Source organism: Pseudomonas sp. PARCl1 (assembly GCF_947311875.1).
In the GTDB taxonomy this organism is placed as follows: Bacteria; Pseudomonadota; Gammaproteobacteria; order Pseudomonadales; family Pseudomonadaceae; genus Aquipseudomonas; species Aquipseudomonas juntendi.
Genome location: NZ_CAMZMX010000019.1, coordinates 1 through 57159, shown reverse-complemented (window position 1 = coordinate 57159; position 57159 = coordinate 1). Strand labels below are relative to the sequence as shown.

51 protein-coding genes, 2 tRNA genes and 1 pseudogene (1 of these 54 only partly in view) are annotated in these 57159 nt (G+C 62.2%); 29 read left to right on the top strand and 25 right to left on the bottom strand.

Going from position 1 to position 57159, the window contains the following annotated elements; all coding sequences use genetic code 11:
* The 4 genes from QME24_RS12940 to QME24_RS12925 form a co-directional block, all read right to left on the bottom strand.
* Window positions 1-689, bottom strand: partial view of an ABC transporter ATP-binding protein/permease gene (locus QME24_RS12940; protein ID WP_212624043.1) — the 5' end (the start) only. It extends 970 nt beyond the left edge of the window; the window shows 689 of its 1659 coding nt (coding positions 1-689); it begins with the start codon at window positions 687-689; the stop codon falls past the left edge of the window.
* Entirely contained in the window at window positions 686-3469 is a 2784-nt protein-coding gene (locus QME24_RS12935; protein ID WP_280091777.1) for a pitrilysin family protein, read from the bottom strand. Before QME24_RS12935 ends, QME24_RS12940 begins: the two co-directional genes overlap by 4 nt.
* 27 nt (window positions 3470-3496) lie before the next feature.
* Window positions 3497-6289 (bottom strand): TonB-dependent receptor, encoded by a 2793-nt coding sequence (locus QME24_RS12930; RefSeq protein ID WP_280091778.1) that lies wholly within the window; start codon window positions 6287-6289, stop codon window positions 3497-3499.
* Window positions 6290-6663: 374 nt separating this feature from the next.
* Window positions 6664-6816, bottom strand: a complete 153-nt coding sequence (locus QME24_RS12925) for a hypothetical protein (RefSeq protein ID WP_177331340.1) — start codon at window positions 6814-6816, stop codon at window positions 6664-6666.
* A gap of 202 nt (window positions 6817-7018) precedes the next feature.
* Here QME24_RS12925 and QME24_RS12920 point away from each other — a divergent pair, with 202 nt between their 5' ends.
* Both QME24_RS12920 and QME24_RS12915 read left to right on the top strand, forming a co-directional pair.
* Window positions 7019-8266 carry a DUF6861 domain-containing protein gene (locus QME24_RS12920; protein ID WP_192441464.1) on the top strand — a complete coding sequence of 416 codons (1248 nt, stop codon included), beginning with the start codon at window positions 7019-7021 and terminating at the stop codon, window positions 8264-8266.
* Entirely contained in the window at window positions 8266-8571 is a 306-nt protein-coding gene (locus QME24_RS12915; RefSeq protein WP_054905529.1) for a DUF3630 family protein, read from the top strand. The genes QME24_RS12920 and QME24_RS12915 overlap by 1 nt, the downstream gene beginning before the upstream one ends.
* 96 nt (window positions 8572-8667) lie before the next feature.
* On the opposite strand, the gene QME24_RS12910 is transcribed toward QME24_RS12915, so the two are convergent.
* The 4 genes from QME24_RS12910 to QME24_RS12895 all read right to left on the bottom strand — a co-directional run bounded on the left by QME24_RS12910 (window position 8668) and on the right by QME24_RS12895 (window position 13337).
* The gene (locus QME24_RS12910; protein ID WP_235768338.1) at window positions 8668-9621 is read right to left on the bottom strand and encodes a FecR family protein; all 954 of its coding nucleotides are present in this window, start codon (window positions 9619-9621) and stop codon (window positions 8668-8670) included.
* 97 nt (window positions 9622-9718) lie between these two features.
* Window positions 9719-10219, bottom strand: coding sequence for a sigma-70 family RNA polymerase sigma factor (locus tag QME24_RS12905; protein ID WP_054905527.1), 501 nt, complete (start codon window positions 10217-10219; stop codon window positions 9719-9721).
* A 186-nt stretch (window positions 10220-10405) separates the two neighbouring features.
* Window positions 10406-11512, bottom strand: a complete 1107-nt coding sequence (locus QME24_RS12900) for a GlxA family transcriptional regulator (protein ID WP_009682890.1) — start codon at window positions 11510-11512, stop codon at window positions 10406-10408.
* Between the two features lie 448 nt (window positions 11513-11960).
* The gene (locus tag QME24_RS12895; protein WP_009682889.1) at window positions 11961-13337 is read right to left on the bottom strand and encodes an L-serine ammonia-lyase; all 1377 of its coding nucleotides are present in this window, start codon (window positions 13335-13337) and stop codon (window positions 11961-11963) included.
* 450 nt (window positions 13338-13787) lie between these two features.
* Here QME24_RS12895 and QME24_RS12890 point away from each other — a divergent pair, with 450 nt between their 5' ends.
* From QME24_RS12890 to choV, 3 genes are all read left to right on the top strand, one after another.
* A complete protein-coding gene (locus QME24_RS12890; RefSeq protein ID WP_280091683.1) occupies window positions 13788-14735 on the top strand; it encodes a choline ABC transporter substrate-binding protein in 948 nt (315 codons plus the stop codon).
* A gap of 81 nt (window positions 14736-14816) precedes the next feature.
* Entirely contained in the window at window positions 14817-15665 is an 849-nt protein-coding gene (gene choW, locus QME24_RS12885; protein ID WP_172828412.1) for a choline ABC transporter permease subunit, read from the top strand.
* Window positions 15662-16840, top strand: coding sequence for a choline ABC transporter ATP-binding protein (gene choV, locus QME24_RS12880; RefSeq protein WP_009682886.1), 1179 nt, complete (start codon window positions 15662-15664; stop codon window positions 16838-16840). Before choW ends, choV begins: the two co-directional genes overlap by 4 nt.
* 103 nt (window positions 16841-16943) lie before the next feature.
* Here choV and hisF read toward each other — a convergent pair whose 3' ends face one another.
* The 6 genes from hisF to QME24_RS12850 form a co-directional block, all read right to left on the bottom strand.
* A complete protein-coding gene (hisF, locus tag QME24_RS12875) occupies window positions 16944-17714 on the bottom strand; it encodes an imidazole glycerol phosphate synthase subunit HisF (protein WP_054905002.1) in 771 nt (256 codons plus the stop codon).
* 109 nt (window positions 17715-17823) lie between these two features.
* Window positions 17824-18555: a 1-(5-phosphoribosyl)-5-[(5-phosphoribosylamino)methylideneamino]imidazole-4-carboxamide isomerase gene (hisA, locus tag QME24_RS12870; protein WP_009682884.1), complete on the bottom strand. Its 732-nt coding sequence runs from the start codon at window positions 18553-18555 to the stop codon at window positions 17824-17826.
* A gap of 114 nt (window positions 18556-18669) precedes the next feature.
* A complete protein-coding gene (locus QME24_RS12865) occupies window positions 18670-18930 on the bottom strand; it encodes a DUF2164 domain-containing protein (RefSeq protein ID WP_009682883.1) in 261 nt (86 codons plus the stop codon).
* Window positions 18931-19569: an imidazole glycerol phosphate synthase subunit HisH gene (hisH, locus tag QME24_RS12860; protein WP_009682882.1), complete on the bottom strand. Its 639-nt coding sequence runs from the start codon at window positions 19567-19569 to the stop codon at window positions 18931-18933.
* Window positions 19570-20163, bottom strand: coding sequence for an imidazoleglycerol-phosphate dehydratase HisB (hisB, locus tag QME24_RS12855; protein WP_009682881.1), 594 nt, complete (start codon window positions 20161-20163; stop codon window positions 19570-19572).
* A gap of 281 nt (window positions 20164-20444) precedes the next feature.
* On the bottom strand, window positions 20445-22106 hold the full coding sequence (locus QME24_RS12850) for an OFA family MFS transporter (protein ID WP_047150101.1): 1662 nt from the start codon (window positions 22104-22106) through the stop codon (window positions 20445-20447).
* Window positions 22107-22358: 252 nt separating this feature from the next.
* On the opposite strand from QME24_RS12850, the gene QME24_RS12845 reads away from it, so the two are divergent.
* The 4 genes from QME24_RS12845 (at window position 22359) to QME24_RS12830 (ending at window position 26104) form a co-directional block, all read left to right on the top strand.
* Window positions 22359-24605, top strand: a complete 2247-nt coding sequence (locus QME24_RS12845) for an AsmA family protein (protein ID WP_232892263.1) — start codon at window positions 22359-22361, stop codon at window positions 24603-24605.
* Window positions 24602-25666 carry an A/G-specific adenine glycosylase gene (gene mutY, locus QME24_RS12840; protein ID WP_009682877.1) on the top strand — a complete coding sequence of 355 codons (1065 nt, stop codon included), beginning with the start codon at window positions 24602-24604 and terminating at the stop codon, window positions 25664-25666. Before QME24_RS12845 ends, mutY begins: the two co-directional genes overlap by 4 nt.
* A complete protein-coding gene (locus tag QME24_RS12835) occupies window positions 25666-25938 on the top strand; it encodes an oxidative damage protection protein (protein ID WP_009682876.1) in 273 nt (90 codons plus the stop codon). The genes mutY and QME24_RS12835 overlap by 1 nt, the downstream gene beginning before the upstream one ends.
* Before the next feature lie 90 nt (window positions 25939-26028).
* Window positions 26029-26104 (top strand) — tRNA-Phe (locus tag QME24_RS12830).
* A 135-nt stretch (window positions 26105-26239) separates the two neighbouring features.
* Here the strand turns inward: QME24_RS12830 and QME24_RS12825 are convergent.
* On the bottom strand, window positions 26240-26542 hold the full coding sequence (locus QME24_RS12825; protein ID WP_029887656.1) for an addiction module antidote protein: 303 nt from the start codon (window positions 26540-26542) through the stop codon (window positions 26240-26242).
* Window positions 26543-26728: 186 nt separating this feature from the next.
* Between QME24_RS12825 and QME24_RS12820 the strand changes: the two genes are divergently transcribed.
* On the top strand, window positions 26729-27169 hold the full coding sequence (locus QME24_RS12820; protein WP_232892264.1) for a hypothetical protein: 441 nt from the start codon (window positions 26729-26731) through the stop codon (window positions 27167-27169).
* Between the two features lie 180 nt (window positions 27170-27349).
* On the opposite strand, the gene gabP is transcribed toward QME24_RS12820, so the two are convergent.
* Complete coding sequence (gene gabP / locus QME24_RS12815; RefSeq protein WP_029887657.1) at window positions 27350-28735, bottom strand: GABA permease; 1386 nt, start codon at window positions 28733-28735, stop codon at window positions 27350-27352.
* A 641-nt stretch (window positions 28736-29376) separates the two neighbouring features.
* Between gabP and QME24_RS12810 the strand changes: the two genes are divergently transcribed.
* The 5 genes from QME24_RS12810 (at window position 29377) to QME24_RS12790 (ending at window position 33684) form a co-directional block, all read left to right on the top strand.
* Complete coding sequence (locus QME24_RS12810) at window positions 29377-30150, top strand: ABC transporter ATP-binding protein (protein ID WP_232892265.1); 774 nt, start codon at window positions 29377-29379, stop codon at window positions 30148-30150.
* Between the two features lie 11 nt (window positions 30151-30161).
* The gene (locus QME24_RS12805) at window positions 30162-30914 is read left to right on the top strand and encodes an ABC transporter substrate-binding protein (RefSeq protein WP_029887658.1); all 753 of its coding nucleotides are present in this window, start codon (window positions 30162-30164) and stop codon (window positions 30912-30914) included.
* A 54-nt stretch (window positions 30915-30968) separates the two neighbouring features.
* Window positions 30969-31661 (top strand): ABC transporter permease, encoded by a 693-nt coding sequence (locus tag QME24_RS12800; protein ID WP_029887659.1) that lies wholly within the window; start codon window positions 30969-30971, stop codon window positions 31659-31661.
* Window positions 31661-32350, top strand: coding sequence for an ABC transporter permease (locus tag QME24_RS12795; protein ID WP_009682869.1), 690 nt, complete (start codon window positions 31661-31663; stop codon window positions 32348-32350). Before QME24_RS12800 ends, QME24_RS12795 begins: the two co-directional genes overlap by 1 nt.
* A gap of 128 nt (window positions 32351-32478) precedes the next feature.
* Complete coding sequence (locus tag QME24_RS12790; RefSeq protein WP_232892266.1) at window positions 32479-33684, top strand: methyltransferase; 1206 nt, start codon at window positions 32479-32481, stop codon at window positions 33682-33684.
* A 230-nt stretch (window positions 33685-33914) separates the two neighbouring features.
* Here the strand turns inward: QME24_RS12790 and QME24_RS12785 are convergent, their stop codons facing one another.
* Window positions 33915-34190, bottom strand: coding sequence for a DUF3077 domain-containing protein (locus QME24_RS12785; RefSeq protein WP_232892267.1), 276 nt, complete (start codon window positions 34188-34190; stop codon window positions 33915-33917).
* Window positions 34191-34690: 500 nt separating this feature from the next.
* On the opposite strand from QME24_RS12785, the gene QME24_RS12780 reads away from it, so the two are divergent.
* The 3 genes from QME24_RS12780 (at window position 34691) to QME24_RS12770 (ending at window position 35869) form a co-directional block, all read left to right on the top strand.
* Entirely contained in the window at window positions 34691-34939 is a 249-nt protein-coding gene (locus QME24_RS12780; RefSeq protein ID WP_009682865.1) for a hypothetical protein, read from the top strand.
* A 98-nt stretch (window positions 34940-35037) separates the two neighbouring features.
* Window positions 35038-35113: transfer RNA gene (locus QME24_RS12775), tRNA-Thr, on the top strand.
* 432 nt (window positions 35114-35545) lie between these two features.
* On the top strand, window positions 35546-35869 hold the full coding sequence (locus tag QME24_RS12770; protein WP_009682074.1) for a helix-turn-helix transcriptional regulator: 324 nt from the start codon (window positions 35546-35548) through the stop codon (window positions 35867-35869).
* Here QME24_RS12770 and QME24_RS12765 read toward each other — a convergent pair.
* Window positions 35866-36216 (bottom strand): type II toxin-antitoxin system RelE/ParE family toxin, encoded by a 351-nt coding sequence (locus tag QME24_RS12765; RefSeq protein WP_115293252.1) that lies wholly within the window; start codon window positions 36214-36216, stop codon window positions 35866-35868. The genes QME24_RS12770 and QME24_RS12765 overlap by 4 nt on opposite strands.
* Before the next feature lie 185 nt (window positions 36217-36401).
* On the opposite strand from QME24_RS12765, the pseudogene QME24_RS12760 reads away from it, so the two are divergent.
* A pseudogene (locus tag QME24_RS12760) lies at window positions 36402-36748 on the top strand (integrase); the annotation flags it as partial.
* A gap of 834 nt (window positions 36749-37582) precedes the next feature.
* On the opposite strand, the gene QME24_RS12755 reads toward QME24_RS12760, so the two are convergent.
* Window positions 37583-39880, bottom strand: a complete 2298-nt coding sequence (locus QME24_RS12755; RefSeq protein WP_235768326.1) for a TonB-dependent siderophore receptor — start codon at window positions 39878-39880, stop codon at window positions 37583-37585.
* A gap of 139 nt (window positions 39881-40019) precedes the next feature.
* On the opposite strand from QME24_RS12755, the gene QME24_RS12750 reads away from it, so the two are divergent.
* Complete coding sequence (locus QME24_RS12750) at window positions 40020-40742, top strand: response regulator transcription factor (protein WP_054905024.1); 723 nt, start codon at window positions 40020-40022, stop codon at window positions 40740-40742.
* Window positions 40735-42111 carry an ATP-binding protein gene (locus QME24_RS12745; RefSeq protein WP_192441423.1) on the top strand — a complete coding sequence of 459 codons (1377 nt, stop codon included), beginning with the start codon at window positions 40735-40737 and terminating at the stop codon, window positions 42109-42111. Before QME24_RS12750 ends, QME24_RS12745 begins: the two co-directional genes overlap by 8 nt.
* A 185-nt stretch (window positions 42112-42296) precedes the next feature.
* Here the strand turns inward: QME24_RS12745 and QME24_RS12740 are convergent, their stop codons facing one another.
* The 3 genes from QME24_RS12740 to aguA all read right to left on the bottom strand — a co-directional run bounded on the left by QME24_RS12740 (window position 42297) and on the right by aguA (window position 45528).
* Window positions 42297-43616, bottom strand: coding sequence for an OprD family porin (locus tag QME24_RS12740; protein ID WP_029885603.1), 1320 nt, complete (start codon window positions 43614-43616; stop codon window positions 42297-42299).
* 420 nt (window positions 43617-44036) lie between these two features.
* Window positions 44037-44234 (bottom strand): hypothetical protein, encoded by a 198-nt coding sequence (locus tag QME24_RS12735; RefSeq protein ID WP_080709188.1) that lies wholly within the window; start codon window positions 44232-44234, stop codon window positions 44037-44039.
* Window positions 44235-44421: 187 nt separating this feature from the next.
* Complete coding sequence (gene aguA, locus QME24_RS12730) at window positions 44422-45528, bottom strand: agmatine deiminase (RefSeq protein WP_009684781.1); 1107 nt, start codon at window positions 45526-45528, stop codon at window positions 44422-44424.
* 277 nt (window positions 45529-45805) lie between these two features.
* On the opposite strand from aguA, the gene rfbC reads away from it, so the two are divergent.
* Genes rfbC through QME24_RS12710 form a run of 4 tightly spaced genes read left to right on the top strand, consistent with a single transcriptional unit; the run spans window position 45806 to window position 50066 of the window.
* Window positions 45806-46351, top strand: a complete 546-nt coding sequence (gene rfbC, locus QME24_RS12725; protein WP_029885604.1) for a dTDP-4-dehydrorhamnose 3,5-epimerase — start codon at window positions 45806-45808, stop codon at window positions 46349-46351.
* 42 nt (window positions 46352-46393) lie between these two features.
* Window positions 46394-48208, top strand: a complete 1815-nt coding sequence (locus QME24_RS12720) for an ATP-binding protein (RefSeq protein WP_009684783.1) — start codon at window positions 46394-46396, stop codon at window positions 48206-48208.
* Window positions 48205-49611: a sigma-54 dependent transcriptional regulator gene (locus QME24_RS12715; protein WP_054905026.1), complete on the top strand. Its 1407-nt coding sequence runs from the start codon at window positions 48205-48207 to the stop codon at window positions 49609-49611. The genes QME24_RS12720 and QME24_RS12715 overlap by 4 nt, the downstream gene beginning before the upstream one ends.
* The gene (locus tag QME24_RS12710) at window positions 49611-50066 is read left to right on the top strand and encodes a YiiD C-terminal domain-containing protein (RefSeq protein WP_280091827.1); all 456 of its coding nucleotides are present in this window, start codon (window positions 49611-49613) and stop codon (window positions 50064-50066) included. The genes QME24_RS12715 and QME24_RS12710 overlap by 1 nt, the downstream gene beginning before the upstream one ends.
* A gap of 148 nt (window positions 50067-50214) precedes the next feature.
* Here the strand turns inward: QME24_RS12710 and cysQ are convergent, their stop codons facing one another.
* Together cysQ and nudE are read right to left on the bottom strand one after the other, a co-directional pair.
* On the bottom strand, window positions 50215-51033 hold the full coding sequence (gene cysQ / locus QME24_RS12705) for a 3'(2'),5'-bisphosphate nucleotidase CysQ (RefSeq protein ID WP_281690858.1): 819 nt from the start codon (window positions 51031-51033) through the stop codon (window positions 50215-50217).
* Complete coding sequence (gene nudE / locus QME24_RS12700; RefSeq protein ID WP_029885608.1) at window positions 51030-51596, bottom strand: ADP compounds hydrolase NudE; 567 nt, start codon at window positions 51594-51596, stop codon at window positions 51030-51032. The genes cysQ and nudE overlap by 4 nt, the downstream gene beginning before the upstream one ends.
* Window positions 51597-51660: 64 nt before the next feature.
* Between nudE and yrfG the strand changes: the two genes are divergently transcribed.
* Entirely contained in the window at window positions 51661-52323 is a 663-nt protein-coding gene (yrfG, locus tag QME24_RS12695; RefSeq protein WP_054905029.1) for a GMP/IMP nucleotidase, read from the top strand.
* A gap of 130 nt (window positions 52324-52453) precedes the next feature.
* On the opposite strand, the gene lysM is transcribed toward yrfG, so the two are convergent.
* The gene (gene lysM, locus QME24_RS12690; RefSeq protein ID WP_009683781.1) at window positions 52454-52894 is read right to left on the bottom strand and encodes a peptidoglycan-binding protein LysM; all 441 of its coding nucleotides are present in this window, start codon (window positions 52892-52894) and stop codon (window positions 52454-52456) included.
* A 177-nt stretch (window positions 52895-53071) separates the two neighbouring features.
* On the opposite strand from lysM, the gene fdhD reads away from it, so the two are divergent.
* The 3 genes from fdhD to QME24_RS12675 all read left to right on the top strand — a co-directional run bounded on the left by fdhD (window position 53072) and on the right by QME24_RS12675 (window position 56966).
* The gene (gene fdhD, locus QME24_RS12685; RefSeq protein ID WP_281690857.1) at window positions 53072-53902 is read left to right on the top strand and encodes a formate dehydrogenase accessory sulfurtransferase FdhD; all 831 of its coding nucleotides are present in this window, start codon (window positions 53072-53074) and stop codon (window positions 53900-53902) included.
* A 5-nt stretch (window positions 53903-53907) separates the two neighbouring features.
* Complete coding sequence (locus tag QME24_RS12680; protein WP_280091416.1) at window positions 53908-56253, top strand: FdhF/YdeP family oxidoreductase; 2346 nt, start codon at window positions 53908-53910, stop codon at window positions 56251-56253.
* Between the two features lie 233 nt (window positions 56254-56486).
* A complete protein-coding gene (locus QME24_RS12675; protein ID WP_054890280.1) occupies window positions 56487-56966 on the top strand; it encodes a glycine zipper domain-containing protein in 480 nt (159 codons plus the stop codon).
* Window positions 56967-57159 lie beyond the last annotated feature (193 nt).

The following is a 57159-nucleotide window of genomic DNA, read 5'->3' as shown; positions in this document are numbered from 1 at the left end:
GCATGGTCGCGCTTGCGCAGCAGGCTTGCGCGAAAATCGGCCTCGCGATGCTCACGCTCGTAGTTCAGTGCATGCAGCGGCCTGCCGATCAGGTGCGTCAGCAGGCTGCCGGCCAAGGTGTAGGCCAGAACGATCCACACCAGATAGCCATGCACCGTGAAGGTCTCGCCGAACAGGCTGAAAGTCTGCACACCCGACAGGTTCCACAGGATCAGCATGAACGCGCCAACCTGCGCCAGGTTGATCACCAGGGAGGCCACCAGCTCGATGCTCAGGCCGACCATCAGATCGATGTCCTGGGCGATGCGCTGGTCGGGGTTGTCCGGCTCGCCGGTCAGCCCCAGACGGTAGAACGCCTGGTCGGCGAGCCAGGTGTCGGTCAGGCGCCCGGTCATCGCCTGGCGCCAGCGCAACTCCAGGCCTTTGCGGATGTAGTCCATGGCCACGATGATCAGCACATAGCTGCCCAGGTACAGCGCGTATTCGCCGACCAGGCCATACAGCCCCGCCGTGTCGAACGCGGCCAGGGTGTCATAGAAGGTCTTGCTCCAGCTGTTGATCAGCACATTGATCTGCACCACCAGCAGCCCCAGGCCGATCACCGCTGCCAGCATCAGCCAGGCTGGCCATTGCCGGCGGCTGGCCCAGAACGGGCGACTCAGGCGATAGAACGTACGCAGGGTTTTCACATCGCCTGCTCCAACGCCGCAGGCGATGGCAGCACGCGCAGTTGCACCTGATTAGCACGAGGGAACAGCTGTTTCGCTTGCTGTTGCAGCGCTGGCAGGCTCAAAGCTTCAGGCAGTTGCGTCTGAGTCTGCAAGTAGCGCGGGTCATGCCAGCGGCGGTCACTCAGGATCAGGCGCTTGAACTGGGTTTGCGGGTCTTCGCGGCGTTTGCTCTCCTGGCGCTGGAACTCGGCGCGCTCACTACGCAGCCATTGGGCATCCGGATGCAGCTCGGCCAACGTCTGCTGGGCCATGGCCCACAGCTCGTCGACCCGCGCCGGGTCGCAGGTGAAGCTCAGGCTGCTCTCGATGCGCTGGGTGTCGGCATTCAGTTCGCTTTCGAACCGCAAGCGATACACGCCGGCAGCCTCACCCCGCAGCTGGGCTTTCAGCCGCTGGTTGGCCAGATCGCGCAGCACCGCTACCCGTGCCGCCGCTTCCGGGCTCCAGGCCTGGGGCTGATAGCTGCTGGCTTGCAGAACGGCACGCGGTTCCAGCGCGATCGCCAGGTCATCACGACGCTGGCCGGGCTGTTGCAAAGCCTGCTGGCTACCCAACGGCGCTGTACGCGGGATGGTCGCGAGCAGTTCACCGACCATTTTCTCCAGCGATTCCGGCGCCGTGTCCGCCATCAGGTAATAGGTCACCGGCGCACCCGCCAGGCGCTTCCAATCGGCACTCAGCTGTTCGGCGCTCAGTTGTTCAAGGGCGTCGATATCCGGTGACCGCCAATGGTCGAGGCCGTACTTGAGCACACGCTGCCGGCTTTCCTGCAGCCCGCGTACGTCAGCCGGGCGGCTGCGCAGGCGTTGCAGCAAGGCATCGCGCGTGGTGCTGAACACTTCCGGGTCGATGCTGGCCAGTTGGCTTACCCGATAGCTCTGCATCAGCGCCAGCAGTTGCTCCGGTGCTGCGCCAAGGTTGAGTTGCAGGCGCTGGGGCTGCTGGTCGAAGCCAAGCGTGGCGTGCTGTTCCTGGCGCCAGGTTGCCAGAGCCTGCTGATCCATCCCGGGCAGGCCGCTGTGCATGGCCAGTTGCGCGGCCATCTGCAAGCGCCACGCCGGGGTACCGGCAAGGTGATAGCCAGCGGACGAATCGACCTGCAGTAACCACTTGCCTTCCGGGCCATTACGCTTGAGCCAGACCAGGCGATCACCGTTGCTCAGTTGCCAGTACTCGACCTGCTGTTCAGGGAAAACCTTGCGCTCAACGATGCTGCCAGTACCCACCGCTGGGGGCATGACCAGCCTGGGCGGCGCAAGCGCAACCTTTGCTTGCCGGGCTGGCGCGCTGAGTGCGCGAGCGGCCAGTTCGGCCTGCTGCTGCTCAACCTCGGCGACACTCGGCAACACCACGTCGGCACTGCCTGCGGCGCTGAACTGCAGCACCCGGTCCGGACTGGCGAGCCAACGCCGCAGGCGCGCATCGAGATCAGCGCGCTCGATGCTACCCAGCACCTCAAGATAGCGCTCGGCGACAGCCTGGCGTTCGCTGAGCGCATTGCCCTGCACGGCAGCATTGTTAAGCTGCTCGACCCATTGTTCGAAGGTACGCAGCCCGTGGTTGGCCAGCGTCTTGTCGCCCAGCTTGCGAATGTGTTCGCGCTCGCGCTGCAGATCTGCCTGGGTGAAGCCGTGCTGGCGCAACCGCTCGATCTCGGTCAGCAATTGCTGCAATGCCTGGGCGTGAGCCTGGCCTTGGACACTGGCGGCGACGCCCAGCACACTGGAATGCTCGCCGATCAGGGTCTTCTGCACGATCAGGCTGCCCACACCAGGCTCGCGCGGCTGGCGGCGCAGGCTGTCGAGCATGGCGGCCAGGGTCATGCGGTCGATCAGCCGTTCGCGCAAGGCGGCACGCGTTGTGCCGCGGCTGTCGGGTTCGTGGGCGCGGAACAGCATCGCCACCTGATTGCTGCCCGACTGCGGGTCCTGCAGGCGGAATACCTTGAGCTTGTCGTCCAGCGGCAACTCACGCTGCTCACGGCTCGGCACTGCACCAGCCTTGGCCGACCCGAAGGCCCGTTCGATCTGCGCCAGCATCACCTGCGGATCGAAGTCGCCCACGGCTGACAGCACCATGTTGTTCGGCAGGTACCAACGCGCCTGATAGGCCTTGAGGCTGTCCAGGCTGGCCGAGCGGATTGCCGCTTCGTTGCCGATGGTGCGGTGCCCGGGATAGCGCGAGCCGACCCGCTGCGAAGCGGTGCGTTGCTCATTCATGCGTTGTGCCACGCCCAGCCCGCCACGCCATTCCTCGATCACGATCGGGCGCTCGCGCTCCAGGTCCTGGGCGTTGTAGTCACCGTCGAAGGCCAGATCGGCCAGCGCCTGCAATGCCTGCGGGGCCTGGCGAACGCCAGCGGGCGGGCCGATCAGGTATTGGGTGCGCTCGTAGTTGGTCACCGCATTGAAGTGGCGGCCCTGCACCCAACCCAGGCCGGTCATGCGCTGGCGCAGGTTCTGGCTGCCGCCGGCGCGGCTGTGGAAGGTCAGGTGCTCGACCATGTGCGCCACGCCGACCTGGTCGTCGGCTTCGTCCACCGAGCCGGCCTTGACCGTCAGGCGCAGGTCCAGGCGGCCGGTTTGCGAAGGTTCGCGCACCAGGCGATAGGCCAGGCCGTTGGCCAGTTGGCCATGCACCACCTGGGCATCCCAGGGCAGAGGCGCGTCGGGTTCGTTCACTGTGGCGCAGGCGCCGAGCAGCAGCGGGCCGAGCAGGCCCGCGATGAGCTTGTTCATCAGGTTATCCACGGTGTTGTTATGGGGTCAGAAGCGGTAGCCGACTTCCAGCCAGTACTGGCGGCCGACTTCGTAGCTCACCAGGCTCACCGACTCACGGCTGGTGATCTTGTTGACCTTGTCGGTGACGTTGGTGATATCGACGTTGACGAAGAACGCCTGGTCCTTGCCGGTGGGGATGTCCCAGGCCAGTTTCATGTCCCAGGTCGGGGCCGCCGGCGTGGCCACGGTCTCGTAGCGGCTGAGCACCTCGCCGTCGACCTCGATGTCCTCATCCAGGTTGACGACCTGGTCGTACGCACCGCGATAGCGCAGGAAGTTGCTGATCGACAGGTTCCACTGGGGGATGTCGGTGATGGTAGTCAGCCGCGCGGTCCAAGGCCGGTTGTAATCGCTGCCCGGCAGTTCGTTGTAGGGGATGCGCTTGCCGTCGAGCACCACATCGTTGCCGGCCAGCTCGTCACCGTCCAGGCCGGCCTCGTAGGTCGAGCCGTAGCCACTTTTCGTCCGCGACCAGTCCAGGGCCAGCTGCACACTGGTGCTGGTGCCCCTGAAACGCAGCGGCTGCATCGGCGTGACGGTCAGGCTGAGGTTCTCGGTTTCGCTGGTGCCGGCGTTGAGGTAGGCGTAGTAGTCCTTGCTGTAGCCCTCCGGAATATCCTTGGCATCCAGGTTGTAATAGGGCCGAGTGCGGTAGATCTGGCCCTTGCCCTTGCGGTTGACGTACTTGAGCTGAAACTCGGTGTCGAACCAGCGCTGGTTGAGCCCCAGCATCAATTCATCGTCATAGGGGATGTCCATGCTGGAGAACTTGCTCATGTTCTTGTTCTGGCTGGACAGGACCCAATCGCTGGTCTGCGTGGCGCGGGTATAGCGCGAGGTGAACTGCTGGCGGCCATCGGCCAGGCGATACTTGAACAGGTTGCGGCCGTAATAGCGGTTGGCACCGAACACCAGTACCGTGCTGCGGTCGCCGAAGAAGTCGTAGTCGCCGGCAAAGCGTGGCGCCAGGCTTTTCTTCTCCATGTAGTCGTCGCCCTCGAAGCGCAAACCGGGGCGCAGGGTGAGGTTGCCGTAGCCGATCTCGTCCTGCGCGAACAGCGCGTACTTCTTCTGCGTCATTTCGATCTCGCCGGCGCCGTAGACCATCATCGCCGAGCCCCACTGGCGGTTGTTGCCGTTGAGCAACTGGCCGTTCGAGCACCAGCGGTCGCCGCCGCTGCACAGGCCGTTGTCGCGCTTCAAGGTGGTGATCGACAGGGCGTCGTCCTCACGTTCCCAGCTCGCCCGCTGATAACCCAGCTCCAGGCCAGTGGTCAGGCTATGCGCGGCCGCGCCGAGGCTGAAGGTCTGCCAGTCGGCCTTGAGCTTGTAGTCGAGGCTGCGCTGGGTCTGGTACAGGCTGCCGAACCCACCCTCGGCGCTGCGCGCGTTGCTGTCGTCAGGGTTGCCCCAGTCCTTGGTGTCGGACCAGTACCACTTGATCTCTTCATTGCGATCGGAGTCGCGCGAGGCATACAGGTTGCTGACCGCCAGTTGCTGCGTCCAGCGCGCGTTGTCGCCCTCGTAGATGGCCTTGAACGAGCCCTGCCAGCCACCATTGATGTTGGTGTAGCCCGAGTCGCGGTAGTCCTCGCGGTAGTAGGTGTTCTCCTGCGGAGCGTAGACGATCGAGGTGTCCAGGGTCAGGCGGTCGCTGACGTTCCAGTACGTTTTGAGCAGGAAGTTGTCCAGCGCCCGGGTCTGCTCCTGTTCGTTGTCGTTGTCAGGGCTGTTGTAGCCGTTGGCATAGGTGCGCAGCGGCAGGTACGAGCGCTTCTGCGAGAAGTTGAACAAGGCGCCGAAATCGTCGGTGAAGTGCCCTTCGAGCGTGCCGCGCAGGGTGGTCTTGGTGAACTCGGGCTGGTTCTTCTCGTTCGACGAGGTGTCGAAGGTTTCCTTGTTTTCCCGGGTGATGTGGTAGCTCGTCCACTCCGAGCGGGTCATGGCGTAGGACAACTTGCCATGCAGGTCGTGGCTGGGGCGACGGGTGATGGCATCGACCACGCCGCCATTGAAGCCACCGTACTCGACCGGCACGTTGCTGTCGTAGACCTTGATCTCCTCGAGCAGGTCGGCGTCCAGGGCGATGCCGTGCGAACGGCTGGGCGCCGAGTCGAACTGGCGGGTTTCGTTGTAGCCGTGGGCACCGGGGTCGAGGTCGTTGTTGATCGAGATGCCGTCGATCATGAAGTTGTTCTGGTAGAACTTGGCGCCGTTGATGCTGATGTCGGCAGGGTCGATTTCGCCTGGCGTGTTGGAGCTCTTCTGCGCAGTGCTGAACTGCACGTTGGGGTGCATCTGCAGCAGGGTGGTGATGTCGCCGTTGGCACCAGGGAAGGCCTGGATCGCCTTGCGGTCGATGACCTTGGCGCCCATGTAGCTGTTCTCTTCGGTGTCGCCGAGGATCACCGTGTTGTGCAGTTCGACGGCACCGTTGTCGGCCTGCAGCAGGCGAAACATCAGGGTGCCGTATTCGTAGTCCCAGGTGATGCCGGTGCCCAGCAACAGCTGCGCCAGCGCAGCCTCGCTGCTCAGATGGCCACTGACGGCGGTGGACTGCTGGCCTTCGAGCAGGTCCGGGTCGACCGACACCTGCAGGCCGCTTTGCTGGCCGAAGGTGATCAGGGCGATGGCCAGTTTCTGGGCCGGAATGTCGAACGCGTGGACCTGGGCCAGTTCCGAACCTGGCTGGGTCGCTTCTTCGGCAGACGCAGGCAGCATCGCCAGCACACTGCACATGCCGAGCACCCCGGCCCCCGCCACAGATTTCAGGCGCAACGACCAACCCCGCGCACCGCGCGGCTTCCGGCTTGTTGTTTGAGTCATCCCACATCCCCGCCCCGGACAGTCGCCGGGCAGCAAAATTGAATACGAATCGATATCAGTTGTTGCGCGCGAGGGAGAAGACGGGGCAGTGCGGGGAATTTTCAGGAAATTGTGAAATTATTTTTTTGGGGATCGTGGTGGGTTTTAGAAGGGCCCGTTTTGAGTGCTCTGGCGCCTGTGAGATCGAGCGCCGCCCGCGCGGCGCTCGATCTCACAGGCGCTGAAAATCTCACGGTGAACACACGGAGGCCCCCGCTGATCTCAAGGCTTACCGAGCACCAACAGCCAGGGCCCATAACTGCGCACTTCTCAACCATGCGGCCGGATCACCGCGCGCAAGGCCGTCTCAGGCTTGCGCAGGTCATAAACCCCAGTGACACGCTTGTTGCCAACGCTTCATCGCGCAGCACCACCTGTCCCGGCAGGTATTGCGCCAGCACCTGCACCACCTCAGCCACACGCTGGTCATCGGCGATCAACTGCGAAGCCTGTCAGCGAGATCGGCCATCGATAAACGTAACGTTTATAGCCGAGCCCTTCAAAAGCCGCCAAAATCCAGCTAGAAACTATAATCCCGTCAACTCATGCAGATGTAAAGCAAGGCAACAAAATGCCAGCCAACCCAAAACGTGTGGAAGGCCCCAACTAGCTGAACTGGATGTAACAAGGAAGATCGAGTAAATGGACTTTTTAAACAGGATCCCAACATGGGACGAAATAGAGCGAAATCTTGAAACCAAATTTGGCGAGTTAAACCAAGGCATTCAAACGTCTTGGCATGATACTACCCACAGCTGGGATGGATTTACACGACGTTTAAACCATCAATTTGATCGAGCTTATGGGAGCATAGGAGGAGATCGAATTGATGCCGTCCGCGAGGCACTTTACCGCGCAGAGCCTATTTTTTTAGAGCGAGTCAGGCAACATTGGTCAGCGATTAACATAAACCAGATAATCGACATACTTCGCACGCTTGCAAAAGAAGTATCCATGATTCTTGGAGGCAGCATAGCCATTGGTTCCATTGTAGGCGGGGCTGCTGGCTCACTGGCGTTTGGTGCAGGAGCAGCTCCCGGTGCGATTGCCGGAGGCGCTATTGGACTGGAAGTTGGCAATCTCGTACTTGTCGGCTTAGGCTTATCAGCAATCACTGAGTACTTCCTTCTTGGAGCACCTCAATGCCTAGCCACACTTCAAGATGGTATTATTACTGCCTGGCAGTCCGAGGATGGATTACCGAGTGGGCTTGATCCAACCGGAGGATCTGCAGCTCGACGAGAGGAGATGATAAGCCGAGCCGCCAACCAACTGGCCAGAGGACAGGAGCAACTGATCCAATTGCTACTCTCTGCAATAGTCGCTTACCTATTGCGCGGTCCGATCAACTCCGGCATTTCCAACAGCATGGAAAGCATTGCTTCTAGAAGTCTGAATTTCCAGGCTGAACTGACAAACAGCGCACTAGCCTCTTGGCTAGGCAAGAACCAGATCGCAATATTGTCGCACCCGGAACTGCAGCCACCATCAGGACAAGCCTTAACAAAAATCAGGACATCAACCGAATTTGAGGCCCCAAAATGGGAGAACGTTCGATTTAGAGCCGATGGTGATTTCGGGAACCTACCTGCACTGAGACAGCTGTATGTCCGAGAAGTTTTCGATCTGCAGCAACGTGTAGCCGCAATGAGAGGCTCGACAGAGAGCCTTGAGGCGATTGCAAAATTCGCCTATTCCTCCCGCACAAAAATCAAGTTAAAGTACAGAGAGTTTACACCTCCAGACCTTTTGAAAACAATTGACGAGCGCAACATAGGAAAATACGGCGACAAACTCGGACCAACATTTGAATGGCTTGTTGAAAAAGGCAAGTCTTTTGAGCAAATCATCGAGAGCGCAACTCGCTCCGGCGGTGGAGACTTATTTTAATGAATAGCCTAAGACTGGACGCTTTAAACATAGAAACCATGCACTCTGGGCGAGCCTGCCTCAATTTAACTTCACACATAAATTGGGATGACTTCCCGGAATATGCAAAAGCAGTACTTAATCTACTTGATGGCAACATCGATAAAAAAACTGACGCTATCGACATAAGAGTATGGGAGGTGACTATTGACAAAGAAAGATTTTATCTGACCTACGATGACTTCCCGGTGATGGTTTCCATTGAGTCCTTGAGCTCAAGAGGGGACGTATTACTATCCGACTTCAAGATCAAACTTGAAAGTTAGGCTACCTAGCAGTGCGATGTACTATGTAATTCTCTAGAGAGCCCTCTCTGCGCCGAGGCTCTCTCCCCCTCTCTTAGCTAGCGGCGCCCTATATCATCAAGGCTTCGCTGATACCAACAGCCAAGGCCCATAACTGCGCACTACACCCCCATGGGGCCGAATCACCGCTCGCAGGGCCGCCTCAGGTTTGCGCAGGTCATACACGCCAGTGACACGCTTGTTGCCCAACGCCTCATCGCGCAGCACCACCTGTCCCGGCATGTACCGCGCCAGCTCCTGCACCAGCTCTGCTACGCGCTGGTCATCGGCAATCAACTGCCCCTGACGCCAAGCCGCTGCCTGCGAAGGCACGAAGGTTTTTACCTGTACGATGCCCTCGACATAACGCAAGCGCTCTCCGGCCGTGAGGGCATCCGAGAGCACATGCCCATCAGCAGCATCTTCTACCCGCACCGAGCCATGCTGCACATCCACCCCCGCCCTGCCCGGCCGCAGCGCTACGTTGAAGGCGGTGCCGGTCACCGTCACCTTGATCGCATCGGCGCGCACATGGAACGGCTTGGCCTTGTCGGGCTTGACCTCGAAGAACGCTTGGCCCGTGAGCAGCTTCACGTCGCGATGACCGCCGGAATAGTCCACGGCAATGGCTGTGTCGCTGTCCATCTGCACCACGCTGCCGTCGGCCAGGGTGATATCGCGGGTTTCGCCCTGGGCGGTGCGGTAGTCGGCTTGCAGACGCAGGCTCAAGGAGGGCGCGACGGCGATCAGCAGGCAGGCCGCAACAGCAGCGCCCAGCCACCAGCGACGCCGCCGCGCAGGTAGTTGCACCACCGGCGCCTTGGGCCATTGCTCGGTGGTGGTCGGCGCCAGCTGCCCAGTGAGCTGCCAGACCCGCTCGGCCTTGCGATAGGCCTCGGCGTTGGCCGCGTCGCTCGCGCACCACTGCTCGAACTCACCGCGCAGCAGCGGATCGTGCGGGGCCTGCTGCAAGCGCAGCAACCAGTCCAGGGCCTGCTCGCGGCGACGGGTGATGAGGTCTGCTGACGTCATGTCGGGCAAGGCTCCTGGGGGCTCGAAGGTGCGAAGGCCGCGAAGGGTCGCACAGAGTCGCCCCGTTCAGCAAAAGACGCGGCAGCCTGGTGTTTTTTCACAGGTCATCCTCCAGCCGCGCCATGCAGTGGCTGAGGGCGTCGCGCACCAGCTGGTGCACCAGGCTGACCGAGACGTTCAGGTGGCTGGCCACCTCTTGCAGGGTATGACCGCCCAGGCGGTGCATCTCGAAGGCCACGCGGGTGCGCAGGGGCAGTTCTTCAAGCGCGCGGCTGATGGCGCTGAGTTCGTTCTGCTGGGTGACCGCCTGTTCGGGCGATGCACTGCTGGACGGCAACTCGGCGAGGATCTCGTCGCCGCCAGGCTGGGCCTTTTCGGTGGCACTGCGGCGGGTCTGGTCGAGGGCCAGGTTGCGCACGATGCGGTACAGGTAGCTGGCCGGGTGGCGGATGTCGGCGTCGTCCTGCTGCCGGCTGAAGCGCAGCCAGGCTTCCTGCACCACATCCTCGGCACGCGCGCGGCAGCCGACGATCGGCGCGGCATAGTCGAGCAATGCCGCCCGATGGGCCAGGTAGAGCTGGAGTTTGTCGTCCGCCACGGGGTGGTATGCCAGAGTGTTTCGGGGGCGGCGATGTTACCCGTAGTCGAGAATCATTATCAACCAATGTATTTATATTGCCAGTGCGGGCCTCTTCGCGGGCGCGCCCGCTCCCACAGGGACCGCACAAGTCTCGAGGATTGCACCTTACCTGTGGGGCGTGCCCGCGAAGCAGGCGACTCGGTATCAGAGCCTTACGCTGGCAAAAGTCGACTCGTTGCGCGCCTGGCTCAGGGCCGCCATCGGCCCACTGTGCGGCGACAAGGTCATGGCCTGCGGAATCGGCATCATTGCCACCTGCTGCGTGGTGTTGGAGCCCACGCGCTCATCACGCGGCGGAATGCCGAAGTACTCGCGGTAGCATTTGGAGAAGTGCGGCGTGGAGACGAAACCGCACACCGATGCCACTTCGATGATCGACATGGGTGTCTGTTTGAGCAGCTGCCGGGCGCGGATAAGGCGCAGCTTCAGGTAGTAGCGCGACGGCGAGCAGTGCAGGTACTTCTGGAACAACCGCTCGAGCTGGCGCCGCGACACCGACACATACACCGCCAACTCGTCCAGGTCGATCGGCTCTTCCAGGTTGGCTTCCATCAGCGCGACGATTTCCTGCAACTTCGGCTGGTTGGTGCCGAGCATGTGCTTGAGCGGCACGCGCTGGTGATCCTGCTCGTTGCGAATGCGCTCGTAGACGAACATTTCGGAAATGGCCGCCGACAGCTCGCGGCCGTGGTCGCGGCTGATCAGGTGCAGCATCATGTCCAGCGGCGCGGTGCCGCCAGAGCTGGTGAAGCGGTTGCGGTCGAGGGTGAACAGCCGGGTACTCATGTTGACCCGTGGGTAGGCCTCCTGCATGGCGGCCAGGCATTCCCAGTGCACGCTGCAGTCAAAGCCGTCGAGCAGGCCGGCACAGGCCAAGGCCCAACTGCCCGTGCACACGGCACCCAGGCGCCGCGACTGACGCGCCTGGGCTTGCAGCCAGGTCACGTGCTCGCGGGTCACGGTGCGCTGAATGCCTACACCGCCGCAGACGATCACGGTGTCGATCGCAGGGGCGCTGTGCATGGCCGCGTCCGGGGTAATCTGCAAACCATCGCTGGCCCACACTTGGCCGCCATCGACCGTCAGCGTGTGCCAGCGGTACAGTTCGCGGCCGGACAGCTGGTTGGCCATGCGCAGGGGCTCCACAGCCGAAGCCAGGGAAATCAGGGTGAAATTGTCCAATAGAAGAAACCCGATGGACTGGGGTGCTGTGCGGTTCTGGGACGGGGTCCCGGAGGTGTAGGACGTCATCGCGGTTTCTCCTCACACAAATGCTGGATGTGCCTCAGGCGGGCACTCATTTTCTTGTTATTGCCCCCGCCACATGCCGGGGGGTGGGTGACCATTACCTACGCAAACGCCGTGCCTGAAATTGAATGGCCATCCAAAAAAACCTGAAAACGACCCCTTTGTCAGGCAAATCATAGGCTTTGGAGGTGCTGGCCAAGTTGTCTCAAACAGCCGTGCTAGGCGCCGTGCGGGTAACGGCTGAGCAGTTTGGTGACACGCCATGGGGCAGTTGCCCAGAAACGACACTGTTTAGTGTCACCGACAAGCCCCACACTGATTACGACATCCGGCAATTGACAGATTCGAGCGCACCATAAAGGAGCATTGGCAGGCATTTTGCGCTGCCTTGAAACGCGAGGGCCTCTTGCCGGGTTCAACCGCCAAGAGGCCCTGGGTGCCTACTGGAACATCAGCATTCGATGGCACTGACCGCCAGGCCACCGCGGGAGGTTTCCTTGTACTTGTCGTGCATGTCGGCACCGGTGTCGCGCATGGTACGGATCACCTGGTCGAGGGAAATGAAGTGCTCGCCATCGCCACGCAGGGCCATTTGCACCGCGTTGATGGCTTTTACCGCAGCAATCGCGTTGCGCTCGATGCACGGCACCTGCACCAACCCGCCCACCGGGTCGCAGGTGAGCCCCAGGTTGTGCTCCAGGGCAATTTCCGCGGCGTTTTCCAGCTGCGCCGGGGTCGCGCCCAACACTTGCGCAAGGCCGGCAGCGGCCATGGCGCAGGCAGAGCCGACCTCACCCTGGCAGCCTACTTCGGCGCCGGAGATGGAGGCGTTCTTCTTGCACAGGATGCCGACCGCCGCAGCGCCCAGGAAGAAATCGGTAACACTGGACTCATCCACCTCATCGCTGAAGCGCATGTAGTAGTGCAATACCGCCGGGATGATGCCCGCCGCGCCGTTGGTCGGCGCCGTCACCATGCGCCCGCCTGCGGCGTTCTCTTCGTTGACAGCCAGCGCGAACAGGTTGACCCACTCCATGGCACTCATGGTCGAGCCGATCACGTTGGGCTTGCCGATTTCCTGCAGGCTGCGATGCAGCTTGGCGGCGCGGCGGCGCACATTGAGCCCACCGGGCAACGTACCCTCGTATTTCAGGCCGTTGTTGACGCATTCCTGCATGGCTTGCCAAAGCTTGCGCAAGCCGGCGTGAATCTCTTCTTCACTGCGCCAGACCTTTTCGTTGGCCATCATCAATTGCGACACGCTGAGGTCGTTTTGTTTGCACAGCTGCAGCAGCTCGGCGGCGCTGTTGAAATCGTACGGCAGCACCGTCTGGTCGGCATCCAGCACACCACTGGCGGCCTGCGCGGCATCCACCACAAAGCCGCCACCCACCGAGTAATAGGTGTCACGGTGCAACTCGCCCTGCTCGCCTTCGGCAATCAAGGTCATGGCGTTGGGGTGGTAGGGCAGGTTCTCGTCCAGCAACAGCATGTCGCGCGCCCACACGAACTCGACAGGCAGGCGCCCGTCCAGCTTGAGGGTATTGGTTTCGCGCAGGTCGGCGATGCGCGGCACGATCTGGGTCGGGTCAATGGCGTCTGGCCACTCGCCCATCAGCCCCATGATGGTGGCGTTGTCGGTGCCGTGGCCGACGCCGGTGGCCGACAGCGAGCCATACAGGCGCACCTCGACCCGCCGTACCCGTTCCAACTCGCCGCGCTCGCGCAGCCCTTGAACAAACAGGGCGCCAGCACGCATGGGGCCGACGGTGTGGGAGCTGGAAGGCCCGACACCGATCTTGAACAGGTCGAACACGCTGATGGCCATTACCGAATCACCTCTTGCTGGGCTTGTCTGTGCGCGCCATGCGCACGGCGGGGTAGCTGCTAGGCTCAAGCAGGGCCGCCTTGAATTGCCAGCATCATCGGGCTTTTACCGGCCTTCTCGCCGTCTGCAACCGACGCCATTTTGTCCAGCAGCGCCGCACGGTTTTACTTGGGGAATGGCCCCGATACGCCGTTTTCCAGCGGCCTGGTGACGCAAAAATGCGGGCGAGGGGCTGGAAAAATCCATAAGCGACATCGCCCATACTGGATACGACCCGTTCCGTACTGGATACGACCCTACCAGTAGGCGATTGCCCGGCGGTGGAGGATTATCGAAAGCGACTCGTAAAGCACGGCCACGCATCCTGCCCTCTGCAGGCCTGGTCGACCGGACCGTCAGAACGTCCGGCGACCCACGCGAACCCGAAGACAAAATCTCAGGAGTCCACCCATGAAAGGTTCACCCTCGCTGTTGCTGGTTGCATTGCTGTCCGCACCGTTGCTGGCTCAAGCCGCCGAGCCCGAGCAGTGCCAGACGGTCCGTTTCTCCGACGTCGGCTGGACCGACATCACGGTCACCACTGCGACCACCAGCGTTGTGCTCGAAGCACTGGGTTACAAAACCCACACCACCATGATCTCGGTACCTGTGACCTACAAGTCGCTGGCTACCGGCAAGGACCTGGATGTGTTTCTCGGCAACTGGATGCCGACCATGGAAAACGATATCAAGCAGTACCGCGACGCCGGCACTGTGGACACCGTGCGCGCCAACCTTGAAAACGCCAAGTACACCCTGGCCGTGCCCCAGGCGCTGTATGACAAAGGCCTGAAGGATTTCAGCGACATTGCCAAGTTCAAGCAGGAGCTGGGCGGCAAGATCTACGGCATCGAACCCGGCAACGATGGCAACCGCACCATCCAGAGCATGATCGACAAGAACGCCTTCGGCCTGAAGGACGCCGGCTTCAAGCTGGTGCAGTCCAGCGAGGCCGGCATGCTGTCGCAGGTCGACCGGGCGCAGAAACGTGGCGAAGCCATGGTGTTCCTGGGCTGGGAACCGCACCCGATGAACACCCGCTTCAAGATGCAGTACCTGACCGGGGGTGACGAATACTTCGGTCCCGACTTCGGCAAGGCGACCGTATACACCAACACCCGCAAAGGCTACGTGCAGGAGTGCAGCAACGTTGGCCAACTGCTGAAGAACCTGTCGTTCGAGCTCAAGGATGAAAGCACCATGATGGGCTACGTCCTGGACGACAAGATGAAGCCCGAGGCCGCTGCCAAGAAATGGCTCAAGGACAACCCAGGCAAGCTGGACACCTGGCTGGGCGGCGTGACCACCGTGGATGGCAAACCCGGCCTGGAGGCGGCCAAGGCCAAGCTGACGCAATAACGCAATTCGCCATAGCGCTACCTCGGGGCAGGACCGTGCCTGCCCCGGGTTGAGTTCAATCTATGCAGGTGGAAGCTCGCTATCATGCTTATCGATCAGAAAATACCGCTGGGTCAGTACATCGCCTCGTTCGTTGAATGGCTGACCCTGCACGGCGCGAATTACTTCGACGCCATCGCACAGGGCCTGGAGTTCATGATCCACGGCGTCACCAGTGCCTTGACCTGGTTCAACCCGTTCGTCCTCACCGCCCTGTTCGCCGCCCTGGCGCACCTCATCCAGCGTAAATGGTCGCTGACCGCATTCGTCGCCCTGTCGTTCCTGTTGATCCTCAACCTGGGTTACTGGCAGGAAACCATGGAAACCCTGGCACAAGTGACCTTCGCCACCGTGGTGTGCGTGGCCATCGGTGTGCCGCTGGGCATCGTCGCCGCGCACAAACCCATGTTCTACACCGCCATGCGCCCGGTGCTCGACCTGATGCAAACGGTACCCACCTTCGTGTATCTGATCCCCACCCTGACGCTGTTCGGCCTGGGCGTGGTGCCAGGGCTGATCTCGACCGTGGTGTTCGCCATTGCCGCCCCTATCCGCCTCACCTATCTGGGCATCTGCGACGTACCGCAGGAGCTGATGGACGCCGGCAAGGCGTTTGGCTGCTCGCGCCGCCAACTGCTCACCCGTATCGAACTGCCGCATGCGATGCCCAGCATCGCCGCCGGCGTTACCCAGTGCATCATGTTGTCGCTGTCGATGGTGGTGATCGCCGCCCTGGTCGGCGCTGACGGCCTGGGCAAACCTGTGGTCAACGCACTGAACACCGCCGATATTTCCCTGGGCTTCGAAGCGGGCCTGGCGATCGTGCTGCTGGCGATCATGCTCGACCGTATCTGCAAGCAACCGGAACTGCCGGTAAGGGGTGAAGCATGAGCATCATTCGTTTCGAAGACGTCGACGTCATTTTCTCCAACAAGCCACGCGAGGCGCTGGCACTGCTGGACAAAGGCCAGACTCGCGAGCAGATCCTCAAGCAGACCGGCCTGGTGGTGGGCGTCGAAAAAGCCAACCTGGACATCCAGAAGGGCGAGATCTGCGTGTTGATGGGCCTGTCCGGTTCGGGCAAGTCGAGCCTGCTGCGCTGCATCAACGGCCTGAACACCGTCAGCCGCGGCAAGCTGTTTGTCGAACATGAAGGCAAGCACATCGACATCGCCCACTGCACCCCGGCCGAGCTGAAAATGATGCGCACCAAGCGCATTGCCATGGTGTTCCAGAAGTTTGCCCTGATGCCCTGGCTGACGGTACGCGAGAACATCAGCTTTGGCCTGGAAATGCAGGGCCGGCCAGAAAAGGAACGGCGCAAGCTGGTCGACGAGAAGCTTGAGCTGGTGGGCCTGACCCAGTGGCGCAACAAGAAGCCGGACGAACTGTCGGGCGGCATGCAGCAACGTGTTGGCCTGGCCCGCGCGCTGGCGATGGACGCCGACATCCTGCTGATGGACGAACCCTTCTCGGCACTGGACCCGCTGATCCGCCAGGGCTTGCAGGACGAACTGCTGGGCCTGCAGGCCAAACTGAGCAAGACCATCGTGTTCGTCAGCCATGACCTGGACGAGGCGTTGAAGCTGGGTAGCCGTATCGCGATCATGAAAGACGGCCGGATCATCCAGTACAGCAAGCCGGAAGAAATCGTGCTAAACCCGGCCGACGAGTACGTGCGTACCTTCGTCGCCCACACCAACCCGCTGAACGTACTTTGCGGCCGCAGCCTGATGCGCAGCCTGGACAACTGCAAACGGGTCAATGGTTCGGTGTGCCTCGACCCGAGCGGCGACTCGTGGCTGGACCTGGGCGAAGGCAACTCGATCAAGCGCGCACGCCAAGGGCAAAACGGCCTGGAGATGCAGCAATGGGCGCCGGGGCAGTCGGTGGAAGGCCTGGGGCGTCGGCCGACGCTGGTGCATGCGGACATCGGCATGCGTGAAGCGCTGCAGATTCGCTACCACACCGGCAACAAGCTGGTGCTGCAGGAGAACGACAAACTGGTGGGGATTCTGGGGGATACCGAGCTGTATCACGCACTGCTTGGCAAGAACCACGGGTGATGCAATTGGGGCCGCGTTGCGGCCCTTTCGCGGGCACGCCCGCTCCCACAGTGTAGGAGCGGGCGTACCCGCGAAGGGCTGCCAAGCAGCCCCAATCAATGTTTCAGCGAACGACGATCCCGCGCGCTGCCATGTAGGCCTTGGCCTCCGGCACCGTGTACTCGCCAAAGTGGAAAATGCTGGCCGCCAACACCGCGCTGGCATGCCCTTGCACAATACCGTCAGCCAGGTGCTGCAGGTTACCCACCCCGCCCGAGGCAATCACTGGAATACCCAGCGCATCGCTGATGGCCCGGGTAACACCCAGGTCGAAGCCGCTCTTCATGCCGTCCTGGTCCATGCTGGTCAGCAGGATTTCGCCGGCACCCAGGCCCTCCATCTTCTTCGCCCATGCCACCGCATCCAGCCCGGTCGGCTTGCGCCCACCGTGGGTGAAGATTTCCCAGCGGGGTTCTTCACCCGGCCCGGACACCTTCTTGGCGTCGATGGCCACGACAATGCACTGCGAGCCAAAACGGTCTGCCGCCTCGCCCACGAACTCCGGGTTGAACACCGCGGCGGTGTTGATCGACACCTTGTCTGCCCCGGCATTGAGCAGGTTGCGGATGTCCTGCACGGTACGCACGCCACCGCCCACGGTCAGCGGGATGAACACCTGGCTGGCCATGCGCTCGACGGTATGCAGGGTGGTATCGCGGCCATCGACGCTGGCGGTGATGTCGAGGAAAGTGATTTCGTCGGCACCCTGCTCGTTGTAGCGACGGGCAATTTCCACCGGGTCGCCGGCATCACGGATGTTCTCGAACTTGATGCCCTTGACCACCCGGCCGTTGTCCACGTCCAGGCAAGGGATGATGCGTTTAGCTAAAGCCATGGAAGCTCCTGGGGGCAGCTGCAAGCTTCAAGCGGCAAGCTGCAAGATAAAGCAGTACGCGGTCCGGCTTTTCTCTTGCAGCTTGCAGCTTGCAGCTTGCCGCTCCTATTCAATAGTTGTCGCAGAAGGCCTGGGCCTCGGCCACGTCGAGGGTGCCTTCGTAGATGGCACGGCCGGTGATGGCGCCGATGATGCCAGGGGCCTTGGCGTCCAGCAGAGCCTTGATGTCACCCAGGTTGTGAATGCCGCCCGAGGCAATTACCGGAATCGAGGTGGCTTCGGCCAATGCCTTGGTGAATGGCACGTTGCAGCCTTGCATCATGCCGTCCTTGGCGATGTCGGTGTAGACGATCGCCGAAACGCCATCGGCCTCGAAACGCTTGGCCAGGTCGATCACCTGCACCGAGCTGACTTCGGCCCAGCCGTCGGTGGCGACGAAGCCGTCCTTGGCATCCAGGCCAACGATGACCTTGCCCGGGAAGGCCTTGCACGCCTCGGCGACGAACGCTGGCTGCTTGACCGCCTTGGTGCCGATGATCACATAGCTGACGCCAGCCTTGACGTAGTGCTCGATGGTTTCCAGCGAACGAATGCCGCCGCCGATCTGAATCGGCAGGGTGGGGTAGCGCTTGGCAATGGCAGTGACCACTTCACCGTTGACCGGCTGGCCTTCGAAGGCGCCGTTCAGGTCGACCAGGTGCAGGCGGCGGCAGCCACCCTCGACCCACTTGGCGGCCATGCTCACCGGGTCGTCGGAAAATACCGTGGAGTCTTCCATACGGCCCTGGCGCAGGCGCACGCAGGCACCGTCCTTCAGATCGATAGCGGGGATAATCAGCATGCTCTTTCCTTCGTCAATTCAAGCGGCAAGTTGCAAGCGACAAGCTGCAAGCAATGCGCGTCGTGTATTCGATAGGCGATCCAGCTTCGGCTTGCAGCTTGAAGCTTGCAACTTTCAGCTTTTTTCAAGCGCCCACAGATCGCTTTCGATGCTCTCGAACCGCTCCTTGAGGTGCAGCTGAACATCGGCAATCGCCCTGTTGTAGTAATGGGGTGCAATTTCTTTGCTGAACAGCTCAAGGACCTCAGCCACCTCGAAAGACCCCAGCTCCAGCTCGAAACGGTCTTCGAGGAAGCGTTTGAGCGTAGCGAGCGCGTCGCGCTCCTGCTCAGGGGCCAGGGTGATGATCGGGGCCTTGGTCTTTGACCTGCTCATTTACCAACGCCCGTCCCAGGCGACGAAATTCTGCAGCAGCTGCAGGCCATGGGTATGACTTTTCTCTGGGTGGAACTGCACGGCGAAGCGCGAGCCATCGGCCAGTGCGGCAGCGAAATCGACGCCGTAGTGGCCACGGCCGACCACCTGGCCCGGCTTGCCGGCATTGATGTAGTAGCTGTGCACGAAATAGAAACGTGCGCGGTCCGGAATGTCGTGCCACAGCGGGTGGTGGATGGTCTGGCTGACTTCGTTCCAGCCCATGTGCGGCACCTTCAGGTGCTCGCCGTCTTCTTGCAGGTCTTTGCCGAAGAAGCGCACCTGGCCGGGGAACAAACCGATGCAGTCGACGCCGGTGTTCTCCTCGCTGTGTTCGAGCAGTGCCTGCATACCCACGCAGATGCCCAGGAACGGCCGGTCCTGGCTGACTTCGCGCACCAGGCTGTCGAAGCCCAGGCGGCGGATTTCGGCCATGCAGTCGCGAATCGCACCTACCCCAGGGAACACCACGCGATCCGCCTCGCGGATGACCGCCGCATCACTGGTCACCAGCACTTTACCGGCACCGACGTGCTCGAGCGCCTTGGCCACCGAGTGCAGGTTGCCCATGCCATAGTCGATTACGGCTACCGTCTGCATTTACAGGCACCCTTTAGTGGACGGCATCTGGCCGGCCATGCGCTCGTCCAGGGTGACCGCCATGCGCAGGGCACGGCCGAACGCCTTGAACACGGTTTCGATCTGGTGGTGAGTGTTGTGGCCACGCAGGTTGTCGATGTGCAGGGTAACCAGGGCGTGGTTGACGAAGCCCTGGAAGAACTCCTGGAACAGGTCGACATCGAAGCCACCGACGCTGGCCCGGGTATACGGCACATGCATTTGCAGGCCTGGGCGGCCCGAGAAGTCGATGACCACGCGCGACAGCGCTTCGTCCAGCGGCACGTAGGCGTGGCCGTAGCGGAAGATGCCCTTCTTGTCACCGATGGCCTGGGCGAATGCCATGCCCAGGGTGATGCCAACGTCTTCGACGGTATGGTGGTCGTCGATATGGGTGTCACCCTTGCACTCGATATCCAGATCGATCAGCCCGTGGCGGGCGATCTGGTCCAGCATGTGTTCCAGGAAAGGCACACCGATATCGAATCGGGCCTTGCCACTGCCATCGAGGTTGATCGAGCACTTGACCTGGGTTTCCAGGGTATTGCGCTCGACGGAAGCCTTACGTTCGACCATCACCAGCTCCGCAAAATCATTGGGCGAAAAGGGTGCCATTATAGGCCCAGAACGCGCCAGCTTGAAACGCGGATGACATATGGCAAAGCGAGCAATGACGGGGGGTTGATAGCGCTACAGGTCTATACAACCGGGTGAAGGGGGCTGCTTTGCAGCCCATCGCGACACAAGGCCGCTCCTACAGGCCCCACCGTGTTCAAAGCCTAGGGTGGACCTGGGGGAGCTGGCTTGCCGGCGATAGGGCCGGTACAGCCGGCAAATTCAGCCGGCTGTATCACTCATCAATGGAACAGTACCGCCGTCTTCTGCAGGGTAATCCACACCCCCCAGGCCAACGGTACAACCACCACTGCCCAGGCCAACAGCACCAGTGGCAGGCTACCAGGCGCGGCTTTCCACTCCAGCGAGCGCGCGCCATCGGCGCCCTTGTCATGGCTCAACGCCCGCTCGGCCGCCAGCTCGGCATCGCTCATGAAGTGCTTGTCGGCAACCGGCCGCACCAGCATGTTGCAGATAAAGCCCAGCACCAGCAGCCCGGCAAGGATATACAGCGTCATGTCATAGGCTGCCGCGCGTTCTACCCCGGCTGCCAGCTGCGACTCGCGCAGGTAGGTGATCAGCACTGGCCCCAGCACCCCTGCAGCCGCCCAGGCGGTCAGCAGGCGCCCATGAATGGCACCGACCATCTGCGTACCGAACAGGTCGGCCAGGTACGCCGGCACCGTGGCGAAGCCACCGCCATACATCGACAGGATGATGCAGAACGCCGCCACGAACAGCGCCACATTGCCCAGGTGGCCCATGTTCGGCACCAGGCTGTACAAGCCCACGCCCAGGGCGAAGAAAGCGAAGTAGGTGTTCTTGCGCCCGATGTAGTCGGAGAACGATGCCCAGAAGAACCGGCCACCGATGTTGAACAGGCTCAGCAGGCCGGTGAAGCCGGCGGCGATCGCGGCGATCTGCGCCAGCTGCGCGGCGTTCAGCTCGCTGAAGGTCAGCTCGTTGCCCAGCAGCTTGCCAGCGAACACTTCCTGCAGCAGCGGCGAAGCCATGCCGATGATACCGATGCCGGCAGACACGTTCAGGCACAGCACCAGCCAGATCAGCGCAAATTGCGGGGTTTTCCACGCCACGCTGACGTGCACGTGGCGGTCGGTGACCATGGTGTTGCCGGCTTTTTTCAGCGGCGCAGTCCAGCCTTCAGGCTTCCAGCCGGTGGGCGGCACGCGGTAGGCCAGGGCGCCGGCAGTCATGAACACGAAGTAGATCGCCGCCATGGCAACGAAGCTCTGCCACACCCCCACTTCCTGCGCGTTGCCAAAGTGGCCCATCAGTGCGGTGGCCAGTGGCGCACCGACCATGGCGCCGCCGCCAAAGCCCATGATGGCCATGCCGGTGGCCATGCCGCGCTTGTCCGGGAACCATTTGATCAGGGTCGACACCGGCGAGATATACCCCAGCCCCAGGCCGATACCGCCGATAACTCCAGAACCCAGCCACATCAGCCACAGTTGGTGGGTTTTGACCCCAATGGCCGAAATCAGCATGCCGCCACACCAGCACAGCGCCGATACCAGGCCGGCCTTGCGTGGGCCGGCGTGCTCCAGCCAGCCACCCAGCACGGCCGCCGAGCAGCCCAGGAAGACGAAGAACAGGGTGTAGATCCAGCTCAGCATGGAAATCGGCCAGTCGCATTCGGCGCTGAACAGGCGGGCCACGAAGCCCATGTCGGCCGCGCACGCCACTGGTGCGGTGATACCCAGGGCTTGCGACAGCGGCAGCCAGAACACCGAGAAGCCATAGGCCATGCCGATACACAGGTGAATGGCCAGGGCAGCTGGCGGAACCAGCCAACGGTTGAAGCCCGGGCGGGCGATGATGCGCTCCTTCGACAGGAAGCCTGGCGTACTCGCCGGGGCGCCCGTCGTGACGGTACTGGTCATGAACGTGATCCTTTTCTTATAGGGTGAGGGCAGGCAAAGCGGCGCAAGGTTAGCAGGATCGAGTCGCGTGAAAGCAATCTGATATCGTGTTTTTTTTGCTTGGCTGAATCGATCATGTCCCCCTTTTTAAGCCGTACTACCGACTAAAAGCGTAGGAAATATCCTGCATCTCTGGTCGAATACGCAGGGATATCCATGGCGGCGCTATACTCAGCCGCTTGAATTTCAAAATCGGACTACAAGGATTCGCCCATGAAAGCGTTCGGCAAAATCCTGGGACTGGGGCTTCTCGGGTTGCTGCTGATCATCGTGGCGCTGGGCTTCGCCCTGACCCACCTATTCGATCCCAACGACTATAAAGACGAGATTCGCCAACTGGCGCGCGACAAGGCACATGTCGAACTGACCCTCAACGGTGATATCGGCTGGAGCCTGTTCCCATGGCTGGGCCTGGAGCTGCACGAGGCCAGCATCGCCACCCTGGCCAAACCCAAAGAGCCGTTCGCCGACCTGCAGATGCTCGGTTTGTCGGTACGGGTACTGCCGCTGCTGCGCCGCGAGGTGCAAATGAGCGACGTGCGCGTCGAGGGCCTGAACCTGACCCTGGCCCGTGACGAACAAGGCCATGGCAACTGGGAAGACATTGGCAAACCGCTGCCTGCGCAGCCTGGCACTGCCACCGACGCGCCGGCCCAGGCCCCCTCCGAGCAGAAACCCGCGGCCGCCGACGGCAACGAACGCCCTGTCAAGCTGGACATCGACAGCCTGACCGTCAACAACGCCCGGGTGCAGTACACCGACGCCAAGACCGGCCAGAGCTACAGCGCCGAAAGCATCCAGCTGAGCACCGGCCCCGTGCATGAAGGCGCGAACATCCCGCTCAAGGCCAGTGCTTTTGTCAGTGCCAACCAGCCGAATATCAAAGCCCGCACCGAGCTGGCCGGCGAACTGCGTTTCGACCGCAAGCTCAAGCGCTACAACTTCGAGGACATGCGCCTGTCGGGTGAAACTTCGGGTGAACCGACCGGCGGCAAAACGGTGGCCTTCGTTGCCCAAGGCCAGCTGCTGGTCGACATGGCCGCCAATGTCGCCTCCTGGAACGGCCTGAAAGTCTCGGCCAACCAACTGCGCGCCCTGGGTGAACTGAACCTGCGCGACCTGGACAAGACCCCCCAGTTGAGCGGCGGCCTGTCCATTGCCCAGTTCGACCTGCGCACCTTCCTGGACGGCATCGGCCACCCGCTGCCGGCAACCAACGACCCGGCAGCCTTCGGCAAGCTGGAGCTGGTGACCCGCCTGCAAGGCACACCCAGCAGCCTGAGCCTGGATGACTTGGCGGTGAAGCTGGACGACAGCACGTTCAGCGGCCGCGTCGCCATCGAAGACTTCGCCAGGCAAGCCCTGCGCCTGCAGCTGAAGGGCGACAGCTTCGACGCCGACCGCTACCTGCCAGCCAAGAGCGAACAAGCCAAAGGCGCCACGGCGGCGCGCCAGGCCGAGGTCAAGCAACAGGAAGCCAGCGCTGTTGCCGGTGCCGGCACCACACCGCTGCCCAACGCACCGACCCAGGTAGCCTGGAGCGATGACAAGCTGCTGCCGGTCGACCGCCTGCGTACCCTGGACCTGCAGGCCGAGCTGGCCTTTGGCTCGCTGACCCTGGACAAACTGCCGATCGTCGACGCCCAGCTCAAGGCCAGCGGCCAGGGCGGCCTGTTGACCCTGCAAACCCTGCGCGGCGGCCTGTATAACGGCACCTTCGACGCCAAGGGCACGGTCGATGTGCGCCCTGCCGTGCCACAGCTGGGGGTCAGCACCCGCATACAACGGGTGCCGGTGGAGCACTTCATCAAGGCCGACGGCAAGGAGCAGGCGCCACCGGTCAAGGGCCTGCTGACCCTGACCAGTGATCTGACCGCCACCGGCAACAGCCAGAAGGCACTGGTGGACACGCTCAATGGCAGTGCAAACTTCACCATCAACGACGGTGTGCTGGTCAATGCCAACCTTGAGCAGCAACTGTGCCAGGCCATCGCCACCCTCAACCGCAAAACCCTCACCGGCGAGCCACGCGGCAAGGACACCCCGTTCCAGGAACTGCGTGGCAGCCTGGTGGTGCGCAATGGCGTTGCCAGCAACCCGGACCTCAAGGCACGCATCCCGGGCCTGACCGTGAACGGCCATGGCGACCTCGACCTGCGTGTACTGGGTATGGACTACAACATCGGCGTGATCGTAGAAGGCGACCAGCGTGCCATGCCGGACCGGGCCTGCCAGGTCAACGAGCGCTATGTGGGGGTTGAAGTACCGCTGCATTGCCGCGGCCCGCTGGAGCTGGGCGCCAAGGCCTGCCGCCTGGACCAGAACGGCCTGGGCAAGGTCGCAGCCAAGCTGGCCGGTGACCGCCTGAAAGACAAGATCGACGAAAAACTCGATGAAAAACTCGGAGACAAAGTGAGCCCGGAATTGAAAGACGCGCTCAAGGGGCTGTTCAAGCGATGACCCCCGAGCAGTTCTCCAGCGCTGTGCTGGACTGGTACGACGAACACGGCCGCCACGACCTGCCCTGGCAACAGGGCATAACCCCGTACCGGGTGTGGGTGTCGGAAATCATGTTGCAGCAAACCCAGGTCAGCACCGTACTGAACTACTTCGACCGCTTCATGCAGGCGCTGCCGACCGTGCAGGCGCTGGCCGAAGCGCCCGAAGACGAAGTGCTGCACCTGTGGACCGGGCTGGGTTACTACACCCGCGCCCGCAACCTGCAAAAAGCCGCGAAGATCGTCGTGGCGCAACATGGTGGCGAGTTCCCGCGCAGTGTCGAGCAGCTCACCGAGCTGCCCGGTATCGGCCGCTCCACGGCCGGTGCCATCGCCAGCATCAGCATGGGCATCCGCGCGCCGATCCTCGACGGCAACGTCAAGCGCGTGCTGGCCCGCTTCACCGCCCAGGGCGGCTATCCGGGCGAACCGAAGGTGGCCAACCAGCTGTGGGCCACGGCCGAGCGTTTTACCCCGCAGCAGCGCGCCAACCACTACACCCAGGCCATGATGGACATGGGTGCCACGCTGTGCACGCGCAGCAAGCCCAGTTGCCTGATCTGCCCGCTGCAACGTGGCTGCGAAGCCCACCTGCACGGTGAAGAAACCCGCTACCCCGAACCCAAACCGCGCAAGGCGCTGCCGCAGCGCCGCACGCTGATGCCACTGCTGGCCAACCACGAGGGCGCCATTCTGCTTTATCGGCGCCCGTCCAGCGGCCTGTGGGGTGGCTTGTGGAGCCTGCCAGAGCTGGACGACATCGCCCAACTCGACGACCTGGCCTACCAGCACGGTTTGCGCCTGGCCGGCAGCCAGGCCATGGATGGCCTGACCCACACCTTCAGCCACTTCCAGCTGGCGATCGAGCCCTGGCTGGTGCGTGTCGCGCCGCTTGGCGAGCACGTGGCCGAGGCTGACTGGCTCTGGTATAACCTCGCCACCCCGCCGCGCCTGGGCCTTGCCGCCCCGGTGAAAAAACTGCTTAAGCGCGCGGCCGACGAACTGATTGCAGGAGATGCCTGATGACCCGCACCGTGATGTGCCGCAAATACCAAGAAGAACTGCCAGGCCTGGAACGCCCGCCCTACCCCGGCGCCAAGGGCCAGGACATCTTCGAACACATCTCGCAGAAAGCCTGGGCCGACTGGCAGAAGCACCAGACCATGCTGATCAACGAGAAGCGCCTGAACATGATGAACGCCGAGGACCGCAAATTCCTCCAGGCTGAAATGGACAAGTTTTTCGCCGGTGAGGAATACGCCCAAGCGGAAGGCTACGTGCCACCCTCGGAATGACCCCACGAACCGTAAGCGACGGAATTAATTTAAAATTTTTTGAAAAAGTCGTTGACGGCCCGGGAGAAAATCTATTTAATTCACCTCGTCGCCCAGATAGCTCAGTCGGTAGAGCAGAGGATTGAAAATCCTCGTGTCGGCGGTTCGACTCCGTCTCTGGGCACCACCTTCAAGCTTCTGGTGGTTGCAAAGTTACCCGAAGCGACAACAAGAAACCCGCCAAGTGCGGGTTTTTTGTTGTCTGCGGTTTTTGCTCAAGCTTTGGCAGCTAAAGCATTTCGCCGCCAAGGCCCCATAAGCTTTACCCCACTGAGCGTGGCAGCACTTCGGCATGGAGCCGAACGCCAAGCGCCGCCATTACCTTCATGATGGTCGCCAGGCTCGGATTACCTTCAGCAGACAAGGCCTTGTACAACCCTTCCCGCGTGAGCCCAGTATCACGTGCCAACTGAGCCATACCACGAGCGCGAGCGATATCACCCAAGGCAGCAGCGAGCAGTGCAGGGTCGTTTTCCTCCAGACAGGCCTCAAGGTACAAGGCCATGTCCTCTTCAGTTTTCAAATGGTCCACAGCGTCCCATTTGGTCAGTTTGATGTTTGTCATGATGGTCTCCTAGAGGTCACGAGCCAGCTTGAGCGCAGATTTGATATCCCTGGCTTGGCTAGATTTGTGCATGCTGTTTGTGCGGGGGGGCCTGCCCTGCCCCCTCCAGCAGTTGCACTTGGGTTTCCTGGGCAACTGCGCTTCAATACGCGCACCTACCGAACACACCCAAGGATTCAAGCCCTCATGGCCACCCCTACCAAGCAACAAAAACGCGCCAAGCGTGCCGCCAGCAAGGCCAAGCAGAACCGCATGGTACGCAGCGGGCAGGCGGTCAAGGCCAGTGCCGGTGACAGCGCCAGCGTCGAGCAGGTGTACAACAAGGCGATGGAGTCGGGCAGCTACGACGCCATGTTCACCAAGATGAAGGAAGCACAGGAGAACGGCGGCCTGGTGCCGATGATTTCGGTATTCCTGGTAGACCCGCTTCTGGCGCTGGTTCTCAAGGGGCACAAGGAAGAACACGCCACCGACTATATCGTACTGGTGTTCACCGCCTACCGCGCGTGGCTCGACGGCGCCGATGAAGAGGCGACCATGGCCTGGCTGGAGAGCGATGAGTTCCAGGCGGCCTATGTAGCGGCCTCCGAGCTGGTGGCCAAGCAGCAGCAAAAACAGTTTGGCTGACAGGGCCATGTAGCCTGTACCGGCCTCTTCGCGGGCTCGCCCGCTCCCACAGGTCAAGCCAAGCCCGAGGGCAACGCCGCCCCTGTGGGAGCGGGCATGCCCGCGAAAGGGCCGGCCCAGGCAACAAAAAAGGCCGCACCCCCTCTCAGGACGCGGCCTTTTCAGTGCAGCCAGCGTGGATCAGTTATCCAGCGCCACCCGCCCGGCAGCTTCACGCTTGCGGTGCACCAGCAAGCCAGCCGCCACCACACCAATGCTCAGCAGCGCCGTTGCGATAATCTCGGCACGGTGGTCCTCGCGCAGGGCCATCACCACCAGAATCGCCACGATGAAGGCAATGGTCGCCCAGGTCAGGCCCGGGAACAGCCACATCTTGAAGGTGATCTTCTCACCACGGGCCTCACGCTGTGCGCGCATGCGCAGTTGCGACACGGCAATCACCAAGTACACCAGCAGCGCAATCGCACCCGAACTTGCCAGCAGGAACTCGAACACCTGGGCCGGGGCCACGAAGTTGGCGAACACGCACAGGAACGCTGCAGCCGTGGACAGCAATACCGCCACATGCGGCGTAGCGGCCTTGGTGGTGCGCTGGGCAACAGCCGGGGCATCACCGCGCTTGCTCAGCGAGAACAGCATGCGCGAAGAGGTGTACAGCGCCGAGTTCAGGCAACTGGTCACCGCAACCAGCACCACGATGTCGACGATCAACTTGGCATTCGGCACGCCGATGCGGCTGAGCACGGTCTGGTAGGAACCGGTTTCGGCCAGCGCCGGGTCGTTCCACGGCACCAGAGCCACCACCAGGAAGATCGAAACCAGGTAGAACAGGCAGATACGCCAGATCACCGAATTGGTCGCGCGGCTGATCTGCTTGCCCGGGTCTTTCGATTCGGCAGCGGCGATAGTGACGATTTCCGTACCCATGAACGAGAACATGGTGGTGAGCATGGCCGCCAGCACAGCACCCAGGCCGTTCGGCATGAAGCCCTGGGTGTCGAACAGGTGGCTGGCACCGCTGACCTGGCTATTGGGCACAAAGCCGAACATGGCCGCGCAACCCACAGCAATGAAGCCGATGATGGCCAGCACTTTCAACAGGGCGAACCAGAACTCGAACTCACCGTAGTTCTTTACGCTGCACAGGTTGGTCAGGGTCAGCGCCAGGGTGATGACCAGGGAGAAGGCCCACAGGTCTACAGCCGGGAACCAGGCATGCAGAATGGCCGCAGCGGCGTTGGCCTCAAGCGGGATTACCAGCACCCAGAACCACCAGTACAGCCAGCCAATGGTGAAGCCGGCCCAGCGCCCGATGGCACGGTCGGCATAAGTAGAGAACGAACCGGTGTCAGGCGAGGCGACCGCCATTTCACCCAGCATGCGCATCACCAGCACCACCAGCGTACCGGCGGCGGCATAGGCCAGCAGCACGGCCGGGCCGGCGGCCGCGATGGCGTGCCCAGAGCCTACGAACAGGCCGGCACCGATGACGCCAGCAATGGACAGCATGGTCACATGCCGTTGTTTGAGCCCCTGAGCGAGGTCATTGGAATTGTTACCGCTCATTGAAACTACCTTTGTAAGGAGTGGACCACTGCGACTGCGGTTACGGAGCGCGCCTGGGGTTGGACTAGGCGTCGCTGCAATCGGCGGTTTCCTGCTGGCAATAAGCGCGCCAGGTGCGCAATGCATTCGTCAGAATGCTCTCAGGGCCTTGCACGGCGTGGTTTGGAGGGCATTCGGCCAGGAAGTGACCGAAAGGCCGCTAATAAGGCAGATTACTGAAATACCCACTTACAAACGCACCAAAGGTGCCCCTCGGTAACACCCGTGCACCGCTGCAATGCAAAAAAGTGCAACCCACAGGTACAACCAGGAATACCTGATAGGCCTCCGCGGTCAAACCCGCTGCTGCAAGGGGCGCGCAACCTGGAACGTCGGGTTTACCGGCGAATGGTCTAAAACCGCTTCCATGAGCTGGCCAAAGCTGGCACCATCGCGCCTTTTTTCATCAAGGCACTGGTGCTGGGCGACACCTTCGCAGACATCTGCGCGACGTTACGCTGTAGCGATGCGACAAACTGCCCCACCAGCGCCCACAGTCCCCGGCGACCCTGTTGGCCGTCATAATGCCGCTATGCTAGCTTGGCGCACGCCAGGAAGGCCGCCAACAGCTGGGAACGCACCCGTACACATGAGGACCGCACATGGCTCAGGCCACGCCCGCGCTGGAAATCCGCAATCTGCACAAACGCTACGGCGAGCAGGAAATTCTCAAGGGTATTTCGCTGACCGCTCGCGACGGTGACGTGATCTCCATCCTGGGGTCGTCAGGCTCCGGCAAGTCCACTCTGCTGCGCTGCATCAACCTGCTCGAAAACCCGCACCAGGGCGAAATCCTGGTCGCTGGCGAAAGCCTCAAGCTCAAGTCCGCCAAAAACGGCGACCTGATCGCCGCCGACAACCGCCAGATCAACCGCCTGCGCAGCGAAATCGGCTTTGTCTTCCAGAACTTCAACCTGTGGCCGCACATGTCGATCCTCGACAACATCATCGAGGCGCCACGCCGTGTACTCGGCCAAAGCAAGGCCGAGGCTGTAGAAGCCGCCGAAGCGCTGCTGAACAAGGTTGGCATCTACGACAAACGCCACAGCTACCCCGCCCAGCTTTCCGGTGGCCAGCAACAGCGCGCCGCCATTGCCCGTACCCTGGCCATGAAGCCCAAGGTCATCCTGTTCGACGAGCCAACCTCGGCGCTCGATCCGGAAATGGTCCAGGAAGTGCTTAACGTTATCCGCGCACTGGCCGAAGAAGGCCGTACCATGCTGCTGGTGACGCACGAGATGAGCTTCGCCCGCCATGTGTCCAGTGAAGTCGTCTTCCTGCACCAGGGCCTGGTAGAAGAGCAGGGATCGCCGCAACAGGTCTTCGAAAACCCGACCTCGGCGCGTTGCAAGCAATTCATGTCCAGCCACCGCTAACGGAGCAATACATGCACACCTACAAGAAGTTTCTCCTGGCAGCTGCTGCCACGCTGGTGATGTCGGCGAACGCCATGGCCGCAGAAAAACTGCGCATGGGTATCGAAGCCGCGTACCCACCGTTCAACAACAAGGATGCCAGCGGTAATGTGATCGGCTTCGACAAGGACATCGGCGACGCCCTGTGCGCCAAGATGAAGGTCGAGTGCTCGGTCGTGACCTCCGACTGGGACGGTATCATTCCGGCCCTCAACGCCAAGAAGTTCGACTTCCTGGTGTCGTCGTTGTCGATTACCGACGAGCGCAAGCAGGCTGTCGACTTCACCGACCCGTACTACTCCAACAAGCTGCAGTTCATCGCACCGAAGAACGTCGACTTCAAGACCGACAAGGCCTCGCTCAAAGGCAAGGTCATCGGCACCCAGCGCGCCACCCTGGCCGGCACCTACCTTGAAGACAACTACCCGGGCGTAGACGTCAAACTCTACGACACCCAGGAAAACGCCTACCTGGACCTGGTGTCCGGCCGCATCGACGGCATCCTGGCCGACAAGTACGTGCAGTACGAGTGGCTGAAAAGCAAAGACGGCTCCAACTTCGAGTTCAAGGGCGAGCCGGTGATGGACAGCGACAAGATCGGCATTGCCGTGCGCAAGGGTGACACCCAGCTGCGCGACAACCTGAACAAGGCCCTGGCAGAAATCAAGGCCGACGGCACGTACAAGAAGATCAACGACAAGTACTTCCCGTTCAGCATCGAATGATCCGCCCTGACCTGCGCGCCCCTGCGGCGCGCAAGTCCCTAGAATGACCTGCCCATGAATATCGACCTGCACGGATTCGGTCCGGCCATGATGGCCGGCACCCTGATGACCGTAAAACTGGCGCTATGCGCCTTGCTGCTGGGCCTGGTTTTGGGCCTGCTTGGCGCCCTGGCCAAGACCTCTTCGATCAAGCCGCTGCAATGGCTTGGCGGTTTCTACTCGACCCTGGTGCGCGGCGTGCCCGAGCTGCTGTGGGTACTGCTTATCTATTTCGGCACCGTCGGGCTGATGAACACCCTCGGCGAAGCCCTGAACATGCCGGGCCTTGAGCTCAGCGCCTTCGCTGCGGGGGTGATTGCCCTGGGCCTGTGCTTCGGCGCCTACGCCACCGAAGTGTTCCGCGGGGCGATCCTGGCGATCCCCAAGGGCCACCGTGAAGCCGGCCTGGCGCTGGGCCTGTCCAAAGGCCGCATCCTGTCGCGGATCATTTTGCCGCAAATGTGGCGCATCGCCCTGCCCGGCCTGGGCAACCTGTTCATGATCCTGATGAAAGACACCGCCCTGGTGTCGGTGATCGGCCTGGAAGAAATCATGCGCCACGCGCAAATCGGCGTGACCGTGACCAAGGCACCGTTCACCTTCTACATGGTCGCGGCCTGCATCTACCTGAGCTTGACGATCATCGCCATGACCGGCATGTACTTCCTGGAAAAACGCGCCGCTCGCGGCTTTGCGAGGGCCGAATAATGAACTGGGAAGTCATCTTCAAATGGCTGCCACGCCTGGCTGAAGGCGCCGTGCTGACCTTGGAGCTGGTGGCCATTGCGGTGGTTGCCGGGTTGATCCTGGCCATCCCGCTGGGCATCGCCCGTTCCTCGCGCCACTGGTATGTGCGCGCCGTGCCGTTCAGCTATATCTTCTTCTTCCGTGGCACGCCGCTGCTGGTACAGCTGTTCCTGGTGTACTACGGCCTGGCGCAGTTCGATGCCGTGCGTTCCAGCGCGCTGTGGCCGTACCTGCGCGATCCGTTCTGGTGCACGGTGCTGACCATGACCCTGCACACGGCGGCCTATATTGCCGAGATCCTGCGTGGTGCCCTGCAATCGATACCCAAGGGCGAGATCGAGGCCGCACGGGCCCTGGGCATGTCGCGGGGCAAAACGCTGTTCTACATCATGCTGCCGCGCGCTGCGCGCATCGGCCTGCCGGCGTACAGCAACGAAGTGATCCTGATGCTCAAGGCCAGTGCCCTGGCCAGTACCGTGACCCTGCTGGAACTGACCGGCATGGCCCGCACCATCATCGCGCGCACCTACCTGCCAGTGGAGATATTCTTCGCGGCCGGGGTGTTCTACCTGGCGATCTCGTTCTTGCTGGTGCAGGGCTTCAAGCTGCTGGAGCGCTGGCTGCGCGTGGATGCCAGCCAGGGCCGTTGATCGCTCACCGACTGCTTCGCGGGCACGCCCGCTCCCACAAGGTATAGCGCCATATTCAAGGCTGGCGCTGTACTTGTGGGAGCGGGCGTGCCCGCGAAGAGGCCCTTAAAACCTACACACATCTACCCATGGCCAACTACCTCCACAGCGACCAGCTAAGCACCCGCTTCCAGGCCCTCGACCAGTTCCTGATCGAGCACCAACAGCTGTGGAAACCGCGCCCCTTCACCACCCTGCAACTGGACTGGGAAACCACCCACCCCGAGCTCGCCGCCCACTTGCGCAAGTCCTCCCTGGCAGATGCAGAACACCCCGACGCTGCCGATTTGTTGCCGGCCCCGTTCCCGCAACTGGCCCGGCAAGCTGAACAGCTATCCGCCCTGGGCAACCTCCCGGCAACCGACCTGCGCCCCGCCGCCCACCGCTTGGACGTAGCGGTTCCCGGCCGCAAGTGGCAGCAGATCGAAGCCTTCGCCAGCCACCTGGCCTTCCGCAACCAGCCCCGCCACTGGCTGGACTGGTGCTCGGGCAAAGGCCACCTCGGCCGCCGCCTGCTGCAACCCGGCCAGCAACTGACCTGCCTGGAATACGATGCCGAACTGGTCGCCGCTGGCCAAGCCCTGAGTGCGCACCATCACCTGCCAGCCGTACACGTACACCAGGACGTGATGGCCGGCGACAGCGCCCGTCACCTTGACGGTGCAAAAAGCGTGGTTGCCCTGCACGCCTGTGGCGACCTGCATGTACGCCTGTTGCAGCTGGCCAGCCAGCTAGGCTGCCGGCAACTGGCCGTGGCGCCGTGCTGCTACAACCGGATCGCGCTGCAGCAGTACCAGGCGTTATCCACAGCCGCGCAAGCCTCCCGCCTGCAACTGTCGCTGGACGACCTTGCCCTGCCCCTGAGCGAAACCGTGACAGCCGGCGCCCGCGTGCGGCGCCAGCGCGACGCCTCCATGGCCCGCCGCCTCGGTTTCGACCTGCTGCAACGCCAGCAACGGCAACATGACGAATACCTGCCCACACCTTCCCTGCCAGTGGCCTGGCTGGAGAAACCCTTCGAGCACTACTGCCGTGACCTGGCGCAGCTCAAAAACCTGCCGCTAAGCGGCAACCCTGATTGGGCAGCGCTGGAAGCCGCAGGCTGGCAACGCCTGGCCGAGGTACGCAACCTGGAGCGGGTGCGTAACCTGTTCCGCCGGCCGTTGGAGCTGTGGCTGGTGCTCGATCGTGCCCTCTTCCTGAAAGAGCAGGGTTTCGACGTGCGGCTGGGGCTTTTCTGCGACTATCCACTGACCCCACGCAACCTGTTGATCCTTGCTGAACGCGACCGTTAGCCGCAGCACAACCTGTGGATAACTCTGTGAACAAGCTTGTGATTACCTGTTGGAGCCAAGCGCTATTTCAACCGCTTGGCTTATTCCGCCGCGCACCTGCAGCCCAGCAAAAACAGGCATTTGCGCAAAGACAAGCGGTGTAGCGATGCGGCATGGCTTTCGCTGAAGCTGCGAATGCCACTTGTGCATAAACATTTCTTGTGGTTAGCACAGGGAGCGCATGCGGGGCCCTAGTGCGCCTTGTTCTTGGCGATTTCGATATCGTTCATCAGCGCCTTGGCCATGTCGCACAGGTAATCGGCAGCACCCAGGAATTTATGGTCGTCTTCCATATCGCCCTCACGGACCAAGTGCTTGATGTAGCCCATCAGGATGGAGACATGCTCATAGGCGGCATCGACCGGGATACCGGGCTCGACGCGGAGCAGATTGAGGGAGGGGTTGCCGGCGGGGAGGAAGGTTTCTACGCCTACGGTGGTGATGGGGTCAGTAATTTCTTTCTTCATGGCAAAACCTTATTCGGGGAAAAGGGACTGCCAAAAATCTTTCTCACGGATTTCAGGTGGCAGCCGTACGCGGGGTGAGAAACCGGTCGAATAAGGAAGCCCGGCCAGACCGAAGTCTGCCCACGTACGGCCGCCATAAAGGGGTAGCGCATTATTCGAAGCAGGGTTCTCACACCCGGTCGCCTGAGCGACCCGGAAACGTTATCCGTGAGCCATTTTCCCGACAACAGCGATACTTCGGCGGCGCGCGTAGGATACGTCTGAAGCCTACAGATCCTGAAGCCTTCAGGTCCCAGGTTCAGAATTTTCGTACCTGCAGGCTAATCGATAAGTGTAGGAGCGGGTTCACCCGCGAAGAGGCCCTCCCAGGCAATCCCATGCTAAATCCACCCTCATCGGTGTATCATCCGCGCCCCAAATCATTAAAAAGTGAATCGCGCGCTGCCCAGCGGCCCTGCGATCTTCTGGCATTGCGCCAGATTCGACATTGGACCCACCCCATGCCACTAACCAAACCCCTCGCCCTGCTCAGCTTCGCCCTGGCCCTGACGGCCTGCTCCCAACACCCAGCGTCGCACCCCAGCGACAACCTGGGCTGGAACCACCCCGGCATGCAGCTGGGCGGTGACAACGGCCTGCCCATGCGCACCGAAAGCCCCTGCCGCAAGCGCGGCTGCGACAACGACAAGCTGTTTTTCAACCCAGGTAAAAGCGAGCCGAGCGTCACCACCCTGCACCGCGGTTGGTAAGAAATTTCTTCTTTTAGGTCGGTGACTTAGCTCTTTTACGAACAATCGCAACGAAGTGGTTTACAGGCGCCAACCGATCGCTATAATGACGCCCCATTGCCGGTATAGCTCAGATGGTAGAGCAACTGACTTGTAATCAGTAGGTCCCGGGTTCGATTCCTGGTGCCGGCACCATACGCTGTACTCAAAAGGCTCACCGCAAGGTGGGCCTTTTTTGTTTCCAGCCCACGCCCCAGAGCCCCGCTCAACTCGCTTGATGCAGGAGCAACTGTCTTTCTCAAAATTTGAAAAGCCTGCGCGATTCATTGTGGGAGCGGGCTTGCCCGCGAAGCAGGCGACGCGGCGTCTGGCACCGGTTCCGCCGGTGTTCGCGGGCCGCTCCTTCGGGCGGTGTATATCGGGCGGTGCCGAGCCGCAGATATGTGCCCACCACCCACCAATGTAGGACCCTTGCCTCGCGATGGGCTGCGCAGCATCCCCAGCAATCTCAAGTGGCGCATTGTCTGACCATCAAGAAAAGTCCCCACACACAAACGCTTTGACTTGCCCATCGAGCCCACCTAAGATTTTATCGTAAATTTTAGATATTTCTGCTGAGGCAAGCCCATGCCGCTTCAATTCCATGAAAGCCCCTTCCACGCCACCCACGATGCAGAAACGGCCAGCAAAATGGCCTTGAAAATGGACCTTTCCATCTTTATTACCGACTGCATCAAAAAAATGGGCCTCAAACAACACGAGGCGGCCGCCAGGCTGAACGTAACCCAGTCCCGGGTATCCGAGTTGGCTAATGGCAAAATCGAGAAATTCACTTTGGACGCCATGATGGACATGCTGGACAAGCTTGGCTTTCGCACCAGCCTGAACCTTCCCACAGACGATGGTAGTTCACCTCCCCAGATCGTGATCACTCAAGCGCCGGGCGGCTAAATCCTGTACCCCATCTTGCGCAACTCGTGCTTGAGCTCCTTCATTCGCTCTTGGGCGACCTGCATCGCGTGCCGGTCGGACCTGTTGGTCGTTTTTACGAACGAATGCAGCACAACGACCATGTCCGCGAACTTGGCCACATACACGCATCGGAATGCCGGGCTGCCGTTTATGATGAGCTCGATCGCCCCCGCCCCTACTGATTCCGTCAATGACTTGAACGGCCGAACAGGGTCCTGGCCATACTGAATGCGCCGCAGGTCCTTGCCGAAATCGTCCTGAACGTCCTTGGGCAGTTCTTTGTACTCACGCTCCGCGGCTGCACTTACAAAGGCAAATTTTTTCAATGGTCTACACACGGCGAGATAGTGAGTTTGGGGGGCGGCATCGTTGCCAGAGGGTGGGGAATTTAGCGCAGTCGCTTGCAGTTGGTGGGAATAGAAATGTTGCACGGTTTAAGCTTGAAATATCGTGTTGCGTCCTACCTGCTGAAACGAGTTCGATCTCTAACTCGGCAACTTGAGGTGGCCTGAATGTGGCGTTCGTACAGGATGCCAAACTGTGAAAACGATTTCCGCGAACCGGGTGAATGCGGCATACGGGGCGATGGACTACGACACCTAAGTGGATATCTGCGGCCACGGGTTCCGAGCCATGGCGTGCAGTGCGCTGGTCGAGTTCGGGCTGTGGTCGGAGACGGCTATCGAACGGCAGATGAGCCACAAGGAACGCAACAACGTGCGCGCCTACACACACAAGGCCGAGTTCCTCGAAGAGCGCCGGATGATCATGACCTGGTGGAGCCGGTTTCTGGGGGCGAACCGCGAGGACCATGTGACGCCGCATGAGTTTGCCAAGCAGACAGGCGAGAACGTCACGAGTAAAACTCTAAATCCCCAACCTTCACGCACTATAATGAGAGACGCAAAGATTTCTTGTTATCTTAAACGGGCGGCTATATATAAAACGATAGCTTTAGAGATATTTCGATTAACCACTACATATAAATCATAGATTTTTCAATGACATATATTAATATTCGACTCCTGGTGCCGCACCATACGCAGTACTCAAAAGGCTCACCGCAAGGTGGGCCTTTTTTGTTTCCAGCCCACGCCCCAGAGCCCTGCTCAACTCCCTTGATGCAGGGGCAACTGTCTTTCTCAAAATTTGAAAAGCCTGTGCGATTCATTGTGGGAGCGGGCTTGCCCGCGAAGCAGGCGACGCGGTGTCTGGCACCGGCTGCGCCGGTGTTCGCGGGCACGCCCGCTCCCACAGGAACCGTGTAATCGTCGAGTCCTGCATTTTGGCTGTTGATCTACGCCCTCTTCGGCTGAGGCAGCACCAGATCCAGCCAAGGCTCGCCATTCCTGAGCATGGCCTTGAGTCGCACCAGGAAGATCCGCATGCAGGCCACGATAGCGACCTTGGCAAGCCGGGCTTCAAGCCGCCCCCCCTGAAATAGAGCGTTTGCCTACGGATTTTCCGCTGTCGTGGTTGAAGCTCTCATAGAACGATACATAACTGCTTGATTTAGCAGGGCCCTTGTGGGAGCGGGCGCGCCCGCGAACACCGGCGTAGCCGGTGCCAGCCACCGCGTTGGATTCTTCGCGGGCACGCCCGCTCCCACACCGACCGCGTCGCGCTTACGAATTGAGTTCTCTGCGCGACAGCGCAACTCGTAGGGCTGCGACGCAAGGCCGCCCCTGCATGTCAGAAGGCAGTGCTTACCGTCAGCGACAGGTTGCGCGGGTCACCGTAGATGCCGCCGGCATAGAACCCGTACTGGGTGTAGTAGTGCTTGTCGAACAGGTTGTTGGCGTTAAGGGTAACGCTGGTGGCATCGGTTACCTGGTACTTGGCCATGGCGTTCCAGATGGCATACCCCGACCAGTTCACATCGGTTGCACCGTTGCTCACGCCGTTGACCGGCTGGCCTGCAGGGCTGGAAATAGCGCGGATGTTGCTCTGCGCTGTTACACCGGCACCTACGGTCAGGCGGTCGAGCGGACCGCTCAGGCGGTAGGTGGTGGAGGCCTTGAACAGGTGCGACGGGTCGCTGCGGCCGTCGCTGTCGACACGGCGGAAGTGCAGGTAGGTATAGCCAGCGTACACGTTCCATTCAGGCGTCAACGCGCCTGCCACTTCCAGGTCGATACCGTCGGTTTCCACACCCGAGCCGGCCTTGTAGGCGCTGGCACCGGTCGGGGTGGTCAGGTCGCCATCGAGCACGGCTTTGTTTTCCTGCTTGGTGCGGAAGTACGCTGCCGAGGCGTTCAGGCGGCCGTCGAACCATTCACCCTTGATACCCGTTTCATAGCTTTGCCCACGAATCGGCTCGACTTTGCTGCCGCTCACGGTTTCCGATGTTTGCGGGGTGAAGATGTCGGTGTAGCTGGCGTACAGCGAGTAGGTGTCGTTGAGGTCGTACACCGCGCCCAGGTATGGGGTGACGATGCCGTTCTCTTCCTGGCTGCTGCGCTCGCCGGCCACGCTACGGGTCACCGACGCGTAGTTGCTGGTGCGCACGCCGACAATCACCGACAGCGGGTCGGTAATGCTCAGGCGGGTAGCGGCGTACATGCCCTGCAAGCGCGTGGTGGTCTTGCTGTGCAGGCCGGTGCGCGAGGCGATGAGGCCGTAGTCGTCATCCACGCCGTTGTGCCAATCGGTGACCGGGAAACCGTTGTTGGCGCGGAACTGGCAACCCAACGCCGGTGCACTGGCCATGCCGTCGCCCACCATGGTGCAGGTGTACTGCGGCGACCAACCCACGGTGCGGCTGTCGTTATAGCCCACCATGGCCTGGTGGGTGCGGCCGAACAGCTGGAATGGGCCAGACAGGTCGATCTGCGCCGACTGCTGGGTAGTGTCGGTGGAGCTGTGCAGGCCGTTCAGTACGGCGCCGCTGCCATCCTGGTCCCAGTAGCCGCCATAGGTGCCGCGCCCTGCCGAGTTCACCTTGGCCAAGCCGCGGTGGTTGAGGGCTTCGGTGGTGGCCTGGGAGGCCTTCAGGTCCAGCGTCCAGTCGTTGTCGAAGCGGTGCTGCAGCGAGCCGAAAGCGGTGCGGGTGGTGTACTCGCCAAAGCTCCAGCTGGGCACCACGTTGGTGCTGCGTGGCAGGTCGGTCTTGCTGCCGTCGCGGTACCACAGCGGAATGTTCGCGCCCCAGCCGCCACCCACCACCTTGTTGTACTCGTACTGGTAGCCGGCACCGAGGGTGGTGGCGTCGTCCAGGTCAAATTCGAAATTGGCCAGCGCCGCGCGGGAGCGGTCGGACTGGTTGTCGCGGAACGAGTTGGCGTCCTGCTGGGTCATCACGAAACGCGAGCGCAGGCGCCCGTCCTCGGACAGCGGCAGGTTGAGGTCGGCACCCAGGCGGCGTTTGTCCCAGCTGCCGTAGGTGGCGTAGACGCTACCGCCAAAGGTCTTGGTCGGCGCCTTGCGGATCAGGTTGACGGTGGCCGAAGGGTCACCGGTGCCGCCAAGCAGGCCGTTGGCCCCGCGCACGATGTCGATGCGCTCGTACAGGTCCATGTTCAGGGCATTGCCGCTGCCGCTGAAGTCAGAACCGCCTTGGGTCTGCAGACCATCGACCTTCCAGTTGCTGATCGAATAGCCACGGGCGCGGTAATCGGTACGCCCGCCCACTTCGGACTTGTTGGCCGTTACCCCTGGGGTGGTTTCCAGGGCCTGCTCGATAGTGTGGATGCCACGGTCTTCCATCTGCTGGCGGGTGATGGTGGTGACTGACTGCGGGGTCTGCCGGGGCGTCAGGTTCAGGCCGGTGGAGCTGCGTGTGCTCTCGACGGTGTAGCCCAGCTGGCCTGCAGCGTCGGCGGGCAGCAGCGCGCTGTCTTCGATTTGCGTGGCGTCCAGCTCCAGGGGTTGGCTGTCGGCGGCCATGGCACCACCACTGATAGCCACGGCAATGCAGAACGCCAGTGGCTTGAGGCGGTTGCCGTTTGCAAGGGTGGGGATGAGCGCGTTCGGAATGCTGTAGGGATTCATTTGGGAAGGCTTCGTATTTGCAGATGATTTTTTGTTAGGATTCTAGGGATCGGCCCTCCCGGCGCCAGACCCGACATGTACGGGGATGTAATTGAATGTAATGAGCGCCCCAGGGCCTCACCCGACAGGTGTTTTCCACATGAGCACGACCCTGCTGGTCGTCGACGATGACGACGAGATCCGCGAACTTCTTTGTGATTACCTGGCCGACGCCGGTTACAACGTGCTGGAGGCGGCCGACGGCGAGCAGATGCGCGCGCAAATGGCCAGGCACACGGTGGATCTGGTGGTACTCGACTTGATGCTGCCGGGCGAAGACGGGCTCAGCCTTTGTCGCCAATTGCAGGCCACGCCCGGGCTGGCGGTGATCATGTTGTCGGCCAAAGGCAGCACGCTGGACCGCATCATCGGCCTGGAGGTGGGTGCCGACGATTACCTGGCCAAGCCTTTCGAGCCACGCGAGCTGATTGCCCGGATCAAGGCGGTGCTGCGTCGCCCGCAACGCCTGGAAACCCAGGCGCAGGGCACTGCAGGGGCCGACGCACAACTGTTCGCCGGCTTCCGCCTGGAGCACGTCAAGCGCCTGCTCACGCGCCCCGATGGCCAGACCCTGCCCCTGCCACGCTCCGACTACCGGGTGCTGCGCGAGTTGCTGGAGGCTAACAACCGCGTGGTCTCCCGCGACCAGCTGACGCGCAGCGCATTTGGCCGCGACCACATGCCTGATGACCGCTCGGTGGACATGTGCGTCAGCCGCCTGCGCCAGCACCTGCGGCGCGCACCGGACGGGGCCGCGCAGATCCTCACCATCCGCAACGAAGGCTACTTGCTCACCATGGGCCAGCACCAGGCCGATGCCTGAGGTGCGCTGGCTTCGCCGGCTGTGGCCGCGCACCCTGTTCGGCCAGCTATTGCTGATCATGGTCAGCGGTACGCTGGTGGTGCAGCTGATGTCGAGCAGCATCTGGTTCGATGTGCGCTTCGCCCAGGTGTTCGAAGCCCCCGTGCGGCTGATCGCCGCGCGCAGTGCGCCCCTGATCGCCCGGGCCGACTGCCACGATGCCGCGCTGCCAGTGCCGGCTCATTACCAGGTGCGCTGTGCCGAGCACCTGCCCGAGCCAACGCATGATCAGCGCCGTGAGCGCCGGCGGGTCGAATTGCTGCTGCGCCAGGCCCTCAAGTACGAGCTGGGGCATGCTCAGGCGGTACGCCTGATGAATGTGCAACTGACCGACGCGTCGGGCCAACCGATAGTCTGGCGCAGCCTGTTCGGTTTGCGCACGGCCCAGGCCCATATGCAGTTTGCGGTGCCATTGGCCGATGGGCACTGGCTTATCATCGAGGGCCAGGAGCTGCAGGGCTGGAGCGGCGAGTCGGCCTGGGTGCTGATCAGCGATTACCTATTGCGGGTGTATGCACTGCGCATTGTCGCGGTGCTGCTGGTCTGCCTGATTGCCGTGCGCCTGTGCCTGCGCCCGTTGCAGCGCCTGGCCGATGCTGCGCGCGGCCTGGGCACCAATCTTGAGCAGCCGCCACTGGTGCTGGATGGCCCGCAGGAGGTACGCCAGGCTGCCCAGGCGTTCAACGCCATGCAGCAGCGCCTGATTGCCATGGTCAACGACAAGGCCTACTTCCTCGCCGCTGTGTCCCATGACCTGCGCACCCCGTTGACCCGCATGCGCCTGCGCCTGGAGCGCTTGCCGGACGATGAACACCACCAGCGCCTGCGGCAGAACATCAGGCAGATGGACGACATGATCGGCCAGGTGCTCGACTACCTGCGCGCCGGGGAACAGCAGAACTTGCAGCAGGTGGACCTGGACCGACTGGTGGCACGCCTGTGCGCCGACCTGGCAACCGAAAAAGAGCCATTGCCGGTGCATGGCCAGGCAGGCGGCGTGCATGTGGATGCGTTGCTGTTGCAGCGTTGCCTGCAGAACCTGCTGGTCAATGCACTGCGTTATGCCAAGGAGGTTTCGGTCACACTGGAACGGGCGAACAGCGGGGTGCTGATCCATATCGACGACCGTGGCCCGGGGATTGCGCCGGGGCTGCTGGCGACCATTACCGACCCGTTCGTACGCGGCGAAGGGTCGCGCAACCAGTCCTCCGGGGGATACGGGTTGGGGTTGAGCATTGCGCAACGCATCGCTGGCAGCCATGGCGGTGAGCTGCTGCTGATGAACCGCGAAGGGGGTGGATTGCGGGTTAGCGTGGTGCTACCGGGTTGAGCCGAATCCCGAGGGGGCGTGGCAGCTCGTTTTTTGGGGTTGGGGCGCAGATCGCCGGGGCCGCGGTGCGGCCCTTTCGCGACACAAGGCCGTTCCCACAAGGGGCCCGGTTCGGGGCATGCCTGTAGGAGCGGCCTTGCGTCGCGATGGGCTGCAAAGCAGCCCCCAGCACCCTCAGCTCAGCATCAGAAGATGCTGATCGGGTACTCGACGAATACGCGTACTTCGTTGCCATCGTCGTTGTAGCCGTTCTGCTGTACGGCGTTGTTGGTACGCACGAACGAGCTACGCAGCTTGATGGACAGGTCTTTGGCCGGGCCGTCCTGCACCACGTAACGGACCTGGTTGAAGATCTCGCGTTCCTTGCCTTCGCCGAAGCCCTGCGGGTTGGCGTTGTTGCGGGTGTTGATGTTGTCACCCACTACGTAGGCCAGCTTGTAGGTCAGGCCAGGGATGCCGTAGGCACCGAAGTCCAGACCGTAGCCCAACTGCCAGGAACGCTCGTCCTCGGCGTTGAAGTCGGACCAGTACGAGTTGGCCAGGTAGATGGTCGAACCACCGTCACCCACGCCGCCCTGGTTCTGATACCAGCCGTAGTTGTAGCCGGTGCTGCCAGTGCTGCGCTGGTGGGCGAGGGTGAACGAGTGCGCACCATACGCGTAGGTGGCCGCCAGGCTCCAGATGGTGTTGGAGTCGCCGTTCAGGCCGGCGGCCTTGACGTACTTGTTGTTGATGTCCGACTTGTAGCCGTTGAAGTCCAGGGTCAGGGACTGGTCGCTGGCGATCGGGAAGACGTAGTTCAAGCCCAGGTAGTGCTTGCGCATCACGTCTTCGTTGTCTGCGGTGTACAGCGAGCCGGTGAAGTTGTCGCTGAACTTGTAGCTACCACCCAGCACGTTGATCGACTTCAGGCCACCACCATCACGACGCTCGGCGCTTTTGCGCGCTTCCTGGGTGAAGCGGCCGGCGTTCAGTTCCAGGCCCTTGATTTCCTTGGAGGTGATCAGGGTGCCGGTGAAGCTTTCTGGCAGCAGACGTGCGTCGTCGTACTGCAGCACTGGCAGTGCTGGCATCTGGTCACCGTACTTGAGCACGGTATTGGAAATGCGGAACTTCACGGCTGCGCCACCACGCGCCAGGTTGTGCGGCGAGCTGGCGTTGCCGTCGGCGTTGGTGGTTTCGTGCGGCTTGAAGAAGTCGACACCCGCGCCACCGTTATGGCCTTTGCCGCCATCGAGGCGCAGGGCATACAGACCGAATGCGTCGACGCCGACACCGACAGTGCCTTGGGTGAAACCGGAGGAGAAGTTGCCGATGACTGCCTGGCCCCATTCGATCTGGTCGTCGGTGCCGTGCTTCTTGTCACGGTTGATGTAAGCGTTGCGCAGAAGGACGTTGGCGTGGCTGTCCTCGATGAAGCCCTTGCTCTCGGCCTGATCATTGGCCTGTGCCTGGGTCGCGGCGATCATCGCCAGGGCGACCAGGCTGATCCTGGTTTTCAACATGTTATTTTCCTTATCGCTTAATCAAAAACGCGCTGCAATACAACGCCAGGAACCAACGCCCCTTACGTAGGTTCGACGCTATGCGGATCCAGACTTGAAGGCCGGCCTGCAATTGCACGGGCGGCCTCTGGCAGCAGCATGGCCAACGGAAGTGGCCAGCAGGCGTTGGGCCGAATCCTAGCCGTGTGCGATTACAAATGTCAAAAAGTCGTGAAATGCAGGTTGATATAACCAAGATCATCCCGTGATACGAGGCATTTCAATGCATGTCGGCGCTATAGGAGGGGATTTTATCTTTTTGTCAGAAACGGCATCTTGACTGCCCCGACAATTTACCGGGTGCGTGTGGGGAGGGGCGTGTGGCAGGTACCGGCCTCTTCGCGGCTATCGCCGCCAAGAGGTCGGCACAGCTGTTGTCGATTAGTGCCACACCGCCATTAGCGCCTGCATTTCAGCATCGCTGAGCAAACCTTGCGGGTAGCGTCCGGCAAGCAGACGTCGTGGGTCGGTCGTCCTGACCCTGATGCTTCCATGGTGTTTCAACCACGCCGCGACCCGCTTGAGCGATGGGTGACCAACTGCCGATGGGCGCAAAGCCGACTCACTTGCTGCGTTCATGTCTACACGTACTCCCTAACCCGTGAGCGGCTAATCTACGTAGGTAATGTTACAGCTCGGATAACCTGGCAGACCCAAGCTATCTCCTTGAAAAACAATACAAAGCCTATGCCAAACCAGCCGCCGGGCGTCGCCCGAAAAAAAAAGGCCCGTCTACTGACGGGCCTCATTGTCACCGGGCTGGCACTCAGCGCGTCACCGGTGCCGGCTGCTGCTGGGTCAGGCAGTGGATGTTGCCACCGCCCAACAGCAGCTCGCGCCCGGGAATCATCACCACTTCGTGGTCGGGGAATATCCGCGCAAGGATCGCTCTGGCTTCGGCATCTGCCGGGTCATCGAAGCTTGGCGCAATAATGCCGCCGTTGACGATCAGGAAGTTCACGTAGGAGCCGGCCAGGCGCACCGATGGGTCACGCTCCTGGCTGCCGGCAACGTGGTCGACACCGGCACATTCTTCAGCCGTGGCGTACAGCGGCCCAGGAATGGGCATTTTGTGCACGATTAGTGCTCGGCCCTTGGCGTCACGGGTGTTCTGCAACACCTCCATGGCGGCATGGCAACGGGCGTAATTGGGGTCGTTGGAATCATCGGTCCAGGCCAGTAACACTTCGCCCGGGCGCACGTAACAGCAGAAATTGTCGACGTGGCCGTCGGTTTCATCGTTGTACAGGCCATCGGGCAACCACACCACGGTATCCACCGCCAGGTGGTCGCGCAGCACCGCTTCGATCTGCTCGCGGGTCAGGTGCGGGTTGCGGTTGCGGTTGAGCAGGCATTCCTCGGTGGTGATCAGCGTGCCTTCACCGTCCACGTGGATCGAACCGCCCTCGAGCACGAAGCCTTCGGTGTGGTAGCGCTGGCAGCGCTCCATTTCCAGCACTTTGGCCGCCAGCTCCTCGTCGCGGTTCCATGGCGCATACAGGCCACCATCGAAGCCGCCCCAGGCGTTGAAGCCCCAGTCCACACCGCGCACTTCGCCTTGGTCGTTGATGACGAAGGTCGGGCCGGTGTCACGCACCCAGGCGTCGTCGTTGCTGATTTCGACCACCCGAATGTTCGGCTGGTCGAGCTGGCGACGCGCGTTCTCGTACTGGCCAGCGGAAACCGCAACGGTAACCGGCTCAAAACGGGCAATGGCCTTGGCCAGGGCTACATGGGCTGCCTGCGCCGGTTTGCCGCCCAGGCGCCAGTTGTCCGAACGCTCCGGCCAAACCATCCATACCTGGGTTTGCGGGGCCCACTCGGCGGGCATGTGGAAACCATCGGCACGTGGCGTGGAGTTGAGGGTTTTCATGGTTGACCTCTGTGATGGCCCTGGGCCGGATTGCGGTGAGACGTTGATCTATTTATAACCGATACATATCGATATTTAAAGCCTTATGTGTCGGATTTTCAGGCGAACCTCCATCCTAATATCGATAGAAATCGAATTTAATGCGTGTTCGCCCGTTAGCACCCGTCGCTTGGCCGCCTACCCTGGCCATATCGTACGCATCCTGTCACTGCTGCATGCGGAAATTTCCAGGAAGGGCGACTAGGGTCAATAGTTAACGAACGGCAAGCGAACCGCCATGAACATCATCCCGACTGAAATCCCCGATGTACTGATCATCGAGCCCACGGTTTACGGTGACAGCCGTGGCTTTTTCTTCGAAGCGTTCAACGCCCGCGAGTTCGCAAGGCAGACCGGGGTGAATGTCGAATTCGTCCAGGATAACCACTCGCGCTCGGTCAAGGGCGTGCTCCGCGGGCTGCATTTTCAGGTAGAGAATACCCAGGGCAAGCTGGTGCGCGTGGTTCAGGGCGAAATCCGCGATGTCGCCGTGGATGTGCGCAAAAGCTCGCCAACCTTCGGCCAGTGGGTCGCGGTGGATCTGTCCGCAGCCAACCATCGCCAGTTGTGGATACCCGCAGGCTTCGCCCACGGCTTTGCGGTGCTGAGCGAGTCGGCCGAGTTCCTCTACAAGACCACCGATTACTACAACCCCGGCGCCGACCGCTGCATCCGCTGGGACGATCCGCACCTGGCCATCGACTGGGGGCTGCAGCAACCACCGCTGCTGTCAGACAAGGACAAGCTTGGCCGGGCATGGGCAGAGGCGGAACTGCTGCCGTAACTAGCGCATAATTGCGCCAGACCTTTCTGGCGCATTTACGTGATGATTGCTAAACCCACGCCCCCACGCCGTCCCCGCTGGCGCAGCCTGGCCTTGCTGGCCCTGTGCCTGGCGCCGTTACTGTGGCCCTTGCACCACCTGGCCGAACGTTACTACCAGCAGGAATTGGCCTCGCAGAACCGCCAGACCCTGGACCTGTACGTGGCCAACCTGCTCGGCACCCTGCACCGCTATGAAACCTTGCCGCAGATCCTCGGCGACCTGCCGGCACTGCGCAGCGTACTGGCCGACCCCTTCCGCCTGGAGGCGGTGACCAACGCCAACCGCCTGCTCAAGGGCATTGTGCAGCAGACCGGCGCCGAGGTGATGTACCTGATGGACGTCAGCGGCAACACCCTGGCGGCCTCCAACTGGGACAAGCACGACAGCTTCGTAGGCCGCAACTTCGCCTTCCGCCCGTACTTCAACGAAGCCATGGCGGGCCACCTGGGCCGCTTCTTCGGCCAGGGCACAACGTCGGCCAAACGCGGCTACTTCTTTGCCGCCGCCGTACGTGATCGCGAGCGCATCGTGGGCGTGCTGGTGGTCAAGGTCGACCTCGACCACACCGAAACCCTGTGGGGCCGCACGCCGGAGCAGCTGTTGCTGACCGATCACAATGGCGTGGTCATCCTCACTTCGCGGCCCGATTGGCGCTTCCGTGCCACCCGCGCACTGAGCGATGCCGAGCGCCAGGCCATCATCGCCATCCAGCCCTACCCTACCCAGGCACCGCAACCGCTGGTGCTCGCCCCGGATGCCTGGATCACCCAGACCCGCGACATCAAGGAGACCGGCTGGCAAGTCAGCATCCTTGCCCCGCGCATGCTGGTAGACCGTTCGGTGCAAACGGTAATGGCCATTGGCGCCGGCACCCTGCTGGTAGCAATGCTGCTGGCCGGGCTGGTGATGCAACGGCGCCGCCACTACATCGACCGCATCGACTTCGAAGCCCGCGCCCGTCAGGAGCTGGAAAAGCGCGTAGCCGAACGCACCGCCGACCTCGAGGGCCTCAACACCCGCCTCAAGCGCGCCGTACTGGAGCGCGAAAATGCCCAGCAAGAGGCGGTGCGCGCCCAGGACGAGCTGGTGCAGGCCGGCAAGCTGTCGGTGCTTGGCACCATGTCGGCCAGTATCAGCCACGAACTCAACCAGCCGCTGGCGGCGATTCGCAGCTACGCAGAAAATGCCGAGATCCTGCTCGACCACCAACGCACCGAGGACGCCCGCGGCAACCTCAAGCTGATTGGCGAGCTGACCGGGCGCATGGCGTCGATCATCGCCCACTTGCGGGCCTTCGCCCGCCGTGACCGGCACGCCCCGGAAAGCGTGGCCCTGCAGCCAGCCCTGGACGATGCCCTGGCGCTGCTGGCCAAGCGCCGCCGGGCAATGGCCGTGGAGCTGATCCGCGACCTGCCGGAAGCCACCTTGTGGGTACAGGCCGGTGAAACCCGCCTGCGCCAGGTGCTGGGCAACCTGTTGGCCAATGCCCTGGATGCCCTGACCGAAAAAGCCAACCCGCGCCGCCTGTGGCTAAGTGCCGAACAGCGTGATGACTGCGTCTACCTGTACATCCGCGACAATGGCCCCGGCTTCAGCCGCCAGGCCCTGGAGCATGCCAAGGAGCCGTTCTTCACCACCAAGACCCGCACCCAGGGCCTGGGCCTGGGGTTGGCCATCTGCGAAAGCCTGATGCGCGCCCTGGGGGGTGAACTGCTGCTGGCCAACCACCCGGAAGGTGGTGCTCTGCTGACCCTGCAGCTACGCAAGGCTGCGCCTGGCGCAACCTTGCCCAATTCGGAGGACCCCTCGGCATGACCCCCGAGACACAGATCGACAGCCAAGCCCAGGTCATCCTGGTCGACGATGACCCGCACCTGCGCCAGGCCCTGAGCCAGACCTTGGACCTGGCCGGGCTGAAAGTGGTCGCGCTGGGCGATGCCCAAGGCCTGGCTGAGCGTATCGAGAGCGACTGGCCCGGCGTGGTGGTCAGCGACATCCGCATGCCCGGCATCGATGGCCTGCAGCTGCTGGAGCAACTGCACGGCCGCGACAGCGAACTGCCCGTGCTGCTGATTACCGGCCACGGGGATGTGCCCCTGGCGGTACAGGCAATGCGCGCCGGTGCCTATGACTTTCTGGAAAAGCCTTTCGCCAGCGACGCCCTGCTCGACAGCGTGCGCCGTGCCTTGGCCCTGCGCCGCCTGGTGCTGGACAACCGCAGCCTGCGCCTGGCGCTGAGCGACCGCCAGCAACTGGCCACGCGCCTGGTCGGCCATTCGCCGGCCATGCAGCGCCTGCGCGAGCAGATCGGCGCCTTGGCCGGAACCCGCGCCGATGTGCTGATCCTGGGTGAAACCGGTGCTGGCAAGGAGGTGGTCGCCCGTGCGCTGCATGACCTGTCCAGCCGTCGTGACGGGCCGTTCGTGGCGATCAACGCCGGGGCACTGGCCGAATCGGTGGTCGAAAGCGAACTGTTCGGCCATGAGCCCGGGGCGTTCACCGGGGCGCAAAAACGGCGCATCGGCAAATTCGAGTTCGCCAACGGCGGCACGCTGTTCCTCGACGAAATCGAGAGCATGAGCCTGGACGTGCAGGTCAAGCTGCTGCGCATGTTGCAGGAGCGGGTGGTGGAACGCCTGGGCGGCAACCAGTTGATCCCGCTGGATATCCGCATTATCGCCGCCACCAAGGAAGACCTGCGCCAGGCCGCCGACCAAGGCCGCTTCCGTGCCGACCTGTACTACCGGCTGAACGTAGCGCCACTGCGTATCCCGCCGCTGCGGGACCGCGGCGACGACATCCTGGTGCTGTTCCAGCATTTTGCCGACGCTGCCAGCCAGCGCCACAGCCTGGCGCCACACGCCTTGCTGCCGGCGCAGCGGGCGATGCTGCTGCGCCACACCTGGCCAGGTAACGTGCGTGAATTGCAGAACGCCGCCGAGCGTTTCGCCCTGGGCCTTGAGCTGGCGCTGGATGGCCAGCTGCCAGCGGCAGCGGCTGCGGCGCCTTCGGTGTTGAGTGGCAACCTGAGCGAACAGGTAGAGCAATTCGAGCGCTCGCTGATCGCCGCCGAGCTGGCCCAGCCCCACAGCTCCATGCGCAGCCTGGCAGAGGCGCTGGGCATCCCCCGCAAAACCTTGCACGACAAGCTGCGCAAGCATGGCTTGAGCTTCGAGGGCGGTAGCGGCGGGCACGACGACCATGAGGACAACCGTTGATGAGCACCGATAGCCAGTACCTGCAGTCCGTACTGCATGGCGACATCCCGCTGACCCGCGAAATGGGCCTGGAGGTCATTGATTGGCAACACCACACCCTGCGCCTGCAATTGCCGCTGGCGGCCAACGTCAACCACAAGAGCACCATGTTCGGCGGCAGCCTGTACTGTGCAGCGGTGCTAGTGGGCTGGGGCTGGTTGCACCTGCGGCTGCGCGAACTGGGGATAGATGACGGGCATATCGTCATCCAGGAAGGGCAAATCAGCTACCCGCTGCCGGTTACCGGGGCGGCAATAGCCCGTTGCCAGGCGCCGGAAGAGAAAGCCTGGGAACGCTTCCTCAACATGTACCAGCGTCGTGGCCGGGCGCGGTTGACGCTGCAGACCACGGTAAGCAATACCGGGAGTGATGAGCCGGCCGTCACCTTCAGCGGCCAGTACGTGCTGCACCGCTGAGAACGAAGGCTGTCGCGCCCCCTGTAGGAGCGGCCTTGTGTCGCGATGGGCTGCAAAGCAGCCCCAGGGTTTGGGCATGGTGCACAAATTGCCGGGGCTGCTTTGCAGCCCATCGCGACACAAGGCCGCTCCTACAAGGCCAGGCCCGCTAGATCAGCTCAAGAAAGGCCTGGCGCCACGCTGCCTTGGCCGGCAACGCCAGGAAATACGGGTTGAGCAAAGACTCGCGCGCCGGGTAACGGAACGGCAACCCGTCCAGCCCGATCACTTCACCCCCCGCCCCTTCCACCACACCCTGGGCCGCCGCCGTATCCCACTGCGAAGTCGGCGCCAGGCGTGGATAACAATCGGCGCTGCCCTCGGCCAACAGGCAGAACTTCAACGAGCTACCAATGTTGGCCAGCTCCAGTTCACCCACTGCCGCACCCAGGCCCGCCAACAATGCTTCCTGTTCGGGGCTGGAGTGCCGGCGGCTGGCAACCACGGTAAACCGCTCACCCGCTGGCGGAGCGTTGCGCACCTGGATCGGCCGGGCCGCCTCACCCGCGTCTGCCCGCCAAGCCCCCAATTCGCGGCCCCCAAAGTAGCAGCGGCCATTCGTGGGCATCGATACCACGCCGAACACCACCTCGCCTTTTTCGATCAAGGCGATATTGACTGTGAACTCCTCGCTACCGGCAATGAATTCCTTGGTGCCATCCAGCGGGTCCACCAGCCACCAGCGGCTCCAGCCCTGGCGCTCGGCCAGCGCAATATTGCAGTCCTCTTCGGACAACACCGGAATCTGCGGCGCCAGCGCCAGCAGGCCATCGGCAATCACCCGGTGCGCTGCCAGGTCGGCGGCAGTCACCGGCGAATCATCGGCCTTGTTGGTCACTGCCACATCGGCACGCCAGTACGGCAGGATCGCCTCGCCCGCAGTCAACGCCAACTTGACCACTTCACGCATCAGTTGATTGTCGTTCATAGCGCCAGCAGCCCCCGCTGAATCATCAGGTCACGCGCCAGGTACAGCGCCGCCAGGGCGCGGCCTTCGGTGAACTGCGGGTGCATGGCCAAGGCCGACAGCTCGCGCAGGTTGACCTTGTCGACCCGCATCGGCTCCGGCTCATCGCCCTCCAGGCGCTCTTCGTACAGATCGGTGGCCAGCACCACCTGGATTTTCTGGCTCATGTAGCCCGGCGAAAGCGACAGCTCGGTCAGGTGCTCAAGCTGGCGCGCGCCAAGCCCGGCCTCTTCCTTGAGCTCGCGGTTGGCGGCTGCCAGCACATCTTCGCCGGGCTCGATCAGGCCCTTGGGCAGCGACAGCTCGTACTCGTCGGTACCACCGCAATACTCTTCCACCAGCACGGCGTGCTCGGCGTCGAGCATGGCCACGATCATCACCGCGCCATAGCCGTTACCCCGGCCGACCAGGCGCTCATAGGTGCGCTCGGCACCATTGCTGAAGCGCAATTGCACAGCCTCTACGCGGAACAGGCGGCTGCTGGCGACGATTTCGCGGCTGAGGACGGTGGGTTTCTGGCGCATGGGGCGGCTCCTTGGCGTGAACGGGTTACTATACCGTGGCTTGCCGACTGATCGAGAGTTTCCCATGCCTGTTCTTCCCTGGTCTGCCATCGATACCGTCCTGCTGGATATGGACGGCACCCTGCTCGACCTGCATTACGACAACCGCTTCTGGCTCGACCACCTGCCCCAGCGCTATGCAGAGCTGCATGGCGTGAGCCGGGCCATGGCGGAAATGGAGCTGCAGCCGCTGTTCGAGCGCAATGCCGGCACGCTGAACTGGTACTGCCTGGACTTCTGGAGCCGGGAGCTGCGCCTGCCGATCCGGGAGCTGAAACGGGAAATTGCCGACCTGATCGCGTTGCGCCCGGATGCCGACACGTTCCTGGCGGCGATTCGAAATGCCGGCAAGCGCGTGGTGATGATCACCAATGCCCACCGTGATTCGCTGTCGCTGAAGCTGGAACGGGTGGAACTGGCACCGTATTTCGAGCGGCTGATCAGCTCGCATGATTATGGTTACCCGAAGGAAAGCCCACAGTTCTGGGACGCCTTGCAGGCGGACATCGGTTTTGAGCCGGGGCGTAGCCTGTTCATCGATGACACCCTGGCGATACTGCGCAGCGCACGGTGCTTTGGTGTGGCGCACCTGCTGGCTGTACGCCAGCCCGATAGCCAGGCGCAGCCGCGCGATACTGAAGAGTTTGCTGCGGTCGAGGATTACCGGGAGCTATTGATTGGCCTGTAAGCGCCCTGGCACCGGCTACGCCGGTGTTAGCGGGCACGCCCGCTCCCACAGGTGACCACCGGCCTCACGCCATGCAGCAACCTTGTGGGAGCCGGCTTGCCGGCGATAGGGCCGATAAAGCCTGCAAAAATCAGTCAGGAATACGCAGTACCTGCCCCGGATAAATCTTGTCCGGGTGCTTGAGCATTGGCTTGTTGGCCTCGAAGATCTTGTTGAACTGATTGGCATTGCCATACACCACCAGGGCAATCGCCGACAGCGTGTCACCCTTCTTGACCGTGACCAGGCGTGCGGCTGTCACGACCGGCCCGGTCACAGTGATCTGGTCATCGACGCTGGCCACACCCTCGATGTTGCCCGCTGCCAGCACAATCTTCTCCTTCTCTTCCTGGCTGGCGACTTCACCCTTGAGGATCACTTTGTCGCCCTCCACGGTCGCCGTGATGTTCGGGTTGCCGAGGCCGACATTCTCCACGTGTTTCTTCAACTGCTCTTCGGCTTTGGCATTGCCCGGGGTCAGCAGGTCGATCAACTTCTCGCCTGCTTCCTTTACGAAACTGATCAAGCTCATAGCACTCTCCTTGTTCACGAAACCTCGAACCCAGCAGTCTAGGCCAGCTTTGCTCATGCCGCCCGCCTGCGACCAATCGACGCGCTCTATCAAGGGATAGAGGCTAGCGATTAGACGCCACAGGCCCACGCGCCTAGGCTTGTGCTACACCAAGCCGCCGAATGAACAGCCTGCCCGATGAACAGCAAACCTCCGGTCTGCACGGCCTCATCGCCCTTGTCCCTGCCGGCCGCCAGCAACACCTACGCATACGTCCAGCTCAGCGACGGTAAAGGTGACAGCACGCCGCTGGCCGAAGAGGTTGCGTTGGCCATCGTCTACAACGGCCTCAACCAGGCAGTGATGCTGGTCAGCCCGACCGACCTGGAAGATTTCGCCGTCGGTTTCAGCGTGGGCAGCGGCATCGTCGGAGGCACCACGGAAATCTACGACCTGAAGCTCTCGGGCAGTGGCTCGGCCCTGTATGCAGACCTGGAAATATCCAGCCGAGCCTTCTGGAACCTGAAAAACCAGCGCCGGCAGCTGGCCGGCACCAGCGGCTGCGGCCTGTGCGGGGTCGAGGCGCTGGAGCAGGCGCTGCCAGAGCTGGCCGTGCTGCCCGGTGCGCCACTGCCACCGGCAGCGTGGCTGGTGGGCCTGCGCGAGCGCATCGATGCATTTCAGCCGCTGGGCCAGCACTGCGGGGCGGTGCATGCCGCGCTGTTCATGGACCGCCACGGCGAACTGCTGCTGGGCCGTGAAGACATTGGCCGGCACAACGCCCTCGACAAGCTGATCGGCGCGCTGCTGCGCCAGGGCATCGACAGCCAGGGCGGCCTTGCGATCGTCACCAGCCGCTGCAGCCTGGAACTGATCCAGAAGGTGCTGCGCGCCGGCATCCAGACCTTGGTCAGCCTGTCCGCCCCCACCGGGCTTGCCCTGCAGTGGGCGCGCAAGCACAACCTCAACCTCATTCATCTACCCAAGCACAGCGCACCGCGGGTCTACAGCCCGGCGGCGGAGTCGTAACAGTCGTGACCTCGTACCAGCACCTACCGGACAATGCCCCAGCCTCAACCCCTCGCTACAAGCCCTACCACGGCCCTGCCGGTGGCTGGGGTGCGCTGCGCAGCGTGGCCAAGGCCTGGGTCGGCAGCGATAACGCGCTGAAGAACATTCGCGCCCTGCTCAAGACCAACCAGAACGGCGGTTTCGACTGCCCAGGCTGCGCCTGGGGCGATTCGCCAGAAAGCGGCATGGTCAAGTTCTGCGAGAACGGCGCCAAGGCCGTAAACTGGGAGGCCACCAAGCGCCGTGTCGACGCTGCCTTCTTCGCCCGTTACAGCGTCACCGCCCTGCTGCAGCAAAGCGACTACTGGCTGGAGTACCAGGGCCGCCTCACCGAGCCGATGGTCTACGACGCGACCAGCGACCGCTATCAGCCGATCAGCTGGGACGCCGCTTTTGCCCTGGTCGCCCGCGAGCTGAACAAGTTGGCCACACCTGACCAGGCCGAGTTCTATACCTCGGGGCGGGCCAGCAACGAAGCAGCCTACCTGTACCAGCTGTTCGTGCGCGCCTTCGGTACCAACAACTTTCCCGACTGCTCGAACATGTGCCACGAAGCCAGCGGCGTGGCGTTGGGGCAAAGCATCGGGGTGGGCAAGGGCACGGTCACGTTCGACGACTTCGAACATGCCGACGCGATTTTTGTCTGGGGCCAGAACCCCGGCACCAACCACCCGCGCATGCTCGACCCGCTGCGCGACGCGGTGAAACGTGGCGCTCAGGTGGTTTGCATCAACCCGCTCAAGGAGCGGGGCCTGGAGCGCTTCCAGCACCCGCAGAACCCGCTGGAAATGTTGACCAACAGCGACCGCCCAACCAACACGGCATTCTTCCGACCGGCGCTGGGTGGCGACATGGCGCTGCTGCGTGGCATGGCCAAGTTCGCCCTGCAGTGGGAGCGTGAAGCCCAGGCCAAGGGTGAACCGGCGGTGTTCGACCATGCCTTCATCGCCGAGCACGGCCATGGCGTGGACGATTACCTGGCCGTGGTAGATGCCACGCCATGGGACCACATCCAGGCGCAATCCGGCCTGCCCATGGCCGACATCGAACTGGCGGCGCGCATGTACTGCCGCGCCGAGCGGGTCATCATGTGCTGGGCGATGGGTATCACCCAACACCGCCACTCGGTGCCGACCATTCAGGAAATCGTCAACCTGCAGATGCTGCGCGGCAATATCGGCGCACCAGGCGCAGGCCTGTGCCCGGTACGTGGCCACAGCAACGTGCAGGGCGACCGCACCATGGGCATCAACGAGCGCCCACCCATGGCACTGCTCGAGGCCATGGAAAAGCGCTTCGGCTTCCCCGTGCCACGGCACAACGGCCACAACACGGTCGAAGCGATTCACGCCATGCTCGACGGCCGGGCCAAGGTGTTCATCGGCCTGGGCGGCAATTTCGCCCAGGCCACGCCGGACACCGAGCGCACGGCGCAGGCGCTGCGCAACTGCGAGCTGACCGTGCACATCAGCACCAAGCTCAACCGCAGCCACCTGGTTCATGGCAAGCAAGCGCTGATTTTGCCGTGCCTGGGCCGTACCGACATCGACTTGCAGGCCGACGGGCCACAAGCGGTAACGGTCGAAGACTCGTTCAGCATGGTGCACGCATCCAACGGCCAGCTCAAACCGCTGTCTTCGCAGATGCGCTCGGAGCCGGCGGTCATTGCTGGCATCGCCGCCGCTACGCTGGGCAAGAAACCCGTGGACTGGCACTGGCTGGTCGCCGACTATGCGCGCATTCGCGACCTGATCGCCGACACCATCACAGGCTTCAGCGGCTTCAACCAACGCCTGCAACACCCAGGCGGCTTCTACCTGGGCAATAACGCCGCCAGCCGCACATGGAAGACCAACACCGGCCGCGCCAACTTCAAGGCCAACCTGCTGCCCGATACGCTGCTTGACGAGCGTGCGCGTGCCAGCGGCCAGTTACCGGACCTGATCATGCAGTCGATGCGCTCGCACGATCAGTACAACACCACCATCTACGGCCTGGACGACCGCTACCGTGGCGTGCGCGGCCAACGCGAGGTGCTGTTCGCCAACGAAGCCGACATCATCCGCCTGGGCTTCCAGCCGGGGCAGAAGGTCGACATCGTATCGTTGTGGGGGGATGAACACGTCCGCCGGGTGCACGGCTTTACCCTGCTGGCGTTCGATATTCCGGCCGGGCAGGCGGCGGCGTATTACCCGGAGGTGAACCCGCTGGTGCCGCTGGAGAGCATTGGCGATGGCAGCCATACGCCAACCTCGAAGTTCATCGCCATCAAGCTGGAGCGGGCGCGGGACGACGGGCGTATTCTGTAATAAAGTTGCCGCGAAGAGGCCAGAAGCCCCAACGCCAAAAACCAAAACGCCCTGTTCCGCAAGGTTCAGGGCTTTTGCCATAAAGAGCTCAGACAGCCGAAAACGGTTTAAGTTTCACAACAAATACAGTCACTTACAGAATTGTGTACAACTCGTGTTACTCGTCGGATTTCCGTTGCCAGTCACCTCGCTTAGCCTCAAATTCGCCTCGTCATCCTTATGAGGCTCTCTTGATGAAGAAGTACTCCTCGATTTTGTTGTTGTCTTTCAGCTTGCTCAGCGGCGTTGCCATGGCAGGCGGCACCACCGAGGCCGGCATTGGCGGCGCATTGGGTGGGGTACTGGGCTCCGTTGTCGGTAACTCCATCGGCGGTAGCACTGGCGGCGCCATTGGTGCCGGCCTGGGCGGTGCGGCCGGCGGTGCGCTGGGTGCCGACAAGCGCCAGCGCGGTGAAGCCGCTATTGGCGGTGCCCTGGGCGCGGCAGGCGGTAACGTGGTGGGTCGCTCGGTAGGCGGTACTACCGGTAGCTACATCGGCGCGGCTGCCGGCGGCGGTGCTGGTGGTGCGCTGGGTAACTACCTGGGCAACAAGGCCGACGCCGATGAGCGCCATGACGACCGTCGCTACCGCCGTGGCTACGATGACCGTCGCCACTACGACCGTGGCCATCACTACGGCCACCGCAAGCACAAGCGCCACTGGCGCGACTAAGGCCAGAGGGCCCTGCCCTGACAACAAAAACCCCGCCCCTTCCGGCTAATGCCTGTCAGTTAAGCGTTACTGGGGCTGCTTTGCAGCCCTTCGCGGGCATGCCCGCTCCCACAGGCTGAGGTGCGCCCCATTTGTTGGACAATCTTTGATTAGGCTGCTGCGGCCTGATTCCTGTATGCCACGGGACTCAGGC

Bases quoted from the DNA above. Each gene is read 5' to 3' on its own strand.
- QME24_RS12910 (WP_235768338.1), bottom strand. From the start codon at position 9,621: ATGACGTCAGCAGACCTCATCACCCGTCGCCGCGAGCAGGCCCTGGAC.
- QME24_RS12735 (WP_080709188.1), bottom strand. From the start codon at position 44,234: ATGAACGCAGCAAGTGAGTCGGCTTTGCGCCCATCGGCAGTTGGTCAC.
- hisA (WP_009682884.1), bottom strand. From the start codon at position 18,555: ATGCTGATTATCCCCGCTATCGATCTGAAGGACGGTGCCTGCGTGCGC.
- QME24_RS12780 (WP_009682865.1), top strand. From the start codon at position 34,691: ATGCCACTAACCAAACCCCTCGCCCTGCTCAGCTTCGCCCTGGCCCTG.
- QME24_RS12755 (WP_235768326.1), bottom strand. From the start codon at position 39,880: ATGAATCCCTACAGCATTCCGAACGCGCTCATCCCCACCCTTGCAAAC.
- mutY (WP_009682877.1), top strand. From the start codon at position 24,602: ATGACCCCCGAGCAGTTCTCCAGCGCTGTGCTGGACTGGTACGACGAA.
- QME24_RS12790 (WP_232892266.1), top strand. From the start codon at position 32,479: ATGGCCAACTACCTCCACAGCGACCAGCTAAGCACCCGCTTCCAGGCC.
- lysM (WP_009683781.1), bottom strand. From the start codon at position 52,894: ATGAGCTTGATCAGTTTCGTAAAGGAAGCAGGCGAGAAGTTGATCGAC.
- QME24_RS12800 (WP_029887659.1), top strand. From the start codon at position 30,969: ATGAATATCGACCTGCACGGATTCGGTCCGGCCATGATGGCCGGCACC.
- QME24_RS12850 (WP_047150101.1), bottom strand. From the start codon at position 22,106: ATGACCAGTACCGTCACGACGGGCGCCCCGGCGAGTACGCCAGGCTTC.
- QME24_RS12935 (WP_280091777.1), bottom strand. From the start codon at position 3,469: ATGAACAAGCTCATCGCGGGCCTGCTCGGCCCGCTGCTGCTCGGCGCC.
- QME24_RS12715 (WP_054905026.1), top strand. From the start codon at position 48,205: ATGACCCCCGAGACACAGATCGACAGCCAAGCCCAGGTCATCCTGGTC.
- QME24_RS12750 (WP_054905024.1), top strand. From the start codon at position 40,020: ATGAGCACGACCCTGCTGGTCGTCGACGATGACGACGAGATCCGCGAA.
- QME24_RS12810 (WP_232892265.1), top strand. From the start codon at position 29,377: ATGGCTCAGGCCACGCCCGCGCTGGAAATCCGCAATCTGCACAAACGC.
- QME24_RS12710 (WP_280091827.1), top strand. From the start codon at position 49,611: ATGAGCACCGATAGCCAGTACCTGCAGTCCGTACTGCATGGCGACATC.
- QME24_RS12795 (WP_009682869.1), top strand. From the start codon at position 31,661: ATGAACTGGGAAGTCATCTTCAAATGGCTGCCACGCCTGGCTGAAGGC.
- fdhD (WP_281690857.1), top strand. From the start codon at position 53,072: ATGAACAGCAAACCTCCGGTCTGCACGGCCTCATCGCCCTTGTCCCTG.
- QME24_RS12675 (WP_054890280.1), top strand. From the start codon at position 56,487: ATGAAGAAGTACTCCTCGATTTTGTTGTTGTCTTTCAGCTTGCTCAGC.
- QME24_RS12805 (WP_029887658.1), top strand. From the start codon at position 30,162: ATGCACACCTACAAGAAGTTTCTCCTGGCAGCTGCTGCCACGCTGGTG.
- choV (WP_009682886.1), top strand. From the start codon at position 15,662: ATGAGCATCATTCGTTTCGAAGACGTCGACGTCATTTTCTCCAACAAG.
- QME24_RS12745 (WP_192441423.1), top strand. From the start codon at position 40,735: ATGCCTGAGGTGCGCTGGCTTCGCCGGCTGTGGCCGCGCACCCTGTTC.
- QME24_RS12820 (WP_232892264.1), top strand. From the start codon at position 26,729: ATGGCCACCCCTACCAAGCAACAAAAACGCGCCAAGCGTGCCGCCAGC.
- QME24_RS12920 (WP_192441464.1), top strand. From the start codon at position 7,019: ATGGACTTTTTAAACAGGATCCCAACATGGGACGAAATAGAGCGAAAT.
- QME24_RS12845 (WP_232892263.1), top strand. From the start codon at position 22,359: ATGAAAGCGTTCGGCAAAATCCTGGGACTGGGGCTTCTCGGGTTGCTG.
- hisB (WP_009682881.1), bottom strand. From the start codon at position 20,163: ATGGTCGAACGTAAGGCTTCCGTCGAGCGCAATACCCTGGAAACCCAG.
- QME24_RS12835 (WP_009682876.1), top strand. From the start codon at position 25,666: ATGACCCGCACCGTGATGTGCCGCAAATACCAAGAAGAACTGCCAGGC.
- aguA (WP_009684781.1), bottom strand. From the start codon at position 45,528: ATGAAAACCCTCAACTCCACGCCACGTGCCGATGGTTTCCACATGCCC.
- QME24_RS12770 (WP_009682074.1), top strand. From the start codon at position 35,546: ATGCCGCTTCAATTCCATGAAAGCCCCTTCCACGCCACCCACGATGCA.
- nudE (WP_029885608.1), bottom strand. From the start codon at position 51,596: ATGCGCCAGAAACCCACCGTCCTCAGCCGCGAAATCGTCGCCAGCAGC.
- cysQ (WP_281690858.1), bottom strand. From the start codon at position 51,033: ATGAACGACAATCAACTGATGCGTGAAGTGGTCAAGTTGGCGTTGACT.
- QME24_RS12865 (WP_009682883.1), bottom strand. From the start codon at position 18,930: ATGAGCAGGTCAAAGACCAAGGCCCCGATCATCACCCTGGCCCCTGAG.
- rfbC (WP_029885604.1), top strand. From the start codon at position 45,806: ATGAACATCATCCCGACTGAAATCCCCGATGTACTGATCATCGAGCCC.
- QME24_RS12825 (WP_029887656.1), bottom strand. From the start codon at position 26,542: ATGACAAACATCAAACTGACCAAATGGGACGCTGTGGACCATTTGAAA.
- QME24_RS12915 (WP_054905529.1), top strand. From the start codon at position 8,266: ATGAATAGCCTAAGACTGGACGCTTTAAACATAGAAACCATGCACTCT.
- hisH (WP_009682882.1), bottom strand. From the start codon at position 19,569: ATGCAGACGGTAGCCGTAATCGACTATGGCATGGGCAACCTGCACTCG.
- yrfG (WP_054905029.1), top strand. From the start codon at position 51,661: ATGCCTGTTCTTCCCTGGTCTGCCATCGATACCGTCCTGCTGGATATG.
- QME24_RS12890 (WP_280091683.1), top strand. From the start codon at position 13,788: ATGAAAGGTTCACCCTCGCTGTTGCTGGTTGCATTGCTGTCCGCACCG.
- hisF (WP_054905002.1), bottom strand. From the start codon at position 17,714: ATGGCTTTAGCTAAACGCATCATCCCTTGCCTGGACGTGGACAACGGC.
- QME24_RS12900 (WP_009682890.1), bottom strand. From the start codon at position 11,512: ATGACGTCCTACACCTCCGGGACCCCGTCCCAGAACCGCACAGCACCC.
- QME24_RS12740 (WP_029885603.1), bottom strand. From the start codon at position 43,616: ATGTTGAAAACCAGGATCAGCCTGGTCGCCCTGGCGATGATCGCCGCG.
- QME24_RS12720 (WP_009684783.1), top strand. From the start codon at position 46,394: ATGATTGCTAAACCCACGCCCCCACGCCGTCCCCGCTGGCGCAGCCTG.
- QME24_RS12785 (WP_232892267.1), bottom strand. From the start codon at position 34,190: ATGAAGAAAGAAATTACTGACCCCATCACCACCGTAGGCGTAGAAACC.
- QME24_RS12895 (WP_009682889.1), bottom strand. From the start codon at position 13,337: ATGGCCATCAGCGTGTTCGACCTGTTCAAGATCGGTGTCGGGCCTTCC.
- gabP (WP_029887657.1), bottom strand. From the start codon at position 28,735: ATGAGCGGTAACAATTCCAATGACCTCGCTCAGGGGCTCAAACAACGG.